Genomic DNA, 57,671 nt, shown 5'->3' with positions numbered 1-57,671 from the left:
GGAAGTAACGAATAGTTCCGTATCTTGCATTAAAAATGTTAGTATACTCTTATTATGAATATTCTTTTTATTAATCCCCCGAATGTACCCTTTTCGGATAAAAATATACTTATCGAGCCCATTGATATCATCTCTCTGGCAACCTATATCGCCACTTTCGGTCATAAGGTATCAATAATTGATATGGATACGGAACAATTACAAGCCGATGATCTGGAACACGTATTTGATAATAAAAAGCCGGAGGTTATCGTCCTTACCCTTGACTACCATATCCCGCTTCACACAACAGGAACCCTAATCGAAATTAACCTGATTATCAATATCGCTGCACAACACAATATCAAAACGGTTCTTGGCGGGAAAACAGCAACCTATTTTCCAGAACTGGTATTCGAGCAATGTAACCTTTTAGACATAATAATAACGTTCCACATGGAAACCGCTTTATCACAATTACTAAAGGAAAAAACCTGGGATACACCGGTTTTATCAACGATCAACGGTATTATTTTTCGCAGTGCCAATAAAATCATCAAAAACGGCCTGCAAGAATATACTGACATTAACGATCTCCCTATGCCAGACAGGAGACTGATTGACATTGACCACTATATTGAAGTTCGCAGTATCTTGAGCAGCCGCGGTTGTAACGGAAGTTGTTCTTACTGCCCTACCCCTTCGTTCTGGGGTAACTGGCAGGGTAAATCTGCTACTCTTGTTGCAGACGAAATTGAATATTTAGTTAAAACTACCGGATCAAAAAAGATTATATTTCTTGATGATAACGCAACAGTTGATAATCAAAGAATAATTGATATCTGTAACCTTATCATTGAGAAAAAACTGGATGTCTCCCTGGGTTGCCTAGCCGCTGTAAATACAGTTAATACTGATCTCTTGAAAAAAATGTACGAGGCAGGTTTCAGGTGGATACATTATGGACTGGAATCAGGGAGTGAGCGCATCCTTCAGTCTATAAAAAAACATTCCACTCGCGACATGATTCTGAAGACCGTGCAACAGAGCAAAGAGTTCGGGTTTCGGACCAGAAGCAGTTGGATCCTTGATCTTCCGGATACCGAAGAATCTGATCTTGAGGCTACAATTGAACTGATCTCCAGATTAGAAACTGATGAGATACGGATACATTATCTGGCATTAAGGGCTGGCTCCACCATTCATCGCGAGCTGGTTTGCGATCGGTTTCCTTCGCAGTATATTCATAATTCCTTCCCTACTGTTATTACGGCAAAAGTAACCCGGAAATATTTGCAAAACAGGATTGACCATTTAACTCAAGACCTTAGCAAACGGAACTATGTAATTATAAAAAGCTCAGCTGATATGTCCAATTTTTTTCCCACTAAAGCTAATTCCAAAATCCTTTCATTCATTCCACTAAAATATGGGATTGGCTGGTAATATGAAAAAGGTCTTGGGAATAACCGGGAATATGGCCTCTGGAAAAAGTTATACCTGTAATGAGCTGGCTCAAATAGCTGCCAACAAAAACATCCCTTTTCATATAATCGATGTCGATAAGGTAAGGAGAAATATCCTTCAATTTTCAAGCTCCTGCAATCATATGGAGTTAAGAAAAAAAATAGCCGGCACCTTACAGCTCGGACTTTCTCTCAGCAATCAACTCCCAGGCAATATGATTGGTGAGGTTATCTTCTCTGATTCTCAAAAAAGGAAAAAGTATGAAAACTTAATAAACCCGGAGATAAAAAAAGAACTGCAACTTCTTATTCAACCTTTAAATGGTCTGATAATTGTGGAATGGGCTATGCTCATCGAAGACAAGATGCTTAATCTGGTGGATTACAATCTTGTTCTAATAACCTGCGCAAATAATATAAGAATGCACAGACTCAAAAATAGCGATCTATCCTTGCGCCAGTTACAAAAAAGGATACAGTGCCAGCCGGCTGATACAGACAGGATTACAAGAATAAAGGAAATTTATCAGAATAAAGAGAACGGTTTTTATACTATTTTTGATACGGGTAGCCACCCGGATAAATGCGAATTTGAAAAACTTTTCGACCTGATATTCCAGGAGGCGCTATGAATAAAAAATCAGAAGGCCAGCCGGCTTGTCTTTTTCGCATTCCAGAAAATGGCAAGCGTGTTATCTGGAGTATTACTAACCGCTGCAACTACTCCTGCGTATACTGCATGCCCAATTCTCAAAACGTCATCCGGGAAAACAAGATATCCACTACCGAAATCAAGAAGATAGCCGACAACTTGAAGTCTCTGGAGTTCACTCATCTGAAAATTACAGGTGGAGAGCCTTTTATCAGACCTGATATATATGAGGTCCTTTCTTATTTTTCTTCTTGTGGGTTTATAATAGACATCTCAACCAATGCATCTCTGATCACACCCAAAACTATCGAATTCCTTAAAACAATAAATATCCAAATGATACATGTCAGCATTGATGGCCCCGACAGAACATCGCATGAAAACGTCAGAGGACCTGATAGCTTCGAACCAACGATTAACGGACTCAAGCTCCTGACAAAGACTAACATATACATTCGGGTCGGCTGTCTCATTTATAAAGGAAATCAGGATAAGCTAACAGAAATAGCTGAGTTTTGCTCACAGTTAGGGGTAAAGGAAATCGCATATTCATTGCTGGAACCAATTGGGAAACTGAAAGGTGACCTATCGATAATTGCTGATATTCCTTTACCTGAGCTTGGTAAGAATATAGCAGCCCTCCAAAAGACTTTTCATAATACTATAGTTATCTCCTCTAACTTTGCAAAACCAGTTGCACACCAACCAAAAACCTGTCCTGGAGGCAGGCGGTTACTCTACATAGATGCTCTGGGCACGCTATCCCCCTGTACCTGGATATATGAACAAACCAAAGCCTTTAATTGCGCTTTTAACAATATGGAACAGTCACTGCAATCATACACTGCATTAATTGACAGTCTGGAAAATCAAGGTCTCACCGGCTGTCCCAAAAATAATCTTGAAGAAATATCTTTTTTAGAAACAATTAACAATAAAAACACATTGCGGTCCCGTTTCAATAAAACCAAAAAATTCTCCAGATTCGGCAGGCTATATTCATTTACTACGGAGGACATCGCAGCTTATTACCCATATATTGATTTTGCGGACAAGACAGTACTCTGTGTAGGCAGCTCAGGCGACCATATGATCAATGCTTATTACTCTAAGGCTAAAAAAGTAACCTGCTTTGATCTCAACCTTCTGTCAAGATATTTTGTCGAGCTTAAACTGGTTGCGATAAAACACCTGTCATATGAAGATTTTCTCGCATTCTTGCTTATCGATGGTAAAAATCAGTTTTCATACGAAACCTATAAAAAAATCGACGAGCAGCTATCCCCGGCAACGCGAATGTTCTTTGACAGGATGTACTCTATTTTTGATCGTAACGGTGAAGAATTAAGAAAATCCGAATTATTCAACAATACACATGACCGCGGATCAAATAAAATCAGATATAATCCCTATTTGCAAAGCAAAAATACTTATGAAAAAACCAGAGAACAGTTACTAATAAAAAGTTTTTGCTGGCATTCATATTCACTGGAAGAACTGAGTGGTAATAACCAATCCTGCTATGACATAATATTATTATCAAATATTGCAGACTATATTCACGAACTGCAGCACTTCAATACTTTAGTTAATAACCTTCTAGATAAGATGCACAACAAGGGATGTATGATTTTAGCTTATCTGTATGATTGCAATAATAGCAACCCGAGGAATGATATATACAGAAAAGATATCAGGAATAATTTATTTACAGGCAGGAACCATGAATATATTGAGTATAAATTCCAGGGTGTACTGGAAAACAAAGAGGATATGATCTGTGTTATCAAAACCCACTGACATTGATTATCTACAGAATACTTTATCTGCTGATTCTATTATTTATTATCATAATAATGGTATCTATAACCGGCTGGCAACAGCAGAGGATCACCCTGGATTGATCATAGATTATTTAAAGCCGCTAATAAAAGATAGTGTAATGCTTGATGCCGGTTGCGGAACTGGTAAATATATCGAGCTATTCGCGCCGTTGGCAACAAATATAACAGGAGTAGACATTTCTAAGCCACAGCTTGATAGTGCTGATTTAAACACTGCATTATTTAACAACGTTACCCTCGTTAATGTTTCCGCCGACAGTATCCCTATCGAGACTAACAGTATTGATGTGATTATCGGAAGCTGGTTCTTAGGGACAGTGCTGGAAGAAGAAAAGCGAGTTAGAATACTTGAAGAACTAAACAGGGTACTAAGACCTACCGGAAGTATAATCCTTATAGAAAATGATTCCGGAGGAGAATTTGAAGAAATACGTGGCCGGATCGATAATCTGGAAAACCGGACCACTGCTTACAACGAATGGCTGATCACAAAAGCGAGTTTTTCAGTAAAAAAAAAGATTAATACCTACTTCAAGTTTGATAGCCCGGAGGAATGTTACAACGTCATCGGGACTATATGGGGAGAACATGTAGCAAGTAAAACAAAATCTGATACAATACAGCATAACGTTATAATTTTCCAAAGAAATAAAATATAAGGAATACCATATGAACGACGAAGAACTGGCAAAACTGCATACAAACCAAAGGCTCCTGGTACAGGAGCTTAAAAACCGTGGAATTACCGTAGTAATTGTAGATCAGGAAATCGAATTGCTCAAAGCAACCTGGGGCAACCATATAGAGTGGCTATTAGACCGATATACATCGATTAATCAATATAATATAACCAAAATGGCCTCGGACAAAATACTGGCAAAAAAGTTGCTTAAAGCAGCAGACCTCAGCGTACCTGAAGGCAAAGTTTTTAACCCAAACGAGATCAAACCGGCAATTAATTATGCCAACCAGCTCGGTTATCCTGTCGTGGTAAAACCTAATTGGGGCTCGCATGGAGGATGCGTATTTATTGATATCAAGAATGAAGCTGCCCTGCTGTCCTCTATTCACGAAATACTGTCGGAACTAGGCGCCATTCCATTTATAATCGAAAAATATTTTCATGGAAAAGAATATCGTGTCTTTATTACAAAATCCGGGAAATATGCCGTTGTTCACCGTGATCCGGCACACGTTATTGGTAATGGAATGCTTTCAATAAAAGAATTAGCTGAGCGAGAATCAAATAAAAGAACAAACCCGCGTAACACAGTCCATTCCCCGATTATCATTGATCAGGTGGCGATAGATTATTTATCGGCTCAAAACCGTGATCTTGACTACATACCGTTACTGAAAGAAAAGATTTACTTGAGAAATACAACTAATGTGTCTATGGGCGGAACATGCGAAGATTGTACTGATATAGTTCACCCTTCATTTATTGCAATAGCCTCAAAAGCCCTAAAAACCATGCATGGCCTTCCTTATGCAGGAATAGACATCCTAACCAAAGATGCATCACGCGAACAGCACCACGATAGTTATACGATAGTCGAAATTAACGCAAATCCCGGCTTTGCGCTGCATATGAAACCCGGCAAGGGACAACCGCAAAATGTTGCCGCATACGTGGCTGACCTTATTTTCCCTGAACTTACTACAGGACATGCTTAGAAATTAATAGCGACGTTTGCAGCCATCCGGTTGATATTATTGTACGGTATATCCCTTAGCCTCGAATAGGGCTTTGTAAGGTTGTGCGGACAGTATTCCTTCGTCTATCAATCTGGCTACGGACATCAAAACATAATCACCATGTGACGCATACAGGCTGGAAATAAGTTCCGGTGTTGCAACAGCCCATTCAACTGACATTGCATCATCACCAGCTTGCAACTGTATCGAACTCGCTAATTCTTTGGTAAGGTTAAGATGGAAAACATTCGTTTCCATCCAGGCATTTCGGGTATTTCTAGGATCATCAACGTAGCCCTGATATATGGCTTCTCCTGAATTGTCCAATTCTTCCCTGAGCTGTCCGGTTGGGATACCCGTTTCTTCTTCCAGTTCACGCAATGCAGTCTGACTGAATTTTTCTCCGGGATCAACCATACCTCCTGGTAAAGCAAACTGCCGGGTATCGGCCCTGCGAATCATGAGTATACGAAGTTTACCTTCATTATCTGTAAAAGTGATCAAAAAATCAGCAGCAGCGTTAACACCCCATTTTCCCAACAACCCTCGCCCTTCCGGTGCCTGATTTGCACTTAGATACGGATTCTGAGGAACTCCATCTTTAAACGCCAATGTGCCATTACCTGTATATGTTTTCCTGTTTGAATAATTAACGTGCCTGGGATCTTCCGGATCAGCCCATCCGCGTTCAACACCTTTGGTCAAAACATTCTGGTCGACATAATAGCTCTTAACTCCGCCATCATGCTCCAGGTAGTAAGGGGACATGGCTCTGTGCTCAGAAGCCGTATTAAGTTTTGCGAGGAATTGATTCCTTATTTTTCCTAAAATAGGTTTGCCTCCTATTTTTGTCAGATCGTTATATGAAATTGGATTATATACCGCATCAGCATGGATGGATATATAAGTATCTTGTGTCGATATTATTTTAGTTTTCATGATGTGTTATCGTATTATTTTAATACAAATTTCTTTTCTATAGCAACCCGTTTTTGAGCTTTTCTATGAAAATTAATTTCGGTTATTAGTAAAGACTGTCCTCGAACTATCCTTACTAATTCTTAATTTTTTTAGAATAAGTTTGCTTTAATCATCGGAATATCCTTAGTAATAATTTGCGAAGAATTATCCGGTTTAAACTAATTGACGTGGCTATTCCGGTGATGTAGTATCGCGAATTATTACAAAATAATGATTAAAGTATCGCATCAGAAAAGAGGAGCTATTCATGGCAAGGACAGAAGAAGAAATTAGAGAAGACGTGCTCAATCACTTATATTGGGACAGCCGTGTAAATGAATCTAACATAGATGTAGTAGTTAAGAACGATACGGTCAACTTACTAGGCTCCGTGCCCGACTATATTGCTCGCGAAGCGGCTCAAAGGGACGCTCATAATGTCCGGGATGTCGGCACTGTTAATAATCAATTAATTATTCGCCATAATCCGGAAAGTACAAGCTCGCACGATCAAGATACCGAAACACGTGTCAGAGATGTATTTCTTTGGAATTCTGCCATTGATGCAAATCGAATCGAAGTTTCTGTAAACAACGGCGTCGTCACCCTAAAGGGGAGCACCGCATCTTACTGGCAAAAGATAGTTGCGGAAGAGATGGCATTTGAAGTAAGAGGTGCAAGCAAAGTAATAAACGAGCTCGCAGTTGTCCCGACAAGAAGCTTCACTGACAATGAAATTGCACAAGACATTACGGCTGCATTGAGCAGGGATAAAATAATTACTATAGATGCCATCGATATTAACGTCAAAGATGGAAAGGTGACCTTAGCCGGAACAGTAGGTTCATCAGCAGAAATATATGCAGTATGGAATATTGCAAAGAACACTGAAGGTGTTGTTGATATCGTCAATTATCTCACACACAGTTGATAGACTAAATAACCGGCGCGATAGAAAACCTGAAACAAAGCAACAAAAAAGCACCAGAATTATCTGGTGCTCAATATGTTTACTCACCTGATTCAACTATGCAGCTAAGGTAACGTTCGTAGCGCAAGGCCCTCTTTGCCCTTGTTCTACATCAAACATAACTCTCTCACCTTCATTAAGGCTTCGATAGCCTTCCCGGTTAATACCTGTGTGATGAACAAAAAGGTCGCTGCCTCCATTATCCTGTGAAATAAATCCAAATCCCTTTGTTGAATTAAACCATTTAACCATTCCCGTTGCCATAACTAACTCCTTCCATCATAAAAACATCTTAAAGATGCTTGAAATAAAGCCTATTATTGCGGTTATTATGCCTTTTCCTTCTCTATCCTCACTCATATTTCTCAGGCAGCCTACCATTACAAATAAGCAAAGTAAAGCTTATTATTTATATGCCATCACAATATAAAAAGCATTTATCCATATCCCTTAGAGGCCCTTCCGTTTTCATGCATGTGCTAAACTGTAAAACCAGAATGTTCCGGGATACCGGATTTTGAGCCCCCTCATATCCCGGAACAAATCCTGCGGCTAAATACCCGGGACCAATTCAACTTTGACCCATCCTGATTCTTTTTTATCGAAGGCTTTATAAGCTTGCAGGATATTCGTAATCGGTTCTACTTGGGTGAGTATCTTACTCGGGTCGAAAACTCCTTGCTCAATGTAATCAAGGAGTTGCGGAATATATTTACGATGGTTGCAGTTCCCCATGTTGATAGTAAGGTTTTTATTCATCGCCTTACCGATAGGGAAAAACCGATCTGTTTCAGGATAAACGCCAATGATAGCAAAAGTACCTGCTTTCGCGAGTGAATTAACCGCCCAGATATGTACCTGAGAAGGAGCGTCTCCCTTCATCCAGCCATCTCCCTGAAGAGTTATCTGAGGCGCTATTTCCTGAAGCTCTTGTAGAAACATCTCGGCGTTGTCATTAGATTCTTTAACTGCTTCTCCTTGATGGGGCCGTTCTGCATCTATTCCAACAGCATCAATTGCACGGTCAACCCCAATATCTCCTGTGAGGTTCAATATCGTGGCGACAGGGTCTTCTTTGCTGAAGTCTATAATCTCTGCACCTTGAGCCCGGGCCATCTCCAGCCGTGAAGGGACCTGATCAATCGCAAAAATACGTCCTGCACCTAATAGCTTAGCACTTGCGACAGCCATCTGCCCTACCGGACCGCAACCGAAAATAGCAACAGTATCTCCCGGCTTAATTTCTGCAAGTTTAGCTCCAAAGTACCCTGTAGGAAAAATATCTGACAGAAAGATTGCCTGTTGATCGGTTACATTGTCAGGAATTTTCACCAATCCGACATTGGCAAAAGGAATTCTGGCTCTTTCTGCCTGAAGCCCGTCAAAAGGACCTGACATCTTAGGTCCGCCAAAATAAGCTGTGCCCGCTAACTTGCCTTGAGGATTTGCATTGTCACATTGCGAATAATACCCATCACGGCAATACGAACAGTAGCCACAAGCTATTGTTGACGGGATAACTACCCGATCACCAAGATTCAAGTTCCTGACCTCAGTTCCCAGTTCTTCAACCACACCGACACCTTCATGGCCTAAGACAGTTCCCGGTTCCATCATGGAGATTGTTCCACGGACCATATGCAAATCCGTACCGCAAATACCGCATGCAGTTATACCGACTATGGCATCAGTAGGCTCCTGGATCTGCGGATCAGGAACATCTTTGAGCTGAATGTTGCCGATTCCTTCAAAGACTAGAGCTTTCATACAACACCTCCTTTAATTTAATATATTGATAACAAATTTTTGCGGATATCCGATTCTCAGGTATGCCTTGTCGCGGGATATTACCTCGCTTTATAGGTAGCGTCAATTTAATAGAATCACTATAAACATTATGAAAAGTTATATTCATGCCCGAAATAGAGCTTGTCCCAAAAAATGTTTTTTTTCGAACAAGATAAAAAATTATTATGCCGTAATTAAATAGCACTATGTCCTAATTCTCGTTATAATAGTAATGAAGATTTTAAATTAAAATAATTAATTATTATGAGCGAGCTTATGACCTCCGAACAAAACGCATCTCCTGATTCAGAAAGTCTGCTCTTCAAAGCTGACCTTTATCACCAAGCTGGTAACCTCAAAGAGGCTACTGACCTCTATCGCTCAATTATTGAAATGGACTGCAATCATACGAAAGCCCATAAGAAGCTTTTCGATATAAAAAAAAATGCAGGGAACTATGAGCGCGTGGTAACAGCCTATAATGATTTTTTAACGGTTCCCGAAAAAAAAACAGAAAATAAAGAAAATAATCTCCCGGATAATAAAAAAATCACCCAGCCTAAATTTTCTGTCATAATTCCCGTTAGAAATAATAAGCTCCTTACCTTAAAATGTCTTCGATCAGTAGCGTTCACATTCTCTTTCTTAACAAAAGATACAGAATATATCTTAATAAATGACGATTCAGATCCAAAACATGGCATTATTGATCTATTTTTAAAATTCCGGGAACAAGTCAAAGGTGCGGTCAAAATAATTAATAGCAAGAAACATTTACACTATACCGGGTCATTTAGTTACGGATTATCACAATCAACAGGAGATAACATCATCTTTCTGAGCAACGACATGATGATAACTCCTGAATTTGTAAAAACACTACTGGAAGTATCTGCTCAGGACCAGCAGATAGGTATTGTAAGAGGCACCTCACAGTATACTGACAGCCACAACGAATATATAATCGTACCACCATTTCCTGTCCTCGATTACAAGGATATCCTGAGATTCTCGGCCTATATCGCAGACTGTTACCAATATACCCGCGAAGAAAACAATATTTTATCAGGAGACGCTATTCTGATAAAAAAAGCTGTAGTAGACAAGATCGGCATACTAGACACCCGGTTTTTCGGTTATTTCGGAGATCCGGATTATGGTCTTCGAGCACAAAGAGCCGGCTTTAAATTAGTGTGTGCTAAAGGCGCATGGCTCCATCATGAAGGAGCCGGACATATCAAGGGACAATCAAAAGAATATACACAGCTCATGTCCAACAGAAGAGACCTGGTACAAGCTGCATACAAGCAATTCAGAGAAAAGTGGGGAGAAAAATCGCTGCAACCGGAATACACCGATACCACACATATTGATTTTGAAGCTTTGAAGGACCAAAAAGAAACAATAATCGACATATACGAAAACCCCGCAAAACTAGACTACAGTCACGTTGAACTTCTTTAGCAAAAGAGTAAAAGCATTTCAATAAACGCGGGAAAAAGGTCGCTTTTTACTTGTGAAATAGGACGGTTGATGTTTTCAGCAACTTATCCGGATTTAGGGTATGCCGGGAACAAAAAAAGCGACGGCGAGCCAAGTTATCACGCCTGCCATCAGTCCGTACCAGAGGCACACCAGAAGGTTTTCTCTGATAACAAGACCCTCTTTTCCAACCAGGCCGACAGTTGTAAGCGCGGCAACAACATTATGAATACAGAGCATATGTCCGGCAGCTCCGCCCACTGCCTGTAAAGCTAAGATAGGTATCACCGGCAACCCCGAGACAACCGCCGTACTATATTGAAAGGTCCCGAACATAATATCGGAGACCGTATTACTTCCCGAGATAAACGTACCGAGGATCCCGACCAGCGGTGCGATCAAATACCATACCTGTCCACCTAATCCGGAAGCTGCTTTGGCCATCACAATAAGCATCGAATCAGAATGAAATGCTTCTCCTGAGTTGATCATCACAAATACCATAGCCAAAGCAAAAAACAAAGCAATTGCAGCATGCTGGATCAGATGGAACGTCTCCTTCCATGCCTTGAAAGTGCTCTCTTTATCGAGTCCGTGTAATAAAGGAATAAGCAAGGCGATCCCGATAAAAGGGAATATTCCCGGGTTATAAAAAGGGATAATAGCAGCATTAATCGATGTACCAAGAATACTGTTCCAAGACAGGCTCCACAATTTTAGTACTGGAGCCAGATGAAAAACCTCTAATCTGGTGAACAACAGAATTACACCGATGAAAAGATATGGGAACCAGGCCAGGAAAGGACTGATAACTTTTGTTCGCGGCACAGGTTCTTCTCCGGCAGGCAGTTCTCCCTCCCACCCGGCTTTCCATTGGTCATGAGGCGGGAAGTCCCAGGGTTTTTTGGGAAGAAAATATCCGCGTTTAACAATATAAATAAAAACCGGAAGACCGATCAGCGAGCCGAGAAGCGATGGAAGTTCAGGACCAGCTGCAATTGCAATAAGCAATTCCGGGACAGTAAAGGATAACCCACCGGCAAAAGCAAGCGGCCAGGCCTGCAACCCCGGTTTAAACGATCCCTCGGTTATTTTAGTCATCATCGCAAGAATAATTAGAGGGATAAATGTCCCTACCAGAAAATGTAAAAGGGCCGCAAATATACCGATGCTATGCAAAAACTGTTCAAAACCCATAGGAGTGCCCTGGCTTAAAACCGGCATTTTAGCAACATGTTCTAAAGGCGCGAAACCTCCCCAAATCGGCACACCGACAGCCCCGAAAGAGACTGAAGCGCTATCGGCAACTAATGACGAGATTGCCGCAATCAGCGGGGGAAAGCCCATTCCAACAAGCAATGGCGCTGCAACACCCGCAGCTGTCCCGAACCCCGCAGCACCCTCGAAAAACGAGCCCAGAAGCCAGGCGATAATGATGACCTGAACTCTTCTATCAGTAGAAATTGATGCCATAGATTGTGAGATTCCATGGATGCCGCCGCTTTTCTTTAGCAGTTGAAGCAGTAACAAAGCACCAAAAACAATAATAAGGATATCCAAGGCATTAATTGCTCCGGCAATAGAAGCCGCTGCGAGCCAGCGTACCGGCATTTTCCAAGCTGTCAGAGCAATGATAGAGGCAGCCAGCCAGCCGATCGGCATCGCTCTCCGTGACGGCCAATCGAAAGCCACCATTAGAACACCGACAATAACAATTGGCAATGCAGCTAAAAGAGCTATCACAACAATTATCCTTACGGCTCATTAATCCGATAAAGACAATACATTATTTTAAATCTAACAATCCGCCACCATAATATTCCAGCACTCCGACGACATGCAGCATTCTAATCATATTGTCCGAAATAGCAAGCAAGTCATTGAACCTAAAAAAAGTTATCTGAATTTAAAAATACACTGGCCACAGTGTGAAATCTGGAACTTCGGAAAAGCGCTACCAGAATAAAGATTGACATTTCAGGTGAAAAACTTATTATTCTCTCCTTGATCCTGGCAGATAAAAAAAAGGAGGAGTAGCTATGACAGACAAGCAAAAAACCATAAACCTTCTTCTCCAAAAATACACTACAACATTTGCAGCGGATGTGGGGATAAAAATAGACAATTCCCCAACGGAACTGTTCAAGTTATTCTGTTCCGCATTGTTATTCAGCACCAGGATAAGGTCAGATATAGCAGTCAAGGCAGCTAAAGAACTTTTTGCAGCCGGCTGGACATCCCCTCAGAAAATGATTGAGGCTAGCTGGCAACAACGAGTTGAAGCACTCGATCGGGCCGGATATGCCAGATATGATGAGTCAACCTCGTCTAAGCTCGAAGAAAACTCAAGGAAGATCATAAATCATTATCATGGAGATTTGAACCAGCTAAGAGAAGCTGCTCACCATGATCCGCAACAAGAACGCCAGCTATTAAAGCAATTCAATGGGATCGGCGATGTGGGTACAGATATATTCTTCAGGGAAATACAGTCAATATGGGAAGAACTGTTTCCTTTCGCAGACCAGAAAGCAATTCAAGCAGCAAAAGAATTAGGACTTGCTGACAACACACAGATGCTCAGCGAACTTGTCGAAAGAAATAACTTTATCCACCTTGTTGATAGCCTAGTAAAAACAAATATTAATAAACAATATGACTCGATACTCAAGGCTGCTTAATAAGTCCAAAAACAAAAAAACACTAACACTTCATACAGGAATTTTTGACTTCATTTTTGCCCATACCATGCGGCTATCAGTTCCTATACATCCCTAATGAACTATGATAAATACTCTGCAACAAAAAGCTCTGAATCAAAAAAGGGGGGGATTAATGTGAGTGCCCATATTTACAAAGGAATTCCTGGCAAACCTGAATCGTTCTGGATAGCAACAACGCCTGAAACCAACTTCCCAAATTTAAAAAAAGCTATGACAGTTGATGTAGCTGTCATCGGAGGAGGAATAACCGGGATTACTTCAGCTCTTTTGCTCAAGAAAGCCGGGCTATCAGTTGCCGTTATTGAATCAGATAGAATAATAAAAGGCGTCACAGGGAATACGACTGCAAAAATAACCTCACAGCATTCACTCACCTATGCCTACCTTATCGCTAAATTCGGTGAAGTCCTTGCCAGGCAATACGCTGATGCCAACCAGGCAGGAATCGAGAAAATAGCTTCCTTAGCAGAGGAACATCACATTGACTGTGAATTCATTCGGCAACCGGCTTATACTTATACCCTCCCTGGTGGAAAGAGGGATCAGGTTATCGAAGAGGTAGCCGCCGCCAAAAAGCTTGGGCTACCGGCTACGTTCGTCGAATCTATCCCGCTTCCATTTAAGGTTGACGGAGCAATACGTTTTGATAATCAAGCTCAGTTCCATCCCCGGAAATATCTTTTGTCACTCGCTAAAATAATCGATGGTAACGGAAGTTACATTTTTGAAAAAACCAGAGCAGTAGATGTTAAGGAAGGAACGCCGTGCACTGTCATCACAGACAAGGGTGAGTTCAAGGCAAAAAATGTCATAATAGCAACAAACTATCCTTTTAATGATAAATATGGCCTATATAACGCACGTCTGTTCCCCAGTCAGTCCTATGCCTTAGGTCTGAAAATTGAAGAAACATTCCCTGAAGGTATGTATATAAGCACCGGAAATCCGGTTTACTCTCTACGTTCACATCCGGTGGAAACCGGGCAGTTAGTCATAGCTGTCGGAGAAAACCACAGAACCGGACAAGGAGGAAATACAATCATCCACTATAAAAAACTCGAAGAAGCCACGAAAAAGCTATTCAAGGTAACTTCAGTTGAGTACAGATGGACCACAGAAGACTACATATCTGTAGATCTCGTTCCCTATATTGGAAAGCTCACCCAGGATTCCAGTCACCTGTATGTAGCAACCGGATTTAAAAAGTGGGGAATGACCCATGGAACTGTCGCAGGGATGATCTTAACAGATCTAATACAAGGAAAGCAAAACCCCTGGTCACAGGTTTTTGATCCTGGTAGATTCGATATAGAACAAGCTAAAAAAGAAAACATCTTTGCTGTGGGATTGGCGTCAGAAACTCCGCCATCGCCTCCTGCAGGGGACCCATTACAATTGGGGTTGGGGGAAGGAGCGCTGCTTCAAGCCAAAGACCACAAAGTAGCAGCCTATAAAGACCCTGATGGGAACATCTATACGCTATCCGGCAATTGCACACATATGGGCTGTACAGTCACTTGGAACGAAGCAGAAAGCACCTGGGATTGCCAGTGCCACGGCTCACGGTTCAATTATAAAGGCTGCGTTATCCATGACCCGGCAGTAACCGATCTGGGAGAAATTAATCTTGAATAACCTATAGAAATATTTGATATTTGCCTTAACCCTTGGATTCATTCGGGGTTAAGGCTATTAATATTCACAAGGTGACATCATATGTCAAAATATCAGATTATTGACGCGTCCACAGGTGAGATGTAGTATCAAGCGCGAACTCGGCACAGGATGTTCTTGTTCATAATTGCTGATATACGGGGGTGGGCTATGTCAAAAGAAGAAATCATGAAAAACGTACAGGACCAGCTATACTGGGATAGCCGGGTTGATGCCTCGGACATAAGCGTCGAAGTCAAAGGCGACAAAGTAACACTATTCGGATCGGTCTCAGACTATTTCGGGAAAAAAGTTGCGCAAAAGGATGCCTATAACGTGCCGGGAGTCACCAGTGTGCGCAACGAACTCATTGTCCACTTTAGACCTGGGCTTGAACTACCTTCGGACAAAGAGATCAGTAGCCGGGTTCGAGATATACTTCTATGGAACCCATCGATCGAAGCTGCCCATATCAACATTGAGGTACAAAAAGGATCTGTAACAATTAGCGGAACTGTCGATGCTTACTGGAAAAGGCATCTGGCAGAGGACCTTACCTGCAAGATAAAAGGCGTTGCAAAAATAATTAATGAACTCGCGGTGGTACCTGCTAACAACCTGAGCGATCAAGCTATTGCTGAAAATATTATAGCGGCATTCAACCGTGACCGGAATATTACAGTCGATACCGTCGATATTAAAGTCGAAAAGGGAAAAGTCACTGTAAGAGGATCAGTCCCGACATGGGCTGGGTTCCATTCCATACTCGATGTCATAAGGCATACCCCGGGAGTGATCGATATTATCGATTTTCTTAGGTTCGGGTGAACCCTCAGGACACAACTACTAAGCCGCAAAAACATCAAATTACTGAAATAGCTTTAGAGAAGCAGTTTACTGCTTCTTTCTCTTTTTGAGCAGATACGATATCATATGTTCAACTAATAACTCAGTAGAAAATCCATGACAATTGATCAAAAACATTTTTCATTTTTTTTGCCGAAACTAGAGAAATATCAAAGCATTTACGATGTTAAGGGATACGCTTCATACGATAACTGCTATATTTTCGAACCGGTAACAATTAACTTTACCTGTAAAACAGCAATCGCTCTCAAGGCGATAAAAGCCCAAATCTATGTAAAGCACCCCGGGCATGCCTCAAGGATAGAAAAACGAGAACTCATCCTCGACAGTAATAACATATTTGTTACAACAATTATTCCTGATTGCATTGGAACAATAACTTATTACGCAAAACTTTCTATAAATGGAAAGCAATATACCTCAGAAACTTATAAAATAACCGTCGCTCCGCAAAAACCGGAACCCTGGATTAACGGCCCGGTCTATAAACAAGTAGATAAACATCTTTGGGTTGGCAACTCACAAGCTGCCTATAGGGGAACTGAACTTGGGTTCGACTGTATCCTTAACCTGATTGAGCACGGCAATTTTGCCTTCCCTTCAAACCAATACAAGTTCATTCCATTGCGAGACTGGGGCAATAATCCTATTGCAGATGAATCTATTATTGAAGCAATTGACTGGCTCAATTTTCAAATCGAAAAAGAGCGCAGGATACTCATCAATTGCCGGGCAGGTATTGGTCGTTCCGGTTCCGTAGCTGTGGCGTATATTTTTGCAAAAAACAAGCAGCTCAATTATCATCAGGCAGTTCATATTGCCCGACACGGAGATGATAATATGATCGAAGGAAAAGAGAATATCTATCCGCACATGCAACTCAAAGAAAGCTTGGAAGCACTCTATCCTGATAGTTTGAGGCCATCCTCTACGAAGATCAAAAGTATAGAGTTTGAGGATTACGCTATAAATAAAAGAATAAACCTCAAAGCGAATAAGAAGCTGTTGGTCCGCGCACATTTGTCTTTTGAAGGACCTGTCGAACCATTTGTATTTCTGCACTGCAATACAAATGAAAACAAGGCACCGCAAGACATTCGCATGACAAAAATTTGCGATACCCATTACCAGGCAGAACTATCCTCGATACCCCCAGGGGAATACTGGCTCACGCTAAGGGCCTCAAACTATCTGTCCGTTAATCCTTGGTATGACCCCGAGACCTGGGCAGGCGGCAATATTGATATTATTGTCAAAGCCTAAAGGGCATCGGCTTTCACTCCTCACATCCCAAATAACCCCTAAAAACTTTCCTTTTTCCCATAATAAGATCTATACAGTTATTCAACAAATAAGGTATCATTATATTAAACCAAACTGAATAAGGAGCTATCATGAAACTGAATTACCCGAAAACAATTATTGCATTATTAGTAGTATTTACCTGGAGCTTTCTGAAAAATATCGAACATCTGATACGGTTCACAAATCTTGATTACAGTCTTTATAATCATTTGGAATTGGGATTTTTATATTTTGCGTTTCTAGTCCCGATAATGATTTTAGACGCGTTTGCCATCTGGTTCCTGCTCAAACCACGAACAATCGGATACAAGATAGGAATAGCCAACGTAATACTATCATTTGTCAAAAATATACTTTCCATTTCACTACTATTCGCTAATGCAGATTTCGTAAAAGCAATCTACTACGTCGGAAGAGTGAAAAAAGGATTACCAGTTGATACGGATATGATAAATATGGTTTTCTCTAAACCAGCCGTCATAGTTCTCGCACTCGTAACAACCGCCATTACTGCAACATTATTTATACTGCTCTACCGGAACAAAAAATATTTCACCCAAGAAGTTACGGTTAAAAGTACAGCCAACTGATAATCCGGCTATTACAAAACTCATGATTCAAGAGCTGCTTCATTCCTGGCTTGCTCACTTTTTTTGACATTTAACCGCTGCATCTCCATTACCAGCCATATGCCCGTAAGAAGTGCTGAAGCAGCGTCGGCTAGAGGCATCACATACCATATTCCATCCAGCCCCCAAAAGCGTGGAAGGATAATAATTGCAGGGATCAGAATGATCAGTTGCCTTGAAAGATTAAGGAACATCATATGCTTTGCTTTTCCAATTGCCTGAAAGTAGTTGGTAGTTATAAGCTGCAAACCCATCACCGGAAACACCAGAAAAAAGATCAACATAGCATGACGGCCCATCATCACTACATAATGATTACCTTTGCTAAACATATGAATTAAACCTATAGAGTATACTCTGGTTAATATAAATCCGGCAATTGCAATTATTGTTGCACAAACCAAGGCCAATTTGAGAGTTTTCTGTACACGACAGAATTTTCCTGCCCCATAATTGTGGCCTATTATAGGCAACATACCTTGATTAATACCGGATATCGGCATGAGGAGTAGTGCGAGTATACTGTAGATGACTCCCATTACCGATATGGCAGTATCACCTCCATACGTAAGCAGCTGGTTATTCAATATCGCATTGAGGATACTCGCGGCTATCTGCATAGAAAAGGGAGCAACTCCTATTGCAACAATCCTGAAAACAATGCCCCTGTCGAGCAGCAGATTTCGGGGATAAAGCTTTAATATACTGCGGCCAGAAAGATAATAATACAGAACAAAAGCCGCTGACACCATCTGTGCGATCACCGTTGCCAACGCAGATCCGCCGATTCCAAGATTGAATACATTAATAAACAAAGGGCAGAGCAGTATATTGACTAAACAGCCAATGAGCATCGCTGCCATGGCAAGCTTCGGTTTGCCCTCTCCCTGGATAAAACTGTTCATCCCCAAGCCTATGGTCTGAAAGATGTTGCCGGTAAGAATAATCCCGGTATAAATACGGGCATAAGGCAATACGTCCTGACTCGCACCGAATATTTTCAGCAAGGGATCAAGGAATACCAAACCTAAAACAGAAAGAATTAGCGAAAAAGCGATAAATAACGTAAAAGAATTGCCAAGTACCAGCTCAGCCCGCTCTTTTTTCTTCGCGCCAAGTTTTAGGGTTATCAGAGTAGCGGCTCCACCCCCTACGAGCATAATAAAGGCCATTAATATCAGCATAATCGGAAGAGCTACAGTAGTCGCAGCAATACCCATCGTGCCAATAGCTCTTCCAACAAAAAATCTATCCACAATATTATAAAAAACGCTTACCAGCAAAGCGATTATAGCTGGAAAAGAAAACCTGAATAAAAGCCTGGAAATAGTCAGCTCCGTAAGTTGTTTAGCATGGTCCATCACATCAATCCTTTATATTTTAATAGTTAAACAGGTCTCTGAATATGCTCATCAACCAGAGACACATCTGCTTTAATAATAAACTAGAATATTTTGTGGTGATTGTTTATCGGATTCAAAAATATACAAAACAAAAGGAACATCGATTAATTGTACGAACAACTAAAGTAAGTGTATTGTAACGAACACTCGTAGGCAATTCAAGTCTTGAAATATCAAAAAATATCAGGATCCCGGCCTGCATGGTAATTATTAATATAAATTATAGAATCAACTAAATAACGTTACTTTTTCCTGACTGTTCTTTGCGCATGTTTCAGGGAAGCCAGCAAAAACACATTGTATCTGCTAGCTAATAAATTAACTCAAAAACCAATTATTTAAGGGTGCTATTTTCACTATCAATAAATTTCTTCATATCATTTATCGTACTCATCAGTTGAGCCGGGAAAATAATCGTAGAGTTTTTTTCTGTGCTTATTTCTGCCAATGTTTGTAAGTTTCGCAGTTGAAGGGCTATCGGATGCGCAGCAATTACATCGGCAGCATCACCCAGCTTTTGGCTTGACAGATATTCACCTTCTGCGGCGATGATCTTTGCTCTTTTTTCTCTTTCAGCTTCAGCTTGTTTAGCCATAGCACGCTGCATATTCTCAGGTAGCTCGATGTCTTTAATCTCTACCAAAGACACGATAACTCCCCACGGCTCGGTATGCTGGTCTAGAACCGTACGAATTTCTTTATTGATGGAATCTCTTTCGGACAACACTTCATCCAGCAAAAACCTTCCAGTAATATTTCTTACCGTCGTTTGAGCTATCTGATCGATCGCACTTCTAACGTCCGCGATAGCCACAATGCTTTTTATGGCATCCGTAACTTGAAAGTAGGCAACTGCAGAAATATCCACAGAGACATTATCTTTCGTAATTATTTTTTGCGGGGGAATTGGTAATGTAATAATCCTGAAATCAACTTTTCTCATAATATCAACATAAGGAATTATCCAATTAAGCCCAGGCTCTCTGAAGCCAATAATCTTACCAAAACGAAAAACAACTCCCTTTTCGTATTGATTAACAATCCTAAACCCCGGAATGATTAACGTAATAATTACAATAATTATAGGAAATACCAAAAATCCGAACATAATTACCCTCCTAATAATAACAAGCTGATCTTTCGATGATTGAATTTAATATCAACCACAACAAAATCAATATAGCCAACAAACGAAGTCTTGTCAATTTTAATAATAATTCTATGCTGAAAAGCAGATAATAATTTCAAGACGTGCTTATGGATTTAAAAACTTTGGGTGTACTATATCTGTCATACAATGCAGAAGAGGCTGCCCCTTTTGGGACAGCCACTTTAATTATATATGCTTGGTGAGCCGGGAGGGATTCGAACCCTCGACCACTTGATTAAAAGTCAAGTGCTCTACCACCTGAGCTACCGGCCCATTTTGTTGTTATAAATAACAAACAACGGTTAAGAATATTACCAGTTTCAGCATAACCTGTCAACAGCGTTTACTATGCGAAAATATTAAATGTCGATAATCTGGTCTCTACTCGAACCTACAGAAATCTTAGATATTTTAATTTTGGTAATTTGCTCTATTCTTTTCAAATAATCTTGAGCATTTTTCGGAAGGTCAGAGAATTTACGCACATTAGAAATATCCTCTTTCCAGCCGGGAACTTCTTCATAAAGAGGTTTGCATTGATCAAACAAACTATAATCAACTGGAATGTAATTAACAGGCTTGCCATTGAGTTCATAAGCGTAACAGATCTTTAAAGTATCCAGACCACTCAGAACATCAAGCTTCGTAATGACAACTTCGGTCAATCCGTTAATTATTCGCGAATAATTCATAATAACCGCATCGAACCAGCCACACCGTCTCTTTCTCCCGGTTGTCGTTCCATACTCGCAACCTTTCTCAGTTAGAAAGTTACCTGTCGAATCAAACAGTTCGGTAGGAAAAGGTCCTTCGCCCACTCTAGTTACATATGCCTTAGCAACACCAATGATAGTATTGATCTGGGAAGGACCGATACCGCTACCGGTACAGGCACCTCCAGAAGTAGGATTAGAGGAGGTAACAAATGGATAGGTACCATGATCAATGTCAAGCATAGTCCCTTGTGCGCCTTCGAGAAGTATATTCTTACCACTCTCAACAGCATCATTAATGAAGTATACGGAATCGATTATATAACTTTTCAATTTCTGTCCGATTGCATAAAGATCTTCTACAGTTGAGTCAATATCCAAATTATTATTCTCAAGCAATTCAGGCCAATTTCTATGAAGTATTTTGTCTTTTAGTATTATTTTCGAGAAAAGATCTCCGACTCTCACACCAGTACGACTAACTTTGTCGGAATAAGCAGGACCGATACCGCGGCATGTAGTACCGATTTTTTTACCTTCTTTTCTTTTATCTTCTTGAAGTTTATCAAGCATTCTGTGATAAGGAATAATAACGTGTGCTGAACTGCTTATTTTAAGATTATCTACACTTATATCTCGTTTTTTCAAATCTTCTATCTCTTCGAGCAGCACTTCAGGATCTATAACAACGCCATTACCTATAATACATGTTGTTTTCGGATATAATATTCCGGAAGGGATAAGATGGAGTTTAAAAACCTGTCCGTCAACAACAACAGTATGCCCGGCATTATTTCCCCCTTGATACCTAACCACCATATCAACCTGGCTTGATAAAAGGTCAGTAATCTTACCTTTACCTTCATCGCCCCACTGAGCACCCACCAAAACTTTTACACCCATAGATTAACTCCTACTAATTTTATAGATATATTAACTATTAATTTTTCAAAAAAAACCGGATATAAGCAAATAGGTCATTTACTTACAAAAGAAATAATTTTAGGCAATAATAAACCCCACCGTGCCGTGTGTTGGATAGGCATATGAACCCTAATGCCAAGGTGGGTTCTAGCAATGCTAGATTGCAGGTAACCCCATCAGAGCCACAGCTTTAGATGGCAATTACCACCCTTCATCAATGTGTTGGCTCAACGCAAATACACATCACGTACACAGTCGGGTTTTATAAAAAAGATTATAACACTTACAATTTGTTTTTTCAATAAAAACATATAAGCAGATATCTATTATCTCAGCGATAAATACAAGACAATCGAATCACCATTTTACATCTTAAACTGAGAGATACTATCATGAAGTTTTACCGCCAAGTCCGCCACGTCATTCGCAGATTCCTTGATCATGTTAACTGATGAAGTAATTTCTTCAGTCGACGCCGTTGTTTCTTCGGCGATCGAAGAATTATCTTCCGCCACAGAAAGGATTGATAGAATCTGGCCAGAAAAATTCCCCATCTTTTTCACCATTTCTTCAGAAATAGAGGCACTATCTTTAGCAATTTTATATACAGTTAATATAGATTGGACAACTCCCTCTGATGAGGCGGCAACCTCTTCCACAGAAGCAGTACTGCTTCCAGCCATCTCCGAAAGGTTTTTAACATTTTGAGCAACTTCGTTAGATGAAGCAGCCATTTGCTCTGTAGCCGCAGAAATACTTTCAATCTGGCTCACAGTATCCCTTACCGCATTAATTATGCTTACCATCGCTTGACGTGTCTGATTTACAAGGAGAGCACCCGAATGGACTTCAGACGTTCCCTCATTCATAAAGTTAACAGCAATGTCTGTAGCTTCCTGTATGCTCTTAATCAAGATAGCAATCTCTTTTGTTGCTTTACTTGATTTCTCAGCAAGCTTTCTCACTTCATCAGCAACAACAGCAAAGCCCCGGCCATGCTCACCCGCTCGAGCTGCTTCGATCGCAGCATTAAGGGCCAATAAATTCGTTTGTCCTGCAATATCGTCAATAACATCAATAATTTCGCCAATCTTCATTGAATTCTTACCAAGTTCAGTAATTTTATCAGCAGCAATTAAGACTTTTTCTTTTATTCTATCCATACCATCAACAGTCTCTGCGAGTATCTGTTCACCGTTCAAGGCGATATCCCTTGTCTGCTTGGAATTTGCAGCTGCCTTTGAGGTATCATTCGCCGCCTGACCTAGGGCTCTTGTCATTTCAGAGACTATAACCATGACCTTCTCAACGCTTGCAGCTTGATTAGTTGCGAAGGTAGAAATCTCAATCATCGCTTCATTTGATTGCTTCGCAACGCTCATTGTTTTTTCTGAATTAAGATTCTGCTCTTCCGCTCCACTTGCAATCTTAGCAATCATTATCGTCAGCTCATCAAGAGAAATTGTTGCGTCCTGAATATTTTTGGACTGGGAAGTCGTACCTTTTACAACCTCACCCATAGCTGTATTTATGTGTGAAATCCCTACTACACTCCCTGAGGCTATGGAAGAAAGATCTGAAGAAAAGTTCTTAACTTTAACAGAACTTTCTTTTACCTCAGTTAGTATCCCTTGCATATAGCTAAAAAAGTTGTTAACATGTTTCGCCATTTCACCCAACTCATCTATTCGATCAACTTCTATCCTTTGAGTAAAATCTCGCTGCCCTTCCAATATGTCCTTCAGAACATGCGAAGTTTTCTTAATTTGTTTTATGATAGTTCTATTGAGTACAAAATATGCAAACAAAACAAAACCGATGATAATAATACTAAAAGCAGTGACAAGAGTTATTCGGTTCCGGCTATATTCTTCCAGATCATTAACCGTCTTATTATAAAGCTCCTGGCTCTCAGACCCTAACTTATTCAAAGCAATAGTCAAATCAGCAGCATTCTTATTAAATTCTGCCATATAAATGTTACCGACATCCGGTCCAAGATCTACATAAATTTGAGCCATTGACGTCCCCATTGAATAATATGGCGCAAATTTTTTCTTTATCTCTACAAGTTGTTTCAAAGTATCAGGCTCATTTTTAGCTAGCTCTTCATATTTTGAAAGATATTCAGTGACACATTTAGCAGCTTCTACTGCCTTCTTAAAACCTTCATCAAGACCGTCTTTTCCACGGGTGGCACTAATATTTACCAGCCAATGCTGAATATGAATAATTGAAAGTTCTATTTCTTTAGCATAAGTTGCACCGAGAAAAGCTCTTTCTTTCATAAAGCTTATAGACTTCATAGTCTGGCTTACCGTTAAAAAGAAAGTAAATATATAAATTAAAGATATTAGTATAATAGGGAAAAATAATGTCTTGAATTTGTTAGATACACTCATATTCCTAAACTGGCAAACAATATTCACTATAAACCTCCCGGATAATTCATAAAGAATCTATAATAGACTCCGCAGTCGATCTATCATTTATTGTAGCTATCGATAGAAAAGAAGATGTCCTACATGTAATTATCATAACAATCCGACAAATATGCAACTTTTTTTTTAATCTGGAAAACTCTTTTGATTTCTCAATGAGAATTAATTTGGGTCCGCAGTACAAGCTTTTTGAAAAAATCGGAGGAATTGTTAAATCGTTTTGTAAACTTTTTACGAAATAATTCAGTAATTATCTTCTTCATTATTTGCATTCTCATCTTTTTTCATAAGGACAATTACCGGAAAAAATGTTTGTGTATTATTGTTGGAAACAATTACCGTGGCGTAGTATTCTTTATTTGATAAAAAAGGATAGGGACAAATTTCTATATTAAAGGTTTTTTTAGTATAAGCCGGAATTATTAGATTAGAAGTTGATACATAGCTCCAATTTTTAGCTGACAATTCAAATGTCCCGTTATTTTGATTAAAATCATTAATATTTATCGAAACATTTTCTTCATGACTGGAATTATTCACAATTACAAAGTACTTTTTTGTCTCTTTATTATAATACTCAATAGGTTTGCCATCATATGAAATATGCAAAACCTCGGCATATGATAGGCCATTAAGCAAAACCATAAGGAAAGCGATGCACCGGATGTTCTTTCCCAAGCTGAATAATCGATCCAAAACCTTAAAGTTAAAAGCATCCATAATTATTCCTGAAAAAATTCATAAAGATTTTTATCCATATCGAGCAACAATTTCCTAAAATACATTGCCTCAAACTCTAGTGGCGCAATATAAACCGTCCTCATACCAACAAGATTGCCACCAATAATATCAGAAAAATGCTGATCACCCACCATCAGGACTTTCTCAGCCGGCAAACGGATCAAATCAGCGAGCACTTTTCTCATGAGATAGGGTAAAGGTTTATACATTCGGCATACTGCAGGGATATCAAGATAATTTGAGACTTTTATAACTCTATTCTTATTAGAATTATTTGTGGCGATGCATAATCTAATACCCGCAGATTTCAAATCTTCAACCCAGCTCAAGCATTGTAATGAAGGTACATCTTCAGATCGGGGAACAAGTGTATTGTCTAAATCCAGAACTACACCTTCTATAAAATGATTTTGTAGATATTCAACAGTAATATCACAAACAGAATCAAATATATCATCCGGGGTAACATATTCTTTCATTTTTTTTAACAACATCGGCTACTCCCATTTAATTTACAGGCGAAATAATACTCAGCTAAACTTAAATATTCTGTGTTATATCAAATATTTTGTTTACAACATTAAATAATTCCGGTGAAATCAAAGTAATATCATCTATGGAATTAATGTTCTTAGAAGAATTCAATACATTTTGAACATTTTTAGAATTATAGTAATCAAGCAATGGATAAACGCTATTCACAACTCTCTTTTTAACAACTTCCTTTATATAATTTTTATCAGCAGTATAATAACTTAATTGAATTGTTTTTAGTTCATAATTTATTGTGTTTATAAATAATAAATATTTAACGAGATAATTATCAACCAGGGACTCCCATTCGGCATTTGTGTTCACAGAAGCACTCAACCCGTTCACCATAAGGAGCGAATCTTTAGTTAAGCTACAGAATTCGAGCATAATACCAATATCGTTAACTCCAGAGGTGATAAGCGCGATAATGTCCGAAGGAGGATAGATCGTGTACTTTTTCCAGATATTCCCGGCAAGAAGTGCCTTGGCTAAAGCAATTTTATTATAACCACGGGCATAATAAAGCATTCCATAAAGTGATTTTGATATTCTGATGCGTTTCTCATATTTATAATCAGCAATAAGAGATATTGATTGATTGATCATATCATTGGCACTTTTATACATCTCAAGTTGATCATAAAGATTTAGCATATTACCTTTTATCGACTTGTTGGTAACGATACCGATACGATAAGAAGCACTGATGACATAAGGCATAATGCTATGCATCTTGTTTTCGCTTATTTTCTTATTCTTGCTCAGCAAATCAAAGGCATATTTAAGAAGGTCCTGATAATTACTGATAGCAGTAGTATAGATACTATGCTGTTCTTTAGCCTGGCCCCTTCTGTACAGGCTATCCAGATAATCAATATCTTCATCGTTAACAAGTTGACAATTAACTATTTTATCGGTAATTCCTATTATTTTAGGCATATTACTTAGAGTTGGATCTTCCTTAACTTCCACCTGTAGATCATTAGCAACCACAGGACTTTCAGCTATTTGAACATTCTTCTTTACATCCGTTGCCGCACTAACAGCACAAGAAAGCAACCACAACGCCAGGACATTGATAATTAAGGTTATTTTTATAAAACTTCTCATATTTCTCCTCTTTTCCGAATACATTTATTTCTAACTAAAATTTTTTATCATCATAATTACTGCCGGTCCTAAAAGGATCATAAACATAGCAGGAAGAATGAACAAAACCATCGGGATCATCATTTTTACCGGAATCTTTGCAGCCTTCTCCCTGACTCGCTGAGATCGTTTGATACGTATCTGCTCTGATTGAAGCGACAATATCTTTCCCATGCTCATACCAGTCTTCTCACCCTGTACGACAATAGTAATAAAAGACGTTAGGTCCGGCTGATTGACCCTCTTCCCCAAATCAACCATCGCAGTTGCCCGATTTTTCCCCATACGTATTTCGTAAGCCATACGCCCGAGCTCCTCGGATAGCGGACCCGTAGTTTTCGCTACAACTCGGGAAAAAGCGCTATTAAGATCAAGCCCTGCCTCAACGCAGATCTTCAGAAGGTCAAGGGTAAACGGCAACGATTTTTCTACTTCATCATGACGTTTTTGAGTATTTTGCTTAATCTGCAAATCCGGCAAAAAGAACCCAAACAAACAAGCGCCAACCATAGTCAGAAGAGACTTCCCCTGAAATCCTCCCCCTTTCATAACAATTAGCAGCCCGCCTACAAAAAGAAAAATCAACCCTAAAAATATTTTCATCGCCAACAATTCCGAAACTTTCATTTCCATACCGGCAGTTACAAGCTTTCTGCCGTATCGGTCAAATATTTCTGCAGGCAAAAAAGCACGCATCTTTTCGCCGAGTTGCTTGCCTAATAAGACAAGTAAAGGGCTGGTCCCCTTCTGAAGTCGCTCTTTCTGCGGTTTTTTTCTATCTTTATCAAGTACTTTCTTATGCTCCGAGGCAGTTGCGAATTGGATCCGGCTTTTAATCTCAATGTTTTTTTTGGGTGCGTTAAATGCCATCACAAAAACGAGGACAGTAATAATAATAAGAACTAAAATAATTATTAGCATAGTCAAAACGCCTTCTTATCAGTTAAAATTCAATTTTTACCAATATCGAAATAGTTCCTGCGCCTATAGCAAGTAGTACCAAAGCGCAACCTAATATTACCATTCCCGGAAATGTTGTCCATAACAGCGAAATATAATCCGGATTGAAAAAATAGACAAAAAGCGCAATAAGCCAAGGAAGCGCGCCAACCATAATGCCGGACATTTTCCCTTGTGCGGTTAAAGCATTTACTTCACCAATTATTTTTATGCGGTCCCGGATGGTTTCAGCTATTTTTTCTAGTATCTCAGATAAATTACCACCGATCTCTAATTGTATCAAGATAGCCGTAACAAGAAGATCAAGGTCCTTACTATCAACTCTTTTCGTTAAATTGGTCAAAGCTTCTTCAAGTCCTAAACCATACTGGACTTCTTGAAGTACTTTTGAAAACTCTTCTCGTACCGGTGACGCCATCTCTTCAGCAATAACCTGCAACGCTTGCCTCAAACCGAATCCTGCCTTCAGGATATTTGCAATTAACGTCGACGTATCAACCAGCAGATCATTAAACTGCTTATTACGTTTTTTAATTTTCATCCTGATAAATAAAAGAGGGAAACATAAACCGATCCCCCCAAAAAGAAGGCTAATGATAATAACTTTTGTAAGAATAAAAAAAATTGTTGCGATAATCAGATATCCCATGATATGCAAAGCAACGATCTCAGTAACGGAAATATCGAGATCGGCTTTATCAAGAAGCTTTTCCAGTTTATCAGAATAATCCTTAGGAAGATATTTATTAACCAAGCTTTGATAGCCATCAACAGCCTGCACAAGAAAATTCTTCTCTTTTTGTGCCTCCGAAGGACGATTCTGTCCGATATATTTCAGTCGCTCTTGGACATCTTTTCTCGCAGAAATTTCCTGTGACCTAACTGCAACAGAGATAGAAACAACCAGAATAGTAACGGAAAGAAAGATAATAAGCGTAATAATAAACAATTATTTCACCCGTTTTTCTAATGCGCGTAAGGATCAAATATAGCTCTGTCGATATCTAATCCTTTGGCTTCAAACTTTTCGTAGAAGGTGGGAACAACGCCCGTCGCCTCAAAACGTCCGATAACTTTTCTAGTTTGAGGTTCTATTCCCGTTTGAACGAAACGAAATATAGGCTGCATAGTAACGATATCCCCTTCCATACCTGTTACTTCGGTAATCTCAATAACTTTTCGGGTGCCATCTTGCAGCCTTGACTGCTGGACAATGAGATGGAAAGCGGAAGCTATCTGCTGCCGTATAGCTTTAACAGGCATATCCATTCCGGACATCATAACCATAGTCTCAAGCCGAGCTATCATATCTCTAGGTTTGTTTGCATGGCCTGTTGTAAGCGAACCATCATGTCCGGTATTCATCGCTTGAAGCATATCAAGGGCTTCTCCGCCTCGGACTTCTCCAACAACAATCCGCTCCGGCCTCATACGTAAACAGTTCTTTATCAAATCCCGAATACTCACTTCGCCCTTACCCTCCATGTTCGGCGGACGCGTTTCCAGCGTCACCACGTGATCCTGCTGAAGTTGTAATTCTGCAGAATCCTCAACAGTAATAATCCGGTCTTCTTCCGGAATAAATGAAGACAGAACATTAAGCAAGGTAGTTTTTCCGCTCCCCGTACCTCCGGATACAATGATATTCAAATGACCTTCAACACAAGCTTTTAAAAATTTTCCCATCGATTCAGTCATTGATCCATATTTAACAAGATCGCTAACCTGCAAGGGTTTTGAGGAAAATTTCCGAATAGTAATGGTAGGTCCTTTGAGAGCAAGCGGCGGAATAATTGCGTTAACACGAGACCCATCAAGTAGTCGCGCGTCAACCATCGGCATACCCTCATCGATTCTTCTGCCGACTTGCCCGACAATCCGGTCAATTATCCTCTTCACATGTTCGTTATCCTTAAAAACAACATCACTGAGAGTCAATTTTCCTTTGTATTCAACATAAGTCTGATGAGGACCATTAACCATTATCTCAGAAATCCCCTCATCTTGAATTATCTTCTCAAGGGGCCCCAAACCGATAGTCTCATCAATGACTGCACGAGTTAAATCCAGTTTTTCAGTCCTCGACATATAGGTGTTCTGTTCTTCTTTTTCAAGGATCTTCATTACTTCTTTTTCAACATCTTTCTTAATCTGCTCTCTTTCAGCCGGGTCCTTAGAGGTTAGTTGTTCTTCAGTAATACTTAACTCCCCTTCTTTTATGAGTTTCTTATGGATTTCTATTACTCTATCAAGAAAAGCGTAGCGCTGCCTCATATCGAGCTTGGTTTTTCTTTTCTCATCTTCACTATTTGCAGACATCACATCGGGCTTCACTTCCGGCGTTGCTGAAACTGCTGACTGAATCTGAAGCTCCGGTCTCTCGGTCTCTGGTTTCGTTATTCTGGCAAGTGTTGACTCGATAGAAACATCATTAGGATAGTATGCTTTAGAATGAACCTGAGGTGACGCTGATTCAGGTGCGAATGATTTCTCTTGAGCAAAAAAAGCACTCTTGAATTTATCATGATCGTCGGAAACAGGTTTGGGGATAGCATCTTCTTTATTACTCTTATCTTTTGATAAACGATCTAACAAAGACATAAAAAAACCTCCGTTATTTCTTTAACCATTTGAATAAACCTTTTTTTTCATCAGATTTATCCGTACCTTTGGACCCGGATGGCACATCTTTCTGGAACGAAGGTTCGACAACATAGCTCAGATTCCTTATTGCGGCAGTTATAGCAGTACCCGGTTGATGAAGCACAAACGGTTTCCCTTCATTGATCGATTGCAGCACAACATTCTTGTCATACGGTATATGCCCGCTGGAAGTCCAATTAAGATGGGATTCAACGTCTTTGATCTCAATCTCACTGCTACTATTGAATTCATTAACAATTATTTTGATTTTCTCAGGAGAATAATAAAGCGCTCGCATTTTGTTCAGACTTATATTGGTATTTCTTATACATGGAATATTAAGTGACATAAGCACAAATATGATATCTGAGATATCCAGGATATCAATAGTTTGCTCAACAAACATTTTTTTCAAATCAAGAATAACATAATTATATGCTGTTTTTAGTGTATTAAGTATGGTGATCAAATCAGAAACTTTCATGGTAAGATCTTCATGCGGCCCAGGCAGGATTTTTACACCGCTCGAATGACTTAACAGCATACTTTCGATAAATTCAATATCTGATTGCGAATTAGACGCTACAATATCAGTCATTGATCTTTCATTGTAGAGATCAAGCACAATCGGCACACTCCCGAACAATGCATTTCCATCAACAACAACAACGCTGCCATTGGTCACTCGTTTCAAATCAATAGCCAAATTGACCGCCATAACAGTCTGCCCGACACCACCCTGAGTGCTGAAAAATGAGATTATTTTTGAATTCTGTACTTTGGAACCTTCATCATTTTTTTGTTTATCTCTTCGATCTTTTTCTATAAACCCAACAGATTTATTGATTGCATCATTTAATCTCTCGGCATGAAATGGTTTGATCAAGAGATCTCTTGCTCTGATCTCAACACCCAATCTCAAGTACTCCGGATTAGGAATATCTGCAACTGCTAATATATAGGGACAATCAATCATCGGATCAGCAATAAAATCCTGAGCCATATTCATATTAAACAATACAACATCAGGCCGACGGGTGATAACGATCTCTTTCAATTCTTCGTAGCAAGTAACAGCACCTATTATCGTTACAAAAGGAGGCAACAACTTTTTAATATCGTCAATATTTTCATGTTCTTTATTAGCAATAACTATTTTCATGGTAACCTGTAATAAGCATACCGCATTATTTTATTTCAATATCATACCACCTCTTCCACCAAAGCAGCAAAAGAGGCACAAATTCAAAAAGTATCTTTACTTTATTTAATAATATGTTGCGTTAACGTAATAATCAATTCAATATCTCTAGTCTTTTTCGATGTCGACTTAAACAACTCTCCGATAAAAGGTATATCACCTAAAAGAGGCACCTTATAAACCGACTCAGTCTTTTCCTCTTTTACCAGGCCGGCGATAACAATTGTTTCGCCGTCTTTTACGGTCATTACCGTGCTGGTCTTGCGTTTCTGAACGGAGGGATATCCTTGATAACGCTCTGCAGTCAGATTCGACACCTCGAATTGGACATACGTTGTAATCGTCCCATTGAAGTTAGTCTGCGGAAATACCGTCCCGATAACCCCGGACTCAATATAAGTAATAGCAGATTTCCCATCAACATACTGAATAAAAGGAACACTTTCACCGACATTGATTCTAGAAACTTCACCGCTCTGAACCAAAATCTTCGGCGTAGCCAGCATTTTGGCTCTTCCATCAGTTATCAATGCAGTCATTTGCTGGGCAAAAATAGTATTATAAATCGAACCTAAAGTGTAAGTAAATACGCCACCCTCGGTCTCGGAAAACTTCCCTGTAAGATTATTTCCATTTGCTTCACTAAGCGCTTTAAGGCTATTACTATAATCTTTATCTACTTCAGCAACTTTAGCAGTAATAAGTATCTGCTCTATTGGCGTATCTATTTTCTCAAGGACATCTTGAATTCTTCTTAATTCATCAGTCGTCCCCTGGACTGCAATTGTATTGAGATCAATAAATACCGCATAATTTTTCTCGTCCAGAATACTTTTCAGTATTATATTTAAAGCCTCGACCACACTAACCCTTACGCCAACTTCACCAGCGGCACTCGGGCTCTTCAGCTTAAGATTTTTAAGTTTGAATACTTTAGCCTGAACGACTGCCGATTTTTTAGAAACAATAATATAATAAAGCTCCTGCTTCCCTTTATCATCCCATATCGTCATCGTTGTATTGCCGATATTCTTTGCATTAACAAGTATTTGCCTGGGGTCAAGCAATAGGGTATCTGCAACATCAGAGCTTCCAAGCGCGACCTTCTTTATATCAGAAACATTCTTAAATATCCTGGTTTCTCCAAGAGCCAGTAATATTTCTTTGCTATTCTTATCAATACTCTTGATTCCCTCAAGCAGGTATCCCTGTACAATGCGTTCCACCGGAGGAGTGTTTTTGCGGGCAGAAGCTTGCGATTCATCCAGGTTATTCTTTTGAGCAGGAGTATCTAGGTCTTCATCAACTGCTGCCGGCTGCCTGTTGACTGTATCCGGTTTAAGTTCGTTGCTTTTAGGCACTTCACTCCGGGTTATAGCGGATTCAGGAACGAACTCTATCATTTTCTTAATAAGCAATGCCTGTCCCGGATAGATTTTTTTTGGGTTGGCTATTTCATTATCTTTAATCAAAGCATCAAGTAGAATCTCATATTTTTCTGCTATAGAATTTAAGGTCTCTCCCGGTTGTATTACATGCTTAGTCGTCACAACTTTTTTTATTATAGGGGAAAGATTACCCGCACTGTCATTGTTCGCAGAAACCTCACCGGCAGATTTACTCTGAACACCAGGGAAACTGGCTGGGTTTGCTTCGATGGAAGTTTTAATATCATCGGTTGCCACAACAAAACCGGCTTTATTCATATAGGATATAATATCATCTGCTTTATTCTGGAACCGAAGCACGCGACGAAGTTCTTGAAGCGTAGTACTTCCGAAATTACCGATGAACTCTTTTCCCGGGCTGATGCCCATAGATTCAATCTGAAAGGCTGATATAACCTGCTTAGTCCTCGAATCAAAAACTCCCTGGGTAAGATAGTTACGGGTCACAAACTTAGCTCCTTGATTATCGTCGAGTTCCTCAAGCATAGCCTGTAACACTTTTATTGAAGGGGAGAAGTACTCTTTTTGGTTCACTGCTTGAAAGATTAGATTTTCTTTCATGATCTCATCAAAATCAGACGCGATTCTTTTTGAGACAGCAGGGTTATCTTCACAGTAAGCAAATGCTGACCCTAAAATAATAAAGGTAATAAATAATAAAAAATATCTGACAATTCGTGATATCAAGAGTTAATTATTTCCTCCAATCTTAAGGATTATCCCAAATAACAACATTCTGTTGCGTACCTTTTATGACTTCTACCTTATATTTTTTCTTGTTCGAATCCTTGAGGCTGACTGGCTTTGACGCAGGTTTTCGTAGTTGTTTATAAACAGGCTGGTTCGATGAATTAAGTAATCTTGCAACGTCCTCCGTCGACCGTGTTGATATCCGGGAAGACCCTCCGGTACCAGCACTGATAACTTCGCTAAGGTTTGCCCCGCGAGAATATACATTCTCTTTATCGTTAAAAGACCGTAGCGCCAAAGAAAGCCGGCCTTTTTCATTTGCCAATGTCAACCTTTCGGCTTCATCAAGAGACAATGCAAACGTAACTACCGCATTTCCGGAATACCCGGATGATTTATCCTTCTCATCGCCTACAAATTCTGTTGTTTGATCTATGGCAAGTATTTCTACTTGTTGCAATACGGTTATTGTTCTTGTTTGAGGACCGCCAGCATCTCCCGCAAGCCCTTCGAAGGTAACAAGAACATCAACAAGATCTCCTGGCTGGATCAATCCTGCAATCCCGGCATCCGAAGCTACTCTTACCGAAACAGCACGTTTATTCGGAGGAATTTTAAAAGATAGTCCCAGCGATGAGCCTTTTTCTTTTATTTTTGATTTTAAAAGTTGCTCACCGGGTATCAATACCGAAGAATTTACCTTGCCAATCGCATCTTTTGTAACAGTAACGGCATCCGGCAAAATATATTCCTTAGGAAGATACTTGAGGCTAACCATCTGCTCAACGATAACATCCCGTGACTTAATGTTAATGGCAGCAACAACAACCGGGAATTGAGGGATATCTTCCTTAACATTTTTCACTTGTTTTTTTATATAAAGGTTTACTGCTAATGTTGTGATTAAACCTAATATTACAGCTAAAATCAAAAACTTCTTGTTAACCAATAGAGCATTCCACCACCTTAGACTTTACTTAAAATTTTATCATACAGTTAATAAATATAACAAGGCAAATGAATATTTCTTATTAACATAAAGCTATTTATCTATGAGTAGTCTTAATTATAAGCAAAGACAAGAGCATTTTGAGAGAATCCTTAACAATTTTTACGCGGCTATGTTTTTCATTTCGCCACGTTACAGGTACTTCTTTGATGCAAAAGCCCATCTTTCTTGCCAGATACAGAATCTCAACATCAAAAGCGAAGCTTATAATTCTCTGTTTAGGAAATAATGCCAGCACTGCTTTACGAGTGAATAATTTAAACCCGCACTGCGTATCTTGAATCCCTGAAAAAACGAGTAATTGGACAAGTTTGTTAAAGGTTTTCCCCATAAGCTGTCGATAAAAAGGCTGCCTGATTTCCAAAAGGGAAGAATCAAGGCCTCGGGAACCAATAACAATATCACAGCCATTTTGTATCTCAACTAAAAATCGGTCAAGTTCTTCTATCGGGGTAGAGAGGTCAGCATCGGAAAACAATACCAGGTCTCCTACAGCTTGCAACATACCGCGTCTGACAGCAGCACCCTTACCGCTGTTTTTTTCCTGAGTAAGAATAATTATGGGAATCTCCGGATCGCATTGCAGAGAAACAATGCCGACAGTCCCATCAATCGAGCCGTCATCAACAACAATAATTTCTGCATCCATTGTGGTCCGGCTCAAATAGGAAACTACTTTTTTGATAGTAGCACCTATCCGCAATTCTTCATTGTATGTGGGAATTACGATCGATAACTTCATTTATTTTTCCTTTTGCGCAACGGCATAAACTGTACTGCCAAAAGGCACTGCGCAGAATTCTCTCTCAAAAACACACACCCGGTACAGCAACTTATTTATCACTGACGGAGGGAGTACCTGGTCGATATACGTACCATTTTTCTCTTTAAAAGCAGTTATCTTTTCTTTTATTATTATAAATGATCTGAGTACGAGCAGCAAAGGAAATAGTATCCCATAATAATATCCAAGCTTTTTAAGAGCAAAACCACTTTTTTTCATAGCAAAGGAAAGTGAGGTGCCGGTATATCTTCGCTTATGAGACAAAGCTTTGTCATGACCCGACCATAACCACTGGTATGCGGGCACAGTTACCACCACATAACCTCCTGGTGAAAGTATCCGAAAGATCTCTTTCAACCCGGCTCCGTCATCCTCAAGATGCTCAAGCACATCTGAGGTGACCACTAAAGAAAAAAAATTGTCAGCGAATCCGGTAACAGCAGCATTCCCTTTTACAATAAGGGCTTTCGAATGATCCGATGCATAATTGATCGAGGCATCGGACATGTCGAGGCCAAAAAGCTGATAATCGCTAAAATGATTAGAAAAACACGTTTCAAGAACATGCAAAAATCTTCCCGTACCACAGCCCATGTCCAAGACGTTGCCAGACAATTGTTTAAAAGGAATAAGCTTGTGAAGAATAAACTCATCCTTTGCCCGAAACCACCAATGATCATCCTCAACACGTCTCATATGTCGGATTTCTTTATCATCCACAGCATTTTACCTGTTAATTATTTTCGCGAAAAAAGCAGGGCTTTTTTATCTTCTTTCTCCAGGAACCAATCATTGCTTACTCTGAGCAAAAATTTTGATATAGTTTGCTCTTTATCAACGAGTATATAGTTAATATTATACTTTTTCAAAACCTCTTCCCATCCATTTTGAAGACCCATCACTTTGTAATACTCATCCATCCCCTTCTTTTGAAAAATATCCAGCCGGCCATCAATAAACACCTTATTATCCGGTAATTCCCAAATCAGATACCCACCCCAACGATACTGATTGAACATATTTCCATTGAGTTTCTTGGTTTTCAAATAGTCGACGACTTCATAAGGATAGACTGTTTTATCAATACCGATACCTAAGGGTTTATCTAACTTACCGCTTAAAACAAAAAAAGACACAATTGCGATAAAAACAACAAGAGTCCCATGGATACTTAGCTTTTCTTCCAGGCAAACAAAATTATCCGACCGGTCCTTAAAATAATTGATTATTTTCTGAATTGTCTGCTTCCCTTTGTGCGGAGCAACCTGAAAAAAGCTATCAAAAAAATGAGCCATCGTCCCTTGGACCTGGGGAGCAATAATCGGCAAGACAACGATAACAAACAAGGGAACATGCCGCTGAGCCGAAAACGCAAAATAGCCAAAGACCAGGATCAGAGCGAGTTCATCAAGCTTTGGTCTGATCGATGAAAGAGACAGCATAGAAATAACAAACAGGAATACCAGAACAAAATCCTTGCTGTTTTCCCAGGAAGAGACCATCCATTCCTGAATAATTTTATGAAAATCAGGCATTTTATCCCCGACATAAAGCAAGGGATAAAGAACACCCCTATATGTGTTAGGATTGATAAACGTACAGAGAAAAGACAATGCCGTAATCCCTATCAGACGATTGATCCGGGATTGGGGAAATACATCGTCCTTATTAAATTGAAAAAGGTTATTAAAGGTTTCGGCAGCGATACAGGCCCCCAAGTAAATAAAGCCGATAACATACCCGCCATGCAGATTTATCCAGACAATAAAAAGGACCGGCAATACAAGCAATACTTTATTGTTGTTATAGTACTTATATTCGTTATACAGGTATATTAGAAACGTCAAAAACAGGACAGTAAACAAATGAGGCCTCTCACCCCATATTTTTGAAGTAGCGAACAAGGTTATAATAGTGAGAAAAAGAGCAACAAAAATATCAATCCTTTTCCTCATCATAATCTTAAAAACCATACCCAGGCTAAATGCCGCCAGCAATGCCCTGAGCAGCATGATGCTTCCGGCTCCAAACGTTTTATTGAGGAGGTAAAAAATCACTTCACTTCCCCATTCATGGAGAATCCAAGGTTTGCCATAAGCAGTAAAAGAAAAAATATCCGTAGTAGGGAATATGCCTTGAAGCAAGACCTGTCCTGTCCTTAAGTGCCACCACATGTCAAAATCCTTCATTGTCTGATGGGCCATAAACATAATGACAAAAACAAGAACCACGATCAAATCAAAAATCGAAGGTAAAAATAATCTTGAGATAAAGGGTATTTCTTTTTTTTCCATAACTCTATTCTAACTTATTTTTTCAGTATACTTAAAATAATTTGCAGACCAAACGTTCTTTATCCTTATGCTTTATAAAAGTTTTTTATAATATTTTCCAGTATTTGTCGAGAATGGATATTATAATAGCCTTTTTTTAATACCAGGTATCCGTCCTTATGATAATAAACGCCATAGCTGTTATTATCGACTAAACTAAAAAGCTTCCAGGCTATTTGCGGCCTGGTGATAAGCAGCATATAATCAAATCGTGCTTTGCTCACCTCTCCATAATAGCTATTTGTAAGGTCCATAACAACATAATCGACACTTTCAGCCTTCAAGGGAAAGCGATATATTTCCAGGCGTTGAGCAAAGTAAATACCAAGATTTTGCTGGACCGAGACAGAAGCATCCGGGGGAATAATTTTTTTTATTACTGCAACTTCCTTGTAGTGCTGCTGAGGATAAAAATCCTGCAAATAATAACGCAGCGGTGCCACCGAATAGGGAAGCAATCCCTGGGTTAAATGAATAATCAGCGAAATACCTACAATCCCAGTCAACACCGGATAAGACCATTGCGGCTTTCGATATTTGATTTTTTCTAACACCATAACTGCTCCCAAAAAAAAGACAGGTGCAACAACTGCAGAATGGTAAAAAAACAGGCTGTGCATCATCTCGGTCGAATCTAACAGGTTAATAGCAATCGTAGGGATACTGATGAGAAGCACCGGGGTAAAAAAAGGAAGGAGCATTAGAGGAAAGCCAAGGAACATCAAATAGCTTCCCCGGTCTTGGGTGCATAGTGTCTTTAGTACATACATTGGCCTCGCAAACAGAGTATGGAGAATCTCGCCAAGAGAAGTCCCCAGCCACGCAAACCGCGAGACATACCCTGAACCATAGAGATTCGAACCACCGGCAAGGAGAGGATGCTCATGAAGAGGCGAAAAAGAAGGAATTATCACTTTCATTACCAAAACAAAGGCAATTGCACCAAGGAAGACAGCTGCAAAACCTTGCATATATTTTTTTCTAGTCAGCAGATACATCCCCATGCCGACAAGGGTTAGCGGCATCTCTTCCTTTATGAGCAATAATAGAATGGCTAGTATCCAGAACAGTTTCATCCGTTCTTCAATTATCGCCCAGATCATAAAAGATATGACCGGGACTGCAAGCACTATCGGATGAAAATCATAAAGGTTCGCATTCTCTAATGCCGGATACAAAAAATAACAAGCCGTCAAAAGGACTGCAAAAAAAGGGGATAATCGCTTCTTCGCTAACAGGTAGAGCGGAATTGCACCAACAGCAATCGCCAGGGTCTGGAAAAACAGCAACCAGAGGGGAGAAGCCCAGATAAAATAAAAAGGTACAAAAACGAGCAAAACAGGATCAAAATGTTCATTAAACCGTGTTAAAAGAAGTCCGTCAGCGGTATTAGACTGATGTAAAAACTTACCATGCAGGGTAGACCAAACTGCCTGGTCCATATTCCCCAGATCATTCAAGTACGTCTTATGAGTATCAAACCGTAAAAAAGATAACACCGTGAAAATCAAGACATAAGCGACGAATAACGCCATAAATATACGATTATATTTATCTGCAAATAATTTCATTTCAACTCCAACTGAGATTTCTCAGCCAACACCATAGTCCAGGGAAACGGTGAAGCTATAGCAACAACGGTACCGTACGCCTTTACTAGATCGAGGAACCCGGACCGTCCCCATAACTGGATATGCCCGGGATGGTTCCCAAACTGCTTAAGGTATTTTCCTCTCAACAGAGAAGACAATCGGAAAAAAGGTTCGTGAGGAACACTCACGATCACATAACGGCTGGAAATACGGAACAACTCCGACAAGGCCTTTCCCGGATCTTCAAGATGTTCGAGCACTTCGGTACATACTACCAGCTCATAGGCCTCATCCTTGCAGGTAGAAGCGTAGATATTATCTTCCCATAGCTGAGCCGCCGGAAGTTTTATTTTCGCTTGTTCAAGCAATTCCGGCACAAGCTCGAATCCGTTAAGCTCGGGAGGAGCTAATAATCTTTCATGGAGAACACGCAATAAATATCCTTCCCCGCAGCCCGCATCGAGCAGTGTTTTTACTGAGACCGACTCGATAAGTTTGATTAATTTAGTTTCAAAATTAAACAACAAGGCCTGGGCCACAAGGTTTTTTGATCTGTATTTTTTCGAATCATACGGCTTGCTCATGATTTTTTCCTCTCAAAAAGATAACTGCGCCAATGCACGCCGGAAAGACAGAATCAAACAAAAACAACAGAAGCGAAGCTTGGATCGCTACATAGTAGGGAATACCAAACGTAGCAAGCAGGACCATTCCCGCCGCCTCACGGATTCCCAGCCCGCTAATCGTGAACGGAACAGCGCTCGACAGCATCATAATAGGCACAACCAGAAAGATCACCACCAAAGAAACAGAACTGTGTAAGCTGACAAACAGATAAAATTGTACCATTACAATAGCATATGAAATGAACGTAATCATGAGTAACCTGTACATTGGCTGATCTCGAAGCATATCGCGGATATTCTCGATCTGCTCTTTAATAATTTTTCGGGAAAAGCACCTGCCGGCAAGCCGGAAAAGAAACAGTCTCAGGTTCTTATCAAATAAAAAAGCGATAAGCAGAATAATGCCGGCCAGGATAATTCCAAATACGATATCGCCAGCGAAATGCCGTGTTCCGTACAGGGCAAGAACGATAACAGCTATTAACTCAAGCAGTTTATCAAAAAATACCAAGGGAATATAATTCAGTCTTTTATCCGGAGGCAGAAAAAAAACCCGGGACACCTCCCCCAACCGGCCCGGCGTTATCAACCCGCCAACCAGCCCTGCCATATAGGACTTAACAGATATGGAAAAGTGATGCGAATTCTTTCTGCACACAATGATATGCCATTTCCAGGCTTTCAGCACCACGTACACTGGGACCAGACACAAACTAACCAGCAGCAGTGGAAGATGGGAAAAAGAAAACGAGCTCACCAAATGAACAACATCTACTTTTTTTAAAATAAAGACAAAAAAAACAAAAGTAATTGCCACTTTAGCAACAAAAATCAAACGTTTTCTTAGTAGCCCGTTATATTTACCTACCATTCGACTCAACCCTATAATCCGACAATTCCTATACTACAGAGGTCACAGCCCATAACCTATAAATATAATATCATTTTCTAATAAACCCAGACGCTTATTTTATCTTTTCAGGCAGAATCCAATATTTTAGCAAGGAAAACGTACCTATTGCTAGCTTCTTTATATGAGCCAGGTTCCTTATCCCGAACAGATAGCTCAGCACAACTTTCGGCCTCACATAAAACCTGAAAAAAGCTCGTTTTTTTGCTGCAATAAGCTCTTCTCGCGTAAGATCGTGAGGGATAAAGGCCGGCTCAACATACATATTCATTTTATTCCAGGCTTTATTGAAGCTTCCGTACTGTTCAGCAACACTATGCAATTCCGTACCTGGGAATGGTGTAAGAAAGTTCATTTTAAAGTCATTCAGCTCAAGGCTGCATGCAAACCTGATCGTCCTGTCAATCGTAGCTTTAGTCTCTGTGGGGAATCCCACCATGAAATATCCGAGGCTCCTGATTCCGACTTTCTTCGTTAACGCCAAAGCGTTCCTGATCTGAGCAAGTGTAACGTTCTTCTTCACAAGGTCCAGTATCTCCTGACAGCCGCTCTCAATACCATATGAGATTTGCCAGCAGCCGGCTTTTTTCATGAGACGCAGGACATCTTCGTTAATCGTATCAACCCTTGCATAACATGACCATGACAGATCAAGCTTCAGGCTGATAAGTAACTCGCACACCTTGATGAGCCGTGCCCGGTTAGCCACAAAAATATCGTCAAGTATCCGGATATCCCTAATACCATAAGTATTATAAAGATGTAAAATCAACTCAATAATCCGTTCAGCCGAATGACCGCGGCATATTCGGCCCATGGCGCCCTGAAAACAAAAGGTACATTTTGAACCGCAGCCGCGAGTAGTTACCAGAGAACAGGAAGGGCTGTTATTACAGGCGGTTGCAGGAGTATGATAGTATTTTGTAAGTTCAGGAAGCAGGTCCCAGGCAGGGATCGGCAAATCATCCAGGTTTTTGATAAAAGGTCGCGGCTCTGTTTTAACAAAACCCTTTTTATCTCTATAAATAATTCCGGGAACTAGATTAAGCGGCAAACCCTGGCTCAGGGCAGAAACAAGTTCTGTGCAGGTGAGTTCCCCTTCGCCAATGATCCCGACATCAAAAGCTGAGTAGGTCGTCAGTGTTTCCTCAGGAACAGCCGTAACATGAACACCGCCGATAATCAGAGGAACCGCCGGGAACCGCTGCTTAATCTGATCAGCCAGTTTTCCGGCATTATCAATCCCCAGGGTTACAGAGGTTATCCCAATAAGGTCCGGGGCTTGGAATTCGAGAGCATTAATAACGGCTAACGTAGTAAGTTCCTGAACTTGTGCGTCGATAATGCTGAGTTCGTATCCTTGAGCTCTCAGATAAGCAGCTAAGGAACACAATCCCAGATTAGGCTCGGTGCTGCCTGCTCCGGCAAGCTTACCGTACATCTCTTCCGGGGCTATCGATGGATTAATTAAGGTTATTTTTTTTATCATTTATATAATTTCCTTATGGTTACATATAATTATTTAGCACTATCATTAAAAATATCAATTTTCTTCTGTACCCGCTGCTGATTATACAGCGAGACCAGGTCTTTCATCCGGCAACAATAAGCTTCATGATCAGCAGCTACAGTATCAACGAACCGGCTATATTGCGCCAGAACATCTTTTTGCATCAGCAAATGCGGTTCAGGATGCGCACAAAGCACAGCCACGCCGCCAACTGCCTTGATAAAGGCCAGCTTTTTCATCCAGGTCTCGAAAAGAGCATCTCCTCGGATTCCCTGGAAAACCAGCGACGAATCGAGCGGCAGCGTAATCGGCATATGGACGACACCTTCAATGCTATAAGGAAACAGATACCCGCATCCGCCCCGTCCCGGATCAGGAGAAAGTATCCCAGTATCAACGCAGCTGCTGTCGTAAAGGAACTTCTTCGAAATATTTTTTCTAAGCATCCTGGTCATGTAGAGAGATGGCGAGCGAAGCCCGACCTGTGTACCGGTGAGCTCATCAAAAACACCTGCGATCAAGCGTAACCTTGCCACCATCTCTTTTTCTGGAAGAAACGCAAGTTTATTATCATGAACATCTCCATGACTGGCAAGCTCGTCACCAGAAGCAATAAGGTCTCTCAAGTAATGACTGTCCAAAGTATAGTCGCTAGAAAGAAGAAACCAGGTCGCCGGAATATTTTTTTTTCTCAGAATAGTGGAAACAAGAGGAATTGACTTATAGCTATCGATAGAATCAATATCATGGGTCATACAAACGCCATAGCGTTTATTATCAGGATACTGCAATTTATTAAGCACTCCTGTTTTAAGAAATACTGAGTGTAAGGCCATAAGCGAAGGTTCAATCGGCCATTGAGGAAAATTCTGATTTTTGGCAGAAAAATGGAAAAAGCTTTGTATTTTTTTAATATTCCTTCGAAACTTTTTGGGAACAATTCTTCTAATATCAAATGGCAGCCTGGCGTAGAGAGGACGCCGGGATACAAAGGCGTTATCGCACATGATAGCTCTCAACGTTTTCCCGATATCAAAGTTATAGATAGGTTGAGAACCATTTTGCGTTATCAGCGGTATGCGATCGCTATCGCGTTGCCCCCACATGATGACCTCTTCGTTTCGAGGACGGGTAATTCTTACATCAACTAAAGGAAGGGCTGCTTTAACGGTAAGCCAGGGAGCCTTATAGGCTTCGTTGATCGTCAAATCATATTCGATGCCTGTCATTTAGGACAGCGATCTTCACATGATTTGCAGAGTTTGTCCACCCGGTCCTGAAGTGAAGCGATCTGCTCCGCTAAAAACCCAACCATCAAAATAAACATCCCGGAAAGCAGCAAAAAAAAAGCCAACTGTAAAAACGGCCGTATCTGTACGCCTTTAAGCAACCACAGGCTGACAAGCACTATCCCGATCATAACGCCACCGAACAGCATACTGAACGCCACAGTTCCATAAAATAGCATTGGTTTTTTACGGAACATAAGTAAAAACTTGAGGGCTAGCACATCAAAAAAAGAAATAGGTATACGCAAAAAACCGAACTTAGACCTGCCGCCAATCCTTGGATGCCAGGAAACCGGGACCTCGGCAACGGAATACCCCATATCGGCAGCTATCATAATAATAAAGCGGTGCCAGTCAGACCGCAGTTCAATATCCCTCAGGACCTCCAGCCGGAACCCCTTAATCCAGTTCATATCATGAAGGTCCAAATGAAAAAGTTTTCGAGAAACAAAGTTATAGACTCTAGAGGCAAGCACTTTACCGTCTTTGCGTCCCTGCCGGTACCCGGAAACAACGTCAAAGCCTTCCTGCAGCTTAGAATATAAAATGGGAATATCCGATTCAGGATCTGATTCCAGATCGCCCGGCAAAAAAATAAGATACTCCCCTTCAGCAACACTGAACCCTGATTTCATGGCAGCTGTCAGGCCCAGGCTTTTTTTGTGGGTAACAATTTTGAGCTTATAAGAACTTTTCAGGTCTTTTAATATTCGCGCAGAATCATCCGTACTTCCATCATCGACAAAAATAATTTCGCCCGACTTCAAGTTTAAGGACTCAAAAGCCGACTCAATCTTTTTAAGGACTTTCTGAAGAGATGCAGATTCATCCCTGGCAGGAATGAACACGGACAATTCGTAATTATAGGCATTGGAAACAGTCATTTTTCTTATTCAATTATAGTCGGTTTCAGACTATAATATCCCTCAAATAATTAGTAAAACCCGATCACCTGATATTCATTATAGTATAGAGAAGATTTGAATGACAATATGTACGGAAAGAAGACTGCATATCGTACAATTGCACCTTTGAAAAAACTTTTGACAGGTCTATCGAAAAGTTTGTCAACGATAAAAAAAATAACAAATAGCGTATCTATACAAAAATATATAAAACCTTTATCATTAATGGAAATACTGTTATTAGTAATAAAAAGAATTGGAGTACCATCAAAAAGCAAGGATTTCTATGGGTTTTAAACTGGGCAACATAATAATTAGACCATATTATGTGATACTTTCTATATTCCTTATTGCCGTAATAAGTTACTCGGCATCTGTGACCCTTAGAATAAAAGAGAATCAGCAGGTAGTAGAACAGTATAAAAAGGAAAAAGCAGCCTTTTTACAATTTAATACTCAGACTACCGAGTTTAATAAACACATCTCAAACATAGTAAATATCAATAACAGGCTTTCCCCCTTATTAGGATTAAAACAAATCGACAAAACCCCAGCACTCTATCTGGAACCCGGGAGCAGCACCCAACCATCAGGAGTATTAGAGAAAATCACGGTTACGACCACAAAAAAAGGCAAAGCGGAGATCAGCAGGATCTTCCTAGGAAAAAACATGGCACTGGAACTTGTCAGCAGAGAAAAAGATCCCGCCAAATCCAGCTACCGGGCCAACCTAGTAGCAGAGCGCATCAAAGCCCTCATTGCAAAGAGAACGGCATACCAGAAAATTATCATTCGGCCATTTGAGAAAAATAACTATGGGATTATTATAAATAATTCCCTGATTTTCACTATCACTCCGCACGAGGCACACTACAACAATTCGATCAACACGCTGGCCCAGGCACAAAGGGCTGCCCGCATATTCCATAATGCCCTCATTACCTTCAGCAAAGAATACAGTCACAACAGCAAACACCAACAGGAAAAGTTACCCGGCACCATTCAAATTAACAGGGAACATCTAAAAAATACCACTGCGCAATTATCCCATCTCAATACTGTCATATCCAAAATTGCCGCCAATACAACTCAGGTTGAAGATAAGATAAAAAAATGCTATCACCGTTTCAAGCAAACGCCGTCGATACGGCCCGTAGCAGGCAACGTCCTCTCAGCATACGGCTATCGGTTATCATCGTTTTCAGGAAAAGTAATTTTCCACAAAGGTGTCGATCTTAGTGCTTTCGTCGGGACTCCTGTCAAAGCATCGGCTGACGGATATGTCAGTTTTACCGGCTGGCATGCCGGACACGGAATTACCGTTATCATTAACCACGGTTATGGGCTGGAAACATTATACGGACATCTCTCCAAAGCACTGGTACGCAAAGGTCAGCGCGTATCAAAAGGGCAACGTATAGCCAAATCGGGATTAACCGGACTGACAACAGGCCCCCATCTTCATTATGAGGTCATCAATAAAGGAACGGCTATAAATCCAATGAAGTACCTTAATCTCGATATCCTTAGTGCAAATAAAATTTGGTAAAAAAATCAATCAGAGATTATAACGGCCTTTGTTTTTTTTGAGATGGTTAATAATCCCGCCATCATAATATATCTTTAAAATAGCAGGTTCGATAGGCACCATTTTTATGCCTAATTGCTTATTAATATTCCTAAGAAAATTATTCTTCAAATCTATCTCGATCTCATCTTTCGTTTCCATGTAATCAGTATTACATTCGATAAGCAGAAAACCGTTATTAAAAGCATTACGATAAAACGTATGAGCAAATGATTTGGCAATTATGACTTTTATTCCGGCTGCCAATAGAGCCTGCAATGCCTGTTCCCGTGTCGACCCGCATCCGAAATTATAGCCGCCGACCAGGAAATCTCCCCTGGTTATTTTGTCATTAATTCCCGGCTCGATATCTTCAAAAATATGTTTTGCCAAAAAACTTTTATCTTCTGACTGAAACTTGTATTTTCCTGATATTATATAATCACAATTAACATCATCTTCAATTTTTTCTAATTTATAAACAGTTCCTTTTATTTTCATTATCAGCCCTCAAAAACATCTATAGCTTTAGTAATTTTCCCGGCTATTGCACTTGCTGCCACAGTTTCCGGAGATGCCAGGTACACGCTCGAATCTTTGCTGCCCATAATTCCCTGATAATTCCTGTTAGACGTCGAAATAACAACTTCTCCGGAAGCAACAATGCCCATATGGGTACCAACACAAGGCCCGCAGCCAGGAGGTAATATTGTCGCACCGGCATCAAGAAAAATATCAATTATGCCTCTCCTGATAAGTTCTTTTAATATCTTTCTTGAAGACGGAACAATTAACAACCGGACCAGAGATTTCTTTCCACGCAGGATCTGTGCTGCACTCTCATAATCTTCTATTTGCCCGGATGCACAGGTACCGATAATAGCCTGATCAACTCTAACATTTTTCAGTTTGCTAATGTAATCAATGTTATCAGGGCTATGAGGCATAGCAACCATATTCTTTACTTCCTCAAGATTAACCACAAGCTTTTCGATATAATCTGCATCCGGGTCCGGATCAACCGGACAAAAATGAGTTTTGACATATTTCCTTGTCCAGTATTCAGTCTGCTTATCAAAGGGCATTAATGCCGTAACTCCACCCATTTCGTTTGCCATATTGCATATAGCAGTACGTGACGCCATATTGAACTCTTCGAGTGCAGTTCCTCCGTATTCTATAGCAAAATCTCTCAAATGCGCGTAATCAACTTTAAAAATTGAAATAAGGTGAAAAATAAGGTCCCTGACTGAAACGCCGGGAGAAAAACTACCTCTCAATTCGACAAACAACGTCTCCGGAACAAAGCTCCATAACTTGCCGGTAGCCATAACTGCAGCAAGGTCCGAAGCGCCAACACCTAATCCAAGCGCGTTCAAAGCACCATACATGCAGGAATGTGACTCCCCGCCGACAATAAGCCCGCCAGGGCAGATAATCCCGCTTTCGATCATAATCTGATGACAAATCCCACACCCCACGTCAAATAATTTTATTTGATGGGCCTGCGCGAAATGCCTTATCTTATTATGGATCATTGATACGCCGAGTAATGGAGAAGGCGTACTGTGATCAATAACGAAATAGTTATTATTCTTGTCATGTAACGGAACACGCAATTGATTAAACATATCAATAACGATACCTGCCGAACCGTCTTGAGCCATTAAGGCATCGACATTAACAATAGCAACCTTACCTTCTTCGACAACTTTTTCCAGGTGACTATCAAATATTTTTTGAATTATTGTTCTTCCCATAACCCTAACCTTAACACTATTTTGATTGCTCTTCATAATTATATCATCTTCGTCAAGATTTGAACCCGGATAATACAAATAATATGGATATTTCGAACATTGCCCATACACAAACTACTTACTATAATAATATCTATTCTTAAGAATCGGATAATTCAATGATATACACGAAATTAAGCTCAGGCCATATTCGGCATCTGCTAAGCAGCAAACTGTCTATGCCCTATGTTTTTCTTGAGACCGCCGCAACCAGCAATCAGGAAACCCATTCATATCTTTTCTCCGAACTACACGACGTAATCGCATATGATGGCAGTTACGAACCAAGTGAGCTCTTTGACAGGATGGAAGAATATCTCGATAAAGGGTTCTGGATCTGCGGATCATTTGATTATGAATTCGGATATTTCCTGGAACCCACGCTTCGTCCATTAGTAAATGAGGCTTCAGCGCCCTATACCTGGATCGGGGTCTGGAAAGCGCCCCAAATCATCAGTCACTCAAGCGATTCACCAGCCGAAGCTAACCATACCAATCCCCTGAGCTCACAGCTGCCTGCCGAAGTTTTTGCTCTGAAGGACATAACCCCCTCGATCAGCAGAGAAGAATACTCGGAAGGTATTGCTAGAATCAAAGAGTATCTTCATAAGGGACATACCTATCAGATCAATTATACTTTCAAGCTGGATTTTGATTTTTCCGGGAGTATCCTTGAGTTCTATCTTAGGTTACGACAAAACCAGCCGACATCGTACCTTGCGCTGATTAATACCGGAGAGGCTTCGATTGTATCCCTCTCACCGGAACTATTCTTCCGCATAAATAACGGTATAATTACCGCAAAACCTATGAAAGGAACTATTAAGCGAGGCGTGACCGAGGCCGAGGAACAACGGCAACGACATCAGCTGTCTACCTGCCCCAAAACCCAGGCAGAAAATGTCATGATAGTCGATCTCCTCAGAAACGATCTCGGCCGGATCGCAAAAAACGTTACAGTATCTGAGCTCTTCTCTATTGAACAATACAAAACACTCTACCAGATGACCTCGACAATTGAAGCTTCATTAAAAAAAAACATATCACTCAAAGACATTTTTACAGCAGTATTTCCTTGCGGTTCAGTTACCGGTGCACCCAAAATAAAATCGATGCAGATAATAAAAGAATTAGAAAAAGAACCGCGGGGTATCTATACCGGGGCTATCGGATACATAGCTCCCGATCGTGAATCTTGCTTTAACGTCGCCATCAGAACTATTACCGTTAAAGCAGGGAAAGGCTCAATGGGTATCGGAGGCGGCATCGTTGCAGACTCTATCGAAGCGACCGAATATGAAGAAGCGCTCCTCAAATCAAATTTCCTCGTATCGCTAAAGCCCACGTTTGGTCTCTTAGAAAGCATACTCCGGGAAAAAGACACAGGCTATTATCTCTTAGACCTCCACCTGAAAAGATTAATCTCGTCAAGCTCTTACTTCGGCTTTTCGTTAGATATAGAGAAAATCAAGCACGAACTATCCCATATCACAATAAGTAATGATATGGACTATAAGGTCAGGCTCATAGTGACAAACGGTGTTATTACCATTGAGAAAGCCCCCCTATCCCCCATTACAGGACCGGTAAAGGTTAAGATAAGCGAGACTGCAATCGACCCTGACAATATATTCCTCTATCACAAAACCACAAACAGGTATTTCTATAACCAGGAACAGGAGAAAGCTGGCAGGGAAGGATTCTTCGAGGTTATTTTTTTTAATACCAGGGGGGAATTAACTGAAGGAACAATAACAAATATATTCATCCAAAAGTCGGAACAGCTCTATACCCCGCCAATCAGGTGCGGCATATTAGACGGAGTACTGAGGCAATCACTCATTAAAGAAAACCAAGCTATAGAAAAAATTCTTTCCATAGAAGACCTCAAAACCGCTGATAAAATTTTTGTTGGAAATTCTGTAAGGAAACTAATCGAAGCAGACGTTATACTTTGAACTTCTGTGCCAGGTTCAGCAGGTCATACGATTCTTTTGCGAGAACACAAAGGGCCGTCGCTATGTTCTCAGTCGCGGAATGCACTTGTTTAAAGTTGGAATTAACATTTTCACTTGACTGATAACTTAACTTAGCAAAATTATCAACTTCCTGTATAGAATTTTGTACCCGCCCGGATAGCGCTATCTGGGTTTTAATGATCTTATCTACATTTGCGAATAATTGAGCAATGCTTTCGACTTTATTTCCAATCGAATCCAACTCATTTAAAGCGCTTTTGATAATTTCCCCGCCTTCGTTAACTTCGTCAACTTCGCTGCGGATACTGGAAACAACTTTATCAGTACCTTCTATTATTTCACCAACCGTTACCTTTATCTTATTAGCAGCTTTATTAGTGCTATCTGACAATTTGCGAATCTCCTCTGCAACAACTGCGAATCCCCTTCCGGCATCACCTGCCCTTGCAGCCTCAATTGCCGCATTCAATGATAAGAGATTCGTCTGGCTAACGATGGTATTAATAACCTCAACAACCTGATTGATCTGCTTACTTTTTACTTTCAGCTCATCTACAAAATTTCTGGAAATCGCTACTCTTGTTTTAATCGACTCTATTTTTTCTCCGGCAATATTAGCTGACTTCAACCCGTCTTGAGCTGAACTATTAACTTCCTGAGTACCAATTATCGCTTCACTATTGGCTTCTTTTATATAGTTAATGTGCTGCAACAGCAATTCAATCTCTGATTTCGTATTTTCGGTCATTTTAGAAAGAGAATTGCTTTCGATCGCTATCCCGGTAATCGAAATCGAGGTCTGCTCGGCAGTAACATTTAACTGTTCACTGGTAGCACTCAGCTCTTCCGCAAGTGCAGCAGTTTTGCTGGCAGTCTCCAAAATACTTCGAATAATTGCTCTCTGCACAGCAAGGAATTTGTTAAAATTAAGGCTCAGTTTGCCGACTTCGTCATCCGCCAGCACCGGAAGCTCTCTGGTAAGGTCGCCGCCGCCTTCAGACATTTCCGCCAACGCTTTATTCACAATATCCAGCGGCTTGGTGATAAGTGAAGACGCCAACAAAATCAAGGCCACAGCAAGCACAATACTCATAAAGGAAATAAGCAGTATCCCTGCCATGCTGGCATATTTCAAACGATTACTTTCCTTGAGATCTAATGCAGTTCCAAGAGCTCCGATATATTTCTCTTCAAGCCCTATTATGGGAAGAAACCCCATCAACATTTGCTTCCCTTGAAAAGAGACGGTACCAACTACCTTGTCGAGTTTTTTTTCAACTAATCCTTTTGCTATCGTCGAATCAACTTTTGATCCGATAAAATGACGATTATTTTTATCTCCCTCGAGTGATGACGAGATAATGGTATCACCTTGCAGCACAGCCGAGTGAAGAGTAATCTGTTCATGCAGATCTTCCAGAAAAGCGCTATTATTGAGAAGATATCCGACTATCACAATACCGACCAAATTCGTCTCATTAAACATAGGACAAACCGATTGGATCATCATTCCTGAAAAAACGCCAGCTACCGTAGCTACGGAAATCAAATTTTCGGCGGCTAACGCTTCTTTTGTGAGTACACTGGCATAAGTAAAAGAATTGCCTTGTTTCACCTGGCGAAAAATATCGCTCCCCGGAAGCTGATCATAAAAGCTATCCTGATTATGACCCCTCGCGATAACCCTTAAATTAGTATCAACTACGGTTATCATCGAGAGCCCTTTATCCTTTTTCATATATGCAAGGTAATTCGAAAGTTGCAGCGTATTTTTTTCTAAGGTCATTCTAATAATTGATTGGTCACTAGCCAGAGAACCGGCTGCGGAACCTACTGCAGAAGACTTATTATTATAGGTCAGTTGCAGCATTGAAAGGTTATTTCTGATTTTATTGGAGGTTTCTCTTCCGGTATACACGTTTAAAAGGCCAAACATATATATCGAGACAAGGAATAATGGAATAGTAACTGTTATAACAGACACTGTTACCAGACGGACCCGCAAACTATTAGAAAAAGATAATAAATTCGATATTCCCATGCATCAATAAACTTCTTTACAGTTATTTGCTATTCTTATTTTAGCATCTTTTTCCGACACTAGCGAAAAGTTTTCGAAAATAATTTTTATATACACTGTTATGTTCAATGCTTAATTACTTCCCAAGGCTCAACGTCCCCGGTTATTTTTTTGAATAGCGGATGAGTCTCTATACGGTTAATCATTTTTAGCTGTTCATATAACGAGGGCGCCCTGTCTTTTAATTTCCCCAACAGACGATTGAATTCGTAGTCGACCTGCCCGCTTGTTACCAGTATTTTTCCTGAATATACTTGATTTACAATCTTCCTTCGATTGAACCTGTACCCTCTAATATCAGCCTCGTCAGCAACACCCCTCAAAAAACTGGCAATAGCGCCAACCGGGTCTTTGGCATGCTTAAATCTTATTAGTTGAGGATGATTCTTATAACTTTTTGTGTTACCCTGCAAAACATTTTGAGCAAGTAGTCCTTCCCTCCAGAGCGCAACTAAGCCCTTAGAATCCAGATATCCGGGATGTAATGACCAAAGTCTCATAATGTCTCGTTACAACATACAGTAATAATATACGCTCATCATATATAAACACCCTGACTTAATCAACCAGGCTTCAGCCTCGAGGAAATGATTGCGGAATGCCCGCCTCACCTGACCGAAGGAAGTCGTGTACCTTTTATGGAAGAACTGACAACCTTTTGTGCAGTCCGGGAAGTTAGCTTTCCACCGCGTTCACTACAAAATATGTATGATTCAGCGGTTTTGTTTTCTATATAGTCTTGTAATTGAAGACTCAGCTTGTCGGAAGAATAGTTATTCTATCTTTGTGTCCTTTAGCCTGTTTAATATGGACGTTAGATTATCAAAATCAATATCCTTGACCCTCAGATTAAGCAGTTCACTTACTCGCAACCCAGCTCCATAAGCCAAAGAGATCATCAATCTATGTTTTTCGTTTCTTGTGAACTGAATGATTTTTTGGATTTCACACCGATTAAAAACAACAGGGAGGTGCTTCTCTTTCTGAGGATATTTAATTGTTATGCACAATCTCGTTTTTAGTAATTTGCTATAAAAAAATTTGATCGCGTTCAAATACACACTTACTGATTGAGAAGATTTCCCTCGCAGATAAAGATTATGTAAGTAGTTTTTGATCTCATCAGTTGTTACATCTGATGGATCTTTATGCAATTCAGAAAAATAATGAATTAAACAAAACCTGTAACTTTTGATAGTTTTAGCACTATAATTTCGAATCCGCAATTCGCGTTCTACATTTTCAACATGAGTGATCATATTACGCTACCAATCAGAAATATGCGATAATTTACGTCACATTATAATCGATAAAACAAATTAACGCAATAGTTCGCAAAACATACCAAATTCCACATTTATCCACCAAAACACTTCGCATATGATTTAGTTATGTTCAATTGTTGACTGGTTTAGGATTGCTAACAAGTTACATAGTTTGTTCAGGTTATTTTTTCGCCGACTGATGGTGTCCAGAACGTCCTGTTCTGGACGGATTTATATAACGGATTAACAATCCTCATTTTATTTACATCCGTAAATCTGACTACTCAAGAGGAGCTACCTCCTTGTAATAATTATTTATATCGTCACCATTCCATATTTTATTTCTGAATCTCTATGATAATTGACCGATTCTACCATGACCATCTGCGTTGTTAATTTTTCCGTCTAACGACTAAGCTCAGCCGTGCCGGCAAAAAAATCAGGGTAACCCCTCAAATCACCGGGATTACCAACCCGGTCTGTTGGATCAGTGCATCAAGTAATTTTAATATCTTAGTGACATCGTAGCTACCGCTTCGCAGCAGATCATTGGGCTGATCGTAGAAATATTTTGAATAGGTCTCTTTGAAATCCAACACTCCATGCCATGCGTTGATGTCCTTTTTGAAGTTGCTCCATGTGACCTGAGGGCCGGGATATTGATCCAAACGGAGGTCGAGATAGCATTCAATCGTAGCGGCTCGTCCATTGATATCAGAAACGCTAACACCCTCCGGACCTCGGGTGGCGAACTTCCTAAATTCCTCAAGATCGGGTAAGAGCATCGCTCGCATGTTCGCAGGTAGTTTCAGTTTTTCGAGCTTGCGAAAAGCGTCAACGCCCTCCGCATCGTTGTCGAAAACGAATAAGACCTGATTGAGAACGTCAATTCGCAAAAGCCCCTCTGCGAATTTGACGAGATTGCCGGTTCCCCAGAAATGATGGCGTTCATCGACATCCACGAAATTGAAAAAATCTGCCACGTCCGGACGGAAAATATCGAGCGACCGCCGAATGATGCGTGCGTCAGATGCGCCCTCTGTTGCGATCAGAATTTTTTGTTTTTGCCGCGCACCCGGCTGGAATGCTTCACGTTGAACCCAACCGGCATGGACAATAGGACCAAACGCCCATGTGACCTCAACTTCAGCATTGGCCTCATTCAGGGCAAAGATCTGAAGCATCGACTCCGCACTCAGAATGCAAACTTTCGAGGAAAGGAAGCTAGTTTCGGACCAATAAGAATCAGAGTTGTCGGTCATGGGAATCCGCGCAAATATGCCGATATCAGCGGCAAACCGCCCCTGTGAAAGCGTGTCTCGATCTGGCCCTTCGTACTCGACATAACCGCTTTTCAGATTGCTTAGCGGATGGCGGCAAGCTAAATTACAGAATTCTTCAAACGTTAGATACTCGCTTTTTTGCTCTTCTAGCTCGCTATAGCTATCCATCTCGACCGATTCCGCAACCACCGCTTGATATTCGGCGCGTGCGGCTTCAAGAGTGAAGCCGAGTAGCTCAAGGCGAGGCAAGATGCGAGAAAGCGTTCTAGCAAAAAGTTCCTCAGCTTCGTCAAGCTCTCCCTTTTCTTCGGGATGTTCTTCGTAATAACCGTAATCTATTGAGTCCGTCTTGCGGCGAATGAGATCACCTTCCTGAAACAGTAACCCGTAATCTATCCCCATGAAGTTTTTGGAATACGATAGGGACACGTTAGCAATGCAGAGTTCTATGGAAGTTCCCATTTAATATGCCTTCCAGCCAAAATTTAAATTTTGTAGTCTATTTTTTATATATTTCGTGATGCCTAATGACTAAGCTCGCCTGCTGCTTGGACTCTTTAACACATTACCTTGTTAATAGTCATTCAGATTCTAGAAAAACTGACCGTAAAAGTGGTCAGGTGCAGCGTTTTGTTATGTATTCGATATTTTTACATTGTCGACAATTCAGAGACAATCTTTTTGACACCATTAACAGCTTTTTCTAACAATTGCAATACAGGTTCACCGTTTGATTGAAAATTGAAAGAAACCCATGTAATAACCTCTTGTTTTGCGTTGCCCAATATCATAGCTGGATTATTTACATCGATTCTTTGCCCTCCTGGAATTATTGCTCCACCAAATTGAATCATTGCTCCGGCCCCCATCTGAATACTGCAACCTTCTCCCATCGATATCGATGCACCACCAGAGGAAATATTCAGTTGTCTAGTTTCTTTCCTTTCTTGTGGAGTCAAATGCTGATGTTTATTTTCGTTATTTAAATCCATAAATTTTGGGAACCATTCATTACTTGGATTAGCAAAAGCTTGATATGATTCAATTTTTGACGCAATGTCCGGACGATTTCTTATCAGCCCCGGAATTTTATTGTCAATTATTCTTTTCGACCGAAATTCGGTCGCGCTCAATCCTGCCCAAGCATAAGGGAAGTAGATATTCTGTTTTTTTGATGTATCACCGTATTTATCAAATAGTCCATGGGAACAATAGTCTAACGCTGATCGTAGGTTCTCCATTAAATTCTTTATTTCTATCAGCAAAGCAGCTTTTATAGTTTTTTCATATAATGAAGCATTGTAGATGTTCTTAATTTTTTGAAACGTTTCTTCCGAATATTCAGTCAATTGTTTTGCATTTTCAAAATTATCCATGATACGTACCTCTTCATTTTGGTATGCCTAACGACCAAGCTCACCTGCGCTTGGGTCACTGGGATTCTGCTTATAAACTAACCATTGCCTTATTCCTAGTCATCATAATCTAGGTAAGTTAGCACTAAAGCGGTCTGGTGCAGCGTTTTGTTATGCCTTTATTTGCTTCTTTCAAATCCGTCAGCTTCTAGTTAAGTGTCTATTTAATTTTCAACAATAGCTGCATATTCTTTCATTTATTCATTCCGTATTTTATCTGCATCTTCTTCGTTAACCAGCAGTTTCTCTCATGTTTATTTGCTTTTTATTATTTCCGCACCAGCGTGCCTAAGCTATAATACGATTTTGATATATGAGATCACCCACCAGTATAAGGTATTTTTGAAGTTTTAATGTCGATTTTTCTATCTCCTAGAAAAGACTTAAGTCCCTTAACAGCACTAATCATATTAGGATTTGGGCCTATTATGACATGATCTATATAATTCGAAATATTATCAAACTTATTTTTGTAAATTGGAATAATGCTATGGCTACCTGTACGATGATTTATTTTTTGCTGATTGTTTAACTTTGCACTTAGGCGCCACTCTTTTTCCTCCTTAAATGCATGGTGCTTAATGTGTAAACAGTCACCCCAAACATCAAAAAAGTTTATCGAAACTAATTCTTTAGAGAAATTGTTTGCATAAATTTCAAGTAAAGTGCCTTCGACTATTTCATATAGCTTCTTTTTTGAATACAGACAATGATATAATAATTGGCCAATTCGAGAAAAATTAGTAGGACTTTGCCATGAATCTTTAATTTCTTTACTGAACTTTTCATAATTAAAACCAATACTAATACCTTTACCAAATGAGGTATACCCTCGCCATTGACTTAATAAATCACCTTTCTCTGAGAAACTAAATACAAAAGAGTAACAGTGTAGATTATTAACTGTTTCTATTAGGTTTAACAAAATGCTTAAAAGTTTATCCAATGTGTATTTATTAAAATTAGGATTATAAATTTTGAATTTCTCTATTATTTTTTTAGGATTATCATCTATTTTCTTTATGTATTGTTTATATGATTCGATTGCGTAATTTAATTCTGAGTTATCATTGAGAAATCTTACATCTGTCATCCATAGTTCATTTGAATTAATGATATTAGTAAAATTTTCAATACTTGTATAGTGATATAAATTTTTTGGTAGTTTGGTCATAGGATTTTATTTATTTTACTTACTGTCACCGTGTGCATCTGTAATATCCTAAAATAAAGCAACTAAAACGTCCTGCATTTTCTCAAGATAACCCAACCTGAAAAGATACTTTCCATAATTAAAACAACCTAATGGATA

The 57,671-nt window shown here is 40.0% G+C and carries 50 protein-coding genes, 1 tRNA gene and 1 other RNA gene (1 of these 52 running past the window's edge); 16 read left to right on the top strand and 36 right to left on the bottom strand.

Annotation, left to right across the window (positions count from 1 at the left end; all coding sequences use genetic code 11):
* The 6 genes in view from DKM50_11730 to DKM50_11705 are tightly spaced (at most 39 nt apart) and all read left to right on the top strand, a layout consistent with a single transcriptional unit that may run on beyond the window.
* Window positions 1-15: the 3' portion of a hypothetical protein gene (locus DKM50_11730; GenBank protein PZM78442.1), read on the top strand. It extends 1,878 nt beyond the left edge of the window; only the last 15 of its 1,893 coding nucleotides appear in the window; the start codon falls outside the window, past its left edge; its stop codon occupies window positions 13-15.
* Window positions 16-54: 39 nt separating this feature from the next.
* Window positions 55-1,425 (top strand): hypothetical protein, encoded by a 1,371-nt coding sequence (locus DKM50_11725; protein PZM78441.1) that lies wholly within the window; start codon window positions 55-57, stop codon window positions 1,423-1,425.
* Entirely contained in the window at window positions 1,409-2,077 is a 669-nt protein-coding gene (locus DKM50_11720; GenBank protein ID PZM78440.1) for a hypothetical protein, read from the top strand. The genes DKM50_11725 and DKM50_11720 overlap by 17 nt, the downstream gene beginning before the upstream one ends.
* Entirely contained in the window at window positions 2,074-3,897 is a 1,824-nt protein-coding gene (locus DKM50_11715; protein ID PZM78439.1) for a hypothetical protein, read from the top strand. Before DKM50_11720 ends, DKM50_11715 begins: the two co-directional genes overlap by 4 nt.
* Window positions 3,878-4,600: a hypothetical protein gene (locus DKM50_11710; GenBank protein PZM78438.1), complete on the top strand. Its 723-nt coding sequence runs from the start codon at window positions 3,878-3,880 to the stop codon at window positions 4,598-4,600. The genes DKM50_11715 and DKM50_11710 overlap by 20 nt, the downstream gene beginning before the upstream one ends.
* A 10-nt stretch (window positions 4,601-4,610) precedes the next feature.
* Window positions 4,611-5,618, top strand: a complete 1,008-nt coding sequence (locus tag DKM50_11705) for a hypothetical protein (protein ID PZM78437.1) — start codon at window positions 4,611-4,613, stop codon at window positions 5,616-5,618.
* 36 nt (window positions 5,619-5,654) lie between these two features.
* Here DKM50_11705 and DKM50_11700 read toward each other — a convergent pair whose 3' ends face one another.
* Window positions 5,655-6,578 (bottom strand): NUDIX hydrolase, encoded by a 924-nt coding sequence (locus DKM50_11700; protein PZM78436.1) that lies wholly within the window; start codon window positions 6,576-6,578, stop codon window positions 5,655-5,657.
* Between the two features lie 289 nt (window positions 6,579-6,867).
* Here DKM50_11700 and DKM50_11695 point away from each other — a divergent pair, with 289 nt between their 5' ends.
* Complete coding sequence (locus DKM50_11695) at window positions 6,868-7,530, top strand: hypothetical protein (GenBank protein ID PZM78435.1); 663 nt, start codon at window positions 6,868-6,870, stop codon at window positions 7,528-7,530.
* Between the two features lie 96 nt (window positions 7,531-7,626).
* On the opposite strand, the gene DKM50_11690 is transcribed toward DKM50_11695, so the two are convergent.
* Both DKM50_11690 and DKM50_11685 read right to left on the bottom strand, forming a co-directional pair.
* Complete coding sequence (locus DKM50_11690) at window positions 7,627-7,833, bottom strand: cold-shock protein (protein PZM78434.1); 207 nt, start codon at window positions 7,831-7,833, stop codon at window positions 7,627-7,629.
* A 288-nt stretch (window positions 7,834-8,121) separates the two neighbouring features.
* Window positions 8,122-9,336 carry a glutathione-dependent formaldehyde dehydrogenase gene (locus DKM50_11685; protein PZM78433.1) on the bottom strand — a complete coding sequence of 405 codons (1,215 nt, stop codon included), beginning with the start codon at window positions 9,334-9,336 and terminating at the stop codon, window positions 8,122-8,124.
* Between the two features lie 285 nt (window positions 9,337-9,621).
* Here DKM50_11685 and DKM50_11680 point away from each other — a divergent pair, with 285 nt between their 5' ends.
* Entirely contained in the window at window positions 9,622-10,821 is a 1,200-nt protein-coding gene (locus tag DKM50_11680; protein ID PZM78432.1) for a hypothetical protein, read from the top strand.
* A gap of 93 nt (window positions 10,822-10,914) precedes the next feature.
* On the opposite strand, the gene DKM50_11675 is transcribed toward DKM50_11680, so the two are convergent.
* Window positions 10,915-12,582 (bottom strand): L-lactate permease, encoded by a 1,668-nt coding sequence (locus DKM50_11675; GenBank protein ID PZM78431.1) that lies wholly within the window; start codon window positions 12,580-12,582, stop codon window positions 10,915-10,917.
* A gap of 296 nt (window positions 12,583-12,878) precedes the next feature.
* Here DKM50_11675 and DKM50_11670 point away from each other — a divergent pair, with 296 nt between their 5' ends.
* The 5 genes from DKM50_11670 to DKM50_11650 all read left to right on the top strand — a co-directional run bounded on the left by DKM50_11670 (window position 12,879) and on the right by DKM50_11650 (window position 17,977).
* Window positions 12,879-13,520, top strand: a complete 642-nt coding sequence (locus DKM50_11670) for an endonuclease (protein PZM78430.1) — start codon at window positions 12,879-12,881, stop codon at window positions 13,518-13,520.
* Between the two features lie 96 nt (window positions 13,521-13,616).
* On the top strand, window positions 13,617-15,197 hold the full coding sequence (locus tag DKM50_11665) for an FAD-dependent oxidoreductase (GenBank protein PZM78429.1): 1,581 nt from the start codon (window positions 13,617-13,619) through the stop codon (window positions 15,195-15,197).
* 150 nt (window positions 15,198-15,347) lie between these two features.
* A complete protein-coding gene (locus DKM50_11660) occupies window positions 15,348-16,043 on the top strand; it encodes a hypothetical protein (protein ID PZM78428.1) in 696 nt (231 codons plus the stop codon).
* 135 nt (window positions 16,044-16,178) lie between these two features.
* On the top strand, window positions 16,179-17,345 hold the full coding sequence (locus DKM50_11655; GenBank protein ID PZM78427.1) for a hypothetical protein: 1,167 nt from the start codon (window positions 16,179-16,181) through the stop codon (window positions 17,343-17,345).
* Between the two features lie 131 nt (window positions 17,346-17,476).
* Window positions 17,477-17,977 (top strand): hypothetical protein, encoded by a 501-nt coding sequence (locus DKM50_11650; GenBank protein PZM78426.1) that lies wholly within the window; start codon window positions 17,477-17,479, stop codon window positions 17,975-17,977.
* A gap of 20 nt (window positions 17,978-17,997) precedes the next feature.
* Here DKM50_11650 and DKM50_11645 read toward each other — a convergent pair whose 3' ends face one another.
* From DKM50_11645 to DKM50_11530, 24 genes are all read right to left on the bottom strand, one after another.
* On the bottom strand, window positions 17,998-19,377 hold the full coding sequence (locus DKM50_11645; GenBank protein PZM78425.1) for an MATE family efflux transporter: 1,380 nt from the start codon (window positions 19,375-19,377) through the stop codon (window positions 17,998-18,000).
* A gap of 376 nt (window positions 19,378-19,753) precedes the next feature.
* Window positions 19,754-20,527: a slipin family protein gene (locus DKM50_11640; protein PZM78424.1), complete on the bottom strand. Its 774-nt coding sequence runs from the start codon at window positions 20,525-20,527 to the stop codon at window positions 19,754-19,756.
* 239 nt (window positions 20,528-20,766) lie between these two features.
* Window positions 20,767-20,842 (bottom strand) — tRNA-Lys (locus tag DKM50_11635).
* Window positions 20,843-20,928: 86 nt separating this feature from the next.
* Window positions 20,929-22,185 carry an adenylosuccinate synthase gene (locus tag DKM50_11630; protein ID PZM78423.1) on the bottom strand — a complete coding sequence of 419 codons (1,257 nt, stop codon included), beginning with the start codon at window positions 22,183-22,185 and terminating at the stop codon, window positions 20,929-20,931.
* Between the two features lie 109 nt (window positions 22,186-22,294).
* Window positions 22,295-22,470, bottom strand: a non-coding RNA gene (gene ssrS / locus DKM50_11625) — 6S RNA.
* A 101-nt stretch (window positions 22,471-22,571) separates the two neighbouring features.
* The gene (locus tag DKM50_11620; protein ID PZM78422.1) at window positions 22,572-24,635 is read right to left on the bottom strand and encodes a hypothetical protein; all 2,064 of its coding nucleotides are present in this window, start codon (window positions 24,633-24,635) and stop codon (window positions 22,572-22,574) included.
* 255 nt (window positions 24,636-24,890) lie between these two features.
* Window positions 24,891-25,367 carry a hypothetical protein gene (locus tag DKM50_11615; GenBank protein PZM78421.1) on the bottom strand — a complete coding sequence of 159 codons (477 nt, stop codon included), beginning with the start codon at window positions 25,365-25,367 and terminating at the stop codon, window positions 24,891-24,893.
* A 2-nt stretch (window positions 25,368-25,369) separates the two neighbouring features.
* Window positions 25,370-25,882, bottom strand: coding sequence for a YqeG family HAD IIIA-type phosphatase (locus DKM50_11610; protein PZM78420.1), 513 nt, complete (start codon window positions 25,880-25,882; stop codon window positions 25,370-25,372).
* Between the two features lie 46 nt (window positions 25,883-25,928).
* Window positions 25,929-27,032, bottom strand: a complete 1,104-nt coding sequence (locus DKM50_11605) for a hypothetical protein (protein ID PZM78419.1) — start codon at window positions 27,030-27,032, stop codon at window positions 25,929-25,931.
* A gap of 30 nt (window positions 27,033-27,062) precedes the next feature.
* Entirely contained in the window at window positions 27,063-27,992 is a 930-nt protein-coding gene (locus DKM50_11600; GenBank protein ID PZM78418.1) for a hypothetical protein, read from the bottom strand.
* A gap of 22 nt (window positions 27,993-28,014) precedes the next feature.
* Window positions 28,015-28,980 (bottom strand): secretion system protein, encoded by a 966-nt coding sequence (locus DKM50_11595; GenBank protein PZM78417.1) that lies wholly within the window; start codon window positions 28,978-28,980, stop codon window positions 28,015-28,017.
* A 17-nt stretch (window positions 28,981-28,997) separates the two neighbouring features.
* Window positions 28,998-30,350 carry a CpaF family protein gene (locus tag DKM50_11590; GenBank protein ID PZM78443.1) on the bottom strand — a complete coding sequence of 451 codons (1,353 nt, stop codon included), beginning with the start codon at window positions 30,348-30,350 and terminating at the stop codon, window positions 28,998-29,000.
* 295 nt (window positions 30,351-30,645) lie between these two features.
* Window positions 30,646-31,836 carry a hypothetical protein gene (locus DKM50_11585; protein ID PZM78416.1) on the bottom strand — a complete coding sequence of 397 codons (1,191 nt, stop codon included), beginning with the start codon at window positions 31,834-31,836 and terminating at the stop codon, window positions 30,646-30,648.
* 101 nt (window positions 31,837-31,937) lie between these two features.
* A complete protein-coding gene (locus DKM50_11580; protein PZM78415.1) occupies window positions 31,938-34,010 on the bottom strand; it encodes a hypothetical protein in 2,073 nt (690 codons plus the stop codon).
* Between the two features lie 22 nt (window positions 34,011-34,032).
* Window positions 34,033-34,962, bottom strand: coding sequence for a Flp pilus assembly protein CpaB (gene cpaB, locus DKM50_11575; GenBank protein ID PZM78414.1), 930 nt, complete (start codon window positions 34,960-34,962; stop codon window positions 34,033-34,035).
* A gap of 97 nt (window positions 34,963-35,059) precedes the next feature.
* Complete coding sequence (locus tag DKM50_11570) at window positions 35,060-35,764, bottom strand: glycosyltransferase family 2 protein (protein ID PZM78413.1); 705 nt, start codon at window positions 35,762-35,764, stop codon at window positions 35,060-35,062.
* Window positions 35,765-36,526: a hypothetical protein gene (locus tag DKM50_11565; protein ID PZM78412.1), complete on the bottom strand. Its 762-nt coding sequence runs from the start codon at window positions 36,524-36,526 to the stop codon at window positions 35,765-35,767.
* A gap of 17 nt (window positions 36,527-36,543) precedes the next feature.
* The gene (locus tag DKM50_11560) at window positions 36,544-38,100 is read right to left on the bottom strand and encodes a hypothetical protein (GenBank protein ID PZM78411.1); all 1,557 of its coding nucleotides are present in this window, start codon (window positions 38,098-38,100) and stop codon (window positions 36,544-36,546) included.
* 65 nt (window positions 38,101-38,165) lie between these two features.
* Window positions 38,166-39,710, bottom strand: a complete 1,545-nt coding sequence (locus DKM50_11555; GenBank protein PZM78410.1) for a hypothetical protein — start codon at window positions 39,708-39,710, stop codon at window positions 38,166-38,168.
* Window positions 39,707-40,315, bottom strand: coding sequence for a hypothetical protein (locus DKM50_11550; GenBank protein PZM78409.1), 609 nt, complete (start codon window positions 40,313-40,315; stop codon window positions 39,707-39,709). The genes DKM50_11555 and DKM50_11550 overlap by 4 nt, the downstream gene beginning before the upstream one ends.
* Window positions 40,299-41,228: a hypothetical protein gene (locus DKM50_11545; GenBank protein PZM78408.1), complete on the bottom strand. Its 930-nt coding sequence runs from the start codon at window positions 41,226-41,228 to the stop codon at window positions 40,299-40,301. The genes DKM50_11550 and DKM50_11545 overlap by 17 nt, the downstream gene beginning before the upstream one ends.
* A 94-nt stretch (window positions 41,229-41,322) precedes the next feature.
* A complete protein-coding gene (locus tag DKM50_11540) occupies window positions 41,323-42,756 on the bottom strand; it encodes a hypothetical protein (GenBank protein PZM78407.1) in 1,434 nt (477 codons plus the stop codon).
* A gap of 29 nt (window positions 42,757-42,785) precedes the next feature.
* A complete protein-coding gene (locus DKM50_11535; protein ID PZM78406.1) occupies window positions 42,786-44,006 on the bottom strand; it encodes a hypothetical protein in 1,221 nt (406 codons plus the stop codon).
* A complete protein-coding gene (locus DKM50_11530; GenBank protein ID PZM78405.1) occupies window positions 44,003-44,950 on the bottom strand; it encodes a glycosyltransferase in 948 nt (315 codons plus the stop codon). The genes DKM50_11535 and DKM50_11530 overlap by 4 nt, the downstream gene beginning before the upstream one ends.
* A 96-nt stretch (window positions 44,951-45,046) precedes the next feature.
* Here DKM50_11530 and DKM50_11525 point away from each other — a divergent pair, with 96 nt between their 5' ends.
* A complete protein-coding gene (locus DKM50_11525) occupies window positions 45,047-45,268 on the top strand; it encodes a hypothetical protein (protein ID PZM78404.1) in 222 nt (73 codons plus the stop codon).
* Window positions 45,258-46,520 carry a hypothetical protein gene (locus DKM50_11520; GenBank protein PZM78403.1) on the top strand — a complete coding sequence of 421 codons (1,263 nt, stop codon included), beginning with the start codon at window positions 45,258-45,260 and terminating at the stop codon, window positions 46,518-46,520. The genes DKM50_11525 and DKM50_11520 overlap by 11 nt, the downstream gene beginning before the upstream one ends.
* Window positions 46,521-46,529: 9 nt before the next feature.
* Here the strand turns inward: DKM50_11520 and DKM50_11515 are convergent, their stop codons facing one another.
* Together DKM50_11515 and DKM50_11510 are read right to left on the bottom strand one after the other, a co-directional pair.
* Window positions 46,530-47,039: a 3-isopropylmalate dehydratase gene (locus tag DKM50_11515; protein ID PZM78402.1), complete on the bottom strand. Its 510-nt coding sequence runs from the start codon at window positions 47,037-47,039 to the stop codon at window positions 46,530-46,532.
* Between the two features lie 2 nt (window positions 47,040-47,041).
* Window positions 47,042-48,334, bottom strand: a complete 1,293-nt coding sequence (locus tag DKM50_11510) for a 3-isopropylmalate dehydratase large subunit (protein PZM78401.1) — start codon at window positions 48,332-48,334, stop codon at window positions 47,042-47,044.
* Window positions 48,335-48,456: 122 nt separating this feature from the next.
* Between DKM50_11510 and pabB the strand changes: the two genes are divergently transcribed.
* Window positions 48,457-50,295: an aminodeoxychorismate synthase component I gene (pabB, locus tag DKM50_11505; GenBank protein PZM78400.1), complete on the top strand. Its 1,839-nt coding sequence runs from the start codon at window positions 48,457-48,459 to the stop codon at window positions 50,293-50,295.
* Here pabB and DKM50_11500 read toward each other — a convergent pair.
* The 6 genes from DKM50_11500 to DKM50_11475 all read right to left on the bottom strand — a co-directional run bounded on the left by DKM50_11500 (window position 50,285) and on the right by DKM50_11475 (window position 57,533).
* Entirely contained in the window at window positions 50,285-52,357 is a 2,073-nt protein-coding gene (locus tag DKM50_11500; GenBank protein PZM78399.1) for a hypothetical protein, read from the bottom strand. The two genes, pabB and DKM50_11500, sit on opposite strands and share 11 nt — an antisense overlap.
* Window positions 52,358-52,461: 104 nt before the next feature.
* Entirely contained in the window at window positions 52,462-52,896 is a 435-nt protein-coding gene (locus tag DKM50_11495) for a DNA lyase (protein ID PZM78398.1), read from the bottom strand.
* Between the two features lie 273 nt (window positions 52,897-53,169).
* Window positions 53,170-53,655: a hypothetical protein gene (locus DKM50_11490; GenBank protein ID PZM78397.1), complete on the bottom strand. Its 486-nt coding sequence runs from the start codon at window positions 53,653-53,655 to the stop codon at window positions 53,170-53,172.
* Window positions 53,656-54,113: 458 nt separating this feature from the next.
* Window positions 54,114-55,406 (bottom strand): hypothetical protein, encoded by a 1,293-nt coding sequence (locus DKM50_11485; protein PZM78396.1) that lies wholly within the window; start codon window positions 55,404-55,406, stop codon window positions 54,114-54,116.
* Window positions 55,407-55,594: 188 nt separating this feature from the next.
* Window positions 55,595-56,320, bottom strand: coding sequence for a hypothetical protein (locus DKM50_11480; GenBank protein ID PZM78395.1), 726 nt, complete (start codon window positions 56,318-56,320; stop codon window positions 55,595-55,597).
* Window positions 56,321-56,678: 358 nt separating this feature from the next.
* Entirely contained in the window at window positions 56,679-57,533 is an 855-nt protein-coding gene (locus DKM50_11475) for a hypothetical protein (GenBank protein PZM78394.1), read from the bottom strand.
* Window positions 57,534-57,671: the final 138 nt, after the last annotated feature.

The sequence above is a fragment of the Candidatus Margulisiibacteriota bacterium genome (assembly GCA_003242895.1).
Lineage (GTDB): Bacteria > Margulisbacteria > Riflemargulisbacteria > GWF2-39-127 > GWF2-39-127 > GWF2-39-127.
This window is presented reverse-complemented; position numbering and strand designations above follow the sequence as displayed.

What these genes read in the sequence shown, in the direction of transcription:
- DKM50_11725 (PZM78441.1), top strand. Translation starts at nt 55, where the DNA reads ATGAATATTCTTTTTATTAATCCCCCGAATGTACCCTTTTCGGATAAA.
- DKM50_11720 (PZM78440.1), top strand. Translation starts at nt 1,409, where the DNA reads ATGGGATTGGCTGGTAATATGAAAAAGGTCTTGGGAATAACCGGGAAT.
- DKM50_11715 (PZM78439.1), top strand. Translation starts at nt 2,074, where the DNA reads ATGAATAAAAAATCAGAAGGCCAGCCGGCTTGTCTTTTTCGCATTCCA.
- DKM50_11705 (PZM78437.1), top strand. Translation starts at nt 4,611, where the DNA reads ATGAACGACGAAGAACTGGCAAAACTGCATACAAACCAAAGGCTCCTG.
- DKM50_11700 (PZM78436.1), bottom strand. Translation starts at nt 6,578, where the DNA reads ATGAAAACTAAAATAATATCGACACAAGATACTTATATATCCATCCAT.
- DKM50_11695 (PZM78435.1), top strand. Translation starts at nt 6,868, where the DNA reads ATGGCAAGGACAGAAGAAGAAATTAGAGAAGACGTGCTCAATCACTTA.
- DKM50_11690 (PZM78434.1), bottom strand. Translation starts at nt 7,833, where the DNA reads ATGGCAACGGGAATGGTTAAATGGTTTAATTCAACAAAGGGATTTGGA.
- DKM50_11685 (PZM78433.1), bottom strand. Translation starts at nt 9,336, where the DNA reads ATGAAAGCTCTAGTCTTTGAAGGAATCGGCAACATTCAGCTCAAAGAT.
- DKM50_11680 (PZM78432.1), top strand. Translation starts at nt 9,622, where the DNA reads ATGAGCGAGCTTATGACCTCCGAACAAAACGCATCTCCTGATTCAGAA.
- DKM50_11670 (PZM78430.1), top strand. Translation starts at nt 12,879, where the DNA reads ATGACAGACAAGCAAAAAACCATAAACCTTCTTCTCCAAAAATACACT.
- DKM50_11665 (PZM78429.1), top strand. Translation starts at nt 13,617, where the DNA reads ATGAACTATGATAAATACTCTGCAACAAAAAGCTCTGAATCAAAAAAG.
- DKM50_11660 (PZM78428.1), top strand. Translation starts at nt 15,348, where the DNA reads ATGTTCTTGTTCATAATTGCTGATATACGGGGGTGGGCTATGTCAAAA.
- DKM50_11655 (PZM78427.1), top strand. Translation starts at nt 16,179, where the DNA reads ATGACAATTGATCAAAAACATTTTTCATTTTTTTTGCCGAAACTAGAG.
- DKM50_11650 (PZM78426.1), top strand. Translation starts at nt 17,477, where the DNA reads ATGAAACTGAATTACCCGAAAACAATTATTGCATTATTAGTAGTATTT.
- DKM50_11645 (PZM78425.1), bottom strand. Translation starts at nt 19,377, where the DNA reads ATGGACCATGCTAAACAACTTACGGAGCTGACTATTTCCAGGCTTTTA.
- DKM50_11640 (PZM78424.1), bottom strand. Translation starts at nt 20,527, where the DNA reads ATGTTCGGATTTTTGGTATTTCCTATAATTATTGTAATTATTACGTTA.
- DKM50_11630 (PZM78423.1), bottom strand. Translation starts at nt 22,185, where the DNA reads ATGGGTGTAAAAGTTTTGGTGGGTGCTCAGTGGGGCGATGAAGGTAAA.
- DKM50_11615 (PZM78421.1), bottom strand. Translation starts at nt 25,367, where the DNA reads ATGGATGCTTTTAACTTTAAGGTTTTGGATCGATTATTCAGCTTGGGA.
- DKM50_11610 (PZM78420.1), bottom strand. Translation starts at nt 25,882, where the DNA reads ATGTTGTTAAAAAAAATGAAAGAATATGTTACCCCGGATGATATATTT.
- DKM50_11605 (PZM78419.1), bottom strand. Translation starts at nt 27,032, where the DNA reads ATGAGAAGTTTTATAAAAATAACCTTAATTATCAATGTCCTGGCGTTG.
- DKM50_11600 (PZM78418.1), bottom strand. Translation starts at nt 27,992, where the DNA reads ATGCTAATAATTATTTTAGTTCTTATTATTATTACTGTCCTCGTTTTT.
- DKM50_11590 (PZM78443.1), bottom strand. Translation starts at nt 30,350, where the DNA reads ATGTCTGCAAATAGTGAAGATGAGAAAAGAAAAACCAAGCTCGATATG.
- DKM50_11585 (PZM78416.1), bottom strand. Translation starts at nt 31,836, where the DNA reads ATGAAAATAGTTATTGCTAATAAAGAACATGAAAATATTGACGATATT.
- DKM50_11570 (PZM78413.1), bottom strand. Translation starts at nt 35,764, where the DNA reads ATGAAGTTATCGATCGTAATTCCCACATACAATGAAGAATTGCGGATA.
- DKM50_11560 (PZM78411.1), bottom strand. Translation starts at nt 38,100, where the DNA reads ATGGAAAAAAAAGAAATACCCTTTATCTCAAGATTATTTTTACCTTCG.
- DKM50_11555 (PZM78410.1), bottom strand. Translation starts at nt 39,710, where the DNA reads ATGAAATTATTTGCAGATAAATATAATCGTATATTTATGGCGTTATTC.
- DKM50_11550 (PZM78409.1), bottom strand. Translation starts at nt 40,315, where the DNA reads ATGAGCAAGCCGTATGATTCGAAAAAATACAGATCAAAAAACCTTGTG.
- DKM50_11545 (PZM78408.1), bottom strand. Translation starts at nt 41,228, where the DNA reads ATGGTAGGTAAATATAACGGGCTACTAAGAAAACGTTTGATTTTTGTT.
- DKM50_11540 (PZM78407.1), bottom strand. Translation starts at nt 42,756, where the DNA reads ATGATAAAAAAAATAACCTTAATTAATCCATCGATAGCCCCGGAAGAG.
- DKM50_11535 (PZM78406.1), bottom strand. Translation starts at nt 44,006, where the DNA reads ATGACAGGCATCGAATATGATTTGACGATCAACGAAGCCTATAAGGCT.
- DKM50_11530 (PZM78405.1), bottom strand. Translation starts at nt 44,950, where the DNA reads ATGACTGTTTCCAATGCCTATAATTACGAATTGTCCGTGTTCATTCCT.
- DKM50_11520 (PZM78403.1), top strand. Translation starts at nt 45,258, where the DNA reads ATGGGTTTTAAACTGGGCAACATAATAATTAGACCATATTATGTGATA.
- DKM50_11515 (PZM78402.1), bottom strand. Translation starts at nt 47,039, where the DNA reads ATGAAAATAAAAGGAACTGTTTATAAATTAGAAAAAATTGAAGATGAT.
- DKM50_11510 (PZM78401.1), bottom strand. Translation starts at nt 48,334, where the DNA reads ATGAAGAGCAATCAAAATAGTGTTAAGGTTAGGGTTATGGGAAGAACA.
- pabB (PZM78400.1), top strand. Translation starts at nt 48,457, where the DNA reads ATGATATACACGAAATTAAGCTCAGGCCATATTCGGCATCTGCTAAGC.
- DKM50_11500 (PZM78399.1), bottom strand. Translation starts at nt 52,357, where the DNA reads ATGGGAATATCGAATTTATTATCTTTTTCTAATAGTTTGCGGGTCCGT.
- DKM50_11495 (PZM78398.1), bottom strand. Translation starts at nt 52,896, where the DNA reads ATGAGACTTTGGTCATTACATCCCGGATATCTGGATTCTAAGGGCTTA.
- DKM50_11490 (PZM78397.1), bottom strand. Translation starts at nt 53,655, where the DNA reads ATGATCACTCATGTTGAAAATGTAGAACGCGAATTGCGGATTCGAAAT.
- DKM50_11485 (PZM78396.1), bottom strand. Translation starts at nt 55,406, where the DNA reads ATGGGAACTTCCATAGAACTCTGCATTGCTAACGTGTCCCTATCGTAT.
- DKM50_11480 (PZM78395.1), bottom strand. Translation starts at nt 56,320, where the DNA reads ATGGATAATTTTGAAAATGCAAAACAATTGACTGAATATTCGGAAGAA.
- DKM50_11475 (PZM78394.1), bottom strand. Translation starts at nt 57,533, where the DNA reads ATGACCAAACTACCAAAAAATTTATATCACTATACAAGTATTGAAAAT.